At 71.9% G+C, this 56,690-nt stretch carries 50 protein-coding genes, 2 tRNA genes and 1 riboswitch; of the genes, 29 read left to right on the forward strand and 23 right to left on the reverse strand.

The genetic code is table 11. The features are described 5' to 3' along the window. Positions 1-8 precede the first annotated feature (8 nt). The 6 genes from P3T37_RS11625 (at position 9) to P3T37_RS11650 (ending at position 8,456) form a co-directional block, all read left to right on the forward strand. Positions 9-82, forward strand: a tRNA-Met gene (locus P3T37_RS11625). Positions 83-202: 120 nt separating this feature from the next. Beyond that, positions 203-276, forward strand: a tRNA-Met gene (locus P3T37_RS11630). A 133-nt stretch (positions 277-409) separates the two neighbouring features. Then, the gene (locus tag P3T37_RS11635) at positions 410-2,347 is read left to right on the forward strand and encodes a BTAD domain-containing putative transcriptional regulator (RefSeq protein WP_280723458.1); all 1,938 of its coding nucleotides are present in this window, start codon (positions 410-412) and stop codon (positions 2,345-2,347) included. Between the two features lie 283 nt (positions 2,348-2,630). Beyond that, complete coding sequence (locus P3T37_RS11640) at positions 2,631-4,097, forward strand: glycosyl hydrolase family 18 protein (protein WP_280723662.1); 1,467 nt, start codon at positions 2,631-2,633, stop codon at positions 4,095-4,097. 90 nt (positions 4,098-4,187) lie between these two features. Then, positions 4,188-6,185 (forward strand): glycosyl hydrolase family 18 protein, encoded by a 1,998-nt coding sequence (locus P3T37_RS11645; RefSeq protein ID WP_280723459.1) that lies wholly within the window; start codon positions 4,188-4,190, stop codon positions 6,183-6,185. 324 nt (positions 6,186-6,509) lie between these two features. Continuing rightward, positions 6,510-8,456, forward strand: coding sequence for a tetratricopeptide repeat protein (locus tag P3T37_RS11650; protein ID WP_280723460.1), 1,947 nt, complete (start codon positions 6,510-6,512; stop codon positions 8,454-8,456). Between the two features lie 18 nt (positions 8,457-8,474). On the opposite strand, the gene P3T37_RS11655 is transcribed toward P3T37_RS11650, so the two are convergent. Next, positions 8,475-8,885, reverse strand: coding sequence for a Fur family transcriptional regulator (locus P3T37_RS11655; protein WP_280723461.1), 411 nt, complete (start codon positions 8,883-8,885; stop codon positions 8,475-8,477). Between the two features lie 114 nt (positions 8,886-8,999). Here P3T37_RS11655 and P3T37_RS11660 point away from each other — a divergent pair, with 114 nt between their 5' ends. After that, positions 9,000-10,478, forward strand: a complete 1,479-nt coding sequence (locus P3T37_RS11660) for a catalase (RefSeq protein WP_280723462.1) — start codon at positions 9,000-9,002, stop codon at positions 10,476-10,478. A 76-nt stretch (positions 10,479-10,554) separates the two neighbouring features. Here P3T37_RS11660 and hisN read toward each other — a convergent pair whose 3' ends face one another. From hisN to P3T37_RS11690, 6 genes are all read right to left on the reverse strand, one after another. Continuing rightward, positions 10,555-11,352: a histidinol-phosphatase gene (gene hisN / locus P3T37_RS11665; protein WP_280723463.1), complete on the reverse strand. Its 798-nt coding sequence runs from the start codon at positions 11,350-11,352 to the stop codon at positions 10,555-10,557. A 58-nt stretch (positions 11,353-11,410) separates the two neighbouring features. Further along, a complete protein-coding gene (locus tag P3T37_RS11670; RefSeq protein WP_280723464.1) occupies positions 11,411-11,533 on the reverse strand; it encodes a hypothetical protein in 123 nt (40 codons plus the stop codon). 20 nt (positions 11,534-11,553) lie between these two features. After that, on the reverse strand, positions 11,554-11,877 hold the full coding sequence (locus P3T37_RS11675; protein WP_280723465.1) for a multidrug efflux SMR transporter: 324 nt from the start codon (positions 11,875-11,877) through the stop codon (positions 11,554-11,556). A gap of 99 nt (positions 11,878-11,976) precedes the next feature. Continuing rightward, a complete protein-coding gene (rsgA, locus tag P3T37_RS11680; RefSeq protein ID WP_280723466.1) occupies positions 11,977-13,032 on the reverse strand; it encodes a ribosome small subunit-dependent GTPase A in 1,056 nt (351 codons plus the stop codon). Positions 13,033-13,048: 16 nt separating this feature from the next. Continuing rightward, entirely contained in the window at positions 13,049-14,383 is a 1,335-nt protein-coding gene (gene aroA / locus P3T37_RS11685; RefSeq protein ID WP_280723467.1) for a 3-phosphoshikimate 1-carboxyvinyltransferase, read from the reverse strand. A gap of 60 nt (positions 14,384-14,443) precedes the next feature. Continuing rightward, on the reverse strand, positions 14,444-15,154 hold the full coding sequence (locus P3T37_RS11690; protein ID WP_280723468.1) for a M50 family metallopeptidase: 711 nt from the start codon (positions 15,152-15,154) through the stop codon (positions 14,444-14,446). A 122-nt stretch (positions 15,155-15,276) separates the two neighbouring features. On the opposite strand from P3T37_RS11690, the gene P3T37_RS11695 reads away from it, so the two are divergent. From P3T37_RS11695 to P3T37_RS11735, 9 genes are all read left to right on the forward strand, one after another. Then, entirely contained in the window at positions 15,277-16,023 is a 747-nt protein-coding gene (locus P3T37_RS11695) for an SOS response-associated peptidase (RefSeq protein WP_280723469.1), read from the forward strand. Continuing rightward, positions 16,023-16,679, forward strand: coding sequence for an alpha/beta family hydrolase (locus tag P3T37_RS11700; protein WP_280723470.1), 657 nt, complete (start codon positions 16,023-16,025; stop codon positions 16,677-16,679). The genes P3T37_RS11695 and P3T37_RS11700 overlap by 1 nt, the downstream gene beginning before the upstream one ends. Before the next feature lie 76 nt (positions 16,680-16,755). Further along, entirely contained in the window at positions 16,756-17,694 is a 939-nt protein-coding gene (locus P3T37_RS11705) for a sigma-70 family RNA polymerase sigma factor (RefSeq protein WP_280723471.1), read from the forward strand. After that, the gene (gene rsrA, locus P3T37_RS11710) at positions 17,691-18,044 is read left to right on the forward strand and encodes a mycothiol system anti-sigma-R factor (RefSeq protein ID WP_280723472.1); all 354 of its coding nucleotides are present in this window, start codon (positions 17,691-17,693) and stop codon (positions 18,042-18,044) included. Before P3T37_RS11705 ends, rsrA begins: the two co-directional genes overlap by 4 nt. Before the next feature lie 255 nt (positions 18,045-18,299). Then, positions 18,300-19,826 carry an HD-GYP domain-containing protein gene (locus tag P3T37_RS11715; protein WP_280723473.1) on the forward strand — a complete coding sequence of 509 codons (1,527 nt, stop codon included), beginning with the start codon at positions 18,300-18,302 and terminating at the stop codon, positions 19,824-19,826. After that, positions 19,823-21,490, forward strand: coding sequence for an HD domain-containing phosphohydrolase (locus tag P3T37_RS11720; RefSeq protein ID WP_280723474.1), 1,668 nt, complete (start codon positions 19,823-19,825; stop codon positions 21,488-21,490). Before P3T37_RS11715 ends, P3T37_RS11720 begins: the two co-directional genes overlap by 4 nt. Before the next feature lie 246 nt (positions 21,491-21,736). Then, positions 21,737-22,726, forward strand: a complete 990-nt coding sequence (locus tag P3T37_RS11725; RefSeq protein WP_280723475.1) for a hypothetical protein — start codon at positions 21,737-21,739, stop codon at positions 22,724-22,726. A gap of 92 nt (positions 22,727-22,818) precedes the next feature. After that, positions 22,819-23,472 carry a peptide deformylase gene (gene def / locus P3T37_RS11730; RefSeq protein ID WP_280723476.1) on the forward strand — a complete coding sequence of 218 codons (654 nt, stop codon included), beginning with the start codon at positions 22,819-22,821 and terminating at the stop codon, positions 23,470-23,472. A gap of 154 nt (positions 23,473-23,626) precedes the next feature. Continuing rightward, positions 23,627-25,879 (forward strand): glycoside hydrolase domain-containing protein, encoded by a 2,253-nt coding sequence (locus P3T37_RS11735; protein WP_280723477.1) that lies wholly within the window; start codon positions 23,627-23,629, stop codon positions 25,877-25,879. Between the two features lie 61 nt (positions 25,880-25,940). Here the strand turns inward: P3T37_RS11735 and P3T37_RS11740 are convergent, their stop codons facing one another. The 4 genes from P3T37_RS11740 to P3T37_RS11755 all read right to left on the reverse strand — a co-directional run bounded on the left by P3T37_RS11740 (position 25,941) and on the right by P3T37_RS11755 (position 30,872). Next, the gene (locus tag P3T37_RS11740) at positions 25,941-26,936 is read right to left on the reverse strand and encodes a ribonucleotide-diphosphate reductase subunit beta (RefSeq protein ID WP_280723663.1); all 996 of its coding nucleotides are present in this window, start codon (positions 26,934-26,936) and stop codon (positions 25,941-25,943) included. Positions 26,937-26,965: 29 nt separating this feature from the next. Continuing rightward, positions 26,966-29,371, reverse strand: a complete 2,406-nt coding sequence (locus P3T37_RS11745) for a ribonucleoside-diphosphate reductase subunit alpha (protein WP_280723664.1) — start codon at positions 29,369-29,371, stop codon at positions 26,966-26,968. Positions 29,372-29,558: 187 nt separating this feature from the next. Beyond that, positions 29,559-29,699, reverse strand: a riboswitch (cobalamin riboswitch). Between the two features lie 193 nt (positions 29,700-29,892). Next, positions 29,893-30,405 carry a GNAT family N-acetyltransferase gene (locus P3T37_RS11750; RefSeq protein ID WP_280723478.1) on the reverse strand — a complete coding sequence of 171 codons (513 nt, stop codon included), beginning with the start codon at positions 30,403-30,405 and terminating at the stop codon, positions 29,893-29,895. Positions 30,406-30,482: 77 nt separating this feature from the next. Further along, the gene (locus P3T37_RS11755; RefSeq protein WP_280723665.1) at positions 30,483-30,872 is read right to left on the reverse strand and encodes a nitroreductase family deazaflavin-dependent oxidoreductase; all 390 of its coding nucleotides are present in this window, start codon (positions 30,870-30,872) and stop codon (positions 30,483-30,485) included. A 247-nt stretch (positions 30,873-31,119) separates the two neighbouring features. Here P3T37_RS11755 and P3T37_RS11760 point away from each other — a divergent pair, with 247 nt between their 5' ends. From P3T37_RS11760 to P3T37_RS11770, 3 genes are all read left to right on the forward strand, one after another. After that, the gene (locus tag P3T37_RS11760) at positions 31,120-31,959 is read left to right on the forward strand and encodes a TetR/AcrR family transcriptional regulator (protein ID WP_280723479.1); all 840 of its coding nucleotides are present in this window, start codon (positions 31,120-31,122) and stop codon (positions 31,957-31,959) included. A gap of 72 nt (positions 31,960-32,031) precedes the next feature. Beyond that, entirely contained in the window at positions 32,032-32,982 is a 951-nt protein-coding gene (locus tag P3T37_RS11765) for an alpha/beta hydrolase (protein ID WP_280723480.1), read from the forward strand. A gap of 16 nt (positions 32,983-32,998) precedes the next feature. Continuing rightward, complete coding sequence (locus P3T37_RS11770) at positions 32,999-33,730, forward strand: YafY family protein (protein ID WP_280723481.1); 732 nt, start codon at positions 32,999-33,001, stop codon at positions 33,728-33,730. Between the two features lie 37 nt (positions 33,731-33,767). On the opposite strand, the gene P3T37_RS11775 is transcribed toward P3T37_RS11770, so the two are convergent. The 4 genes from P3T37_RS11775 to P3T37_RS11790 form a co-directional block, all read right to left on the reverse strand. Further along, positions 33,768-35,483, reverse strand: a complete 1,716-nt coding sequence (locus tag P3T37_RS11775; RefSeq protein WP_280723482.1) for a ricin-type beta-trefoil lectin domain protein — start codon at positions 35,481-35,483, stop codon at positions 33,768-33,770. Positions 35,484-35,772: 289 nt separating this feature from the next. Beyond that, entirely contained in the window at positions 35,773-36,519 is a 747-nt protein-coding gene (locus tag P3T37_RS11780) for a histidine phosphatase family protein (RefSeq protein WP_280723483.1), read from the reverse strand. A gap of 152 nt (positions 36,520-36,671) precedes the next feature. After that, the gene (locus P3T37_RS11785; RefSeq protein WP_280723484.1) at positions 36,672-38,300 is read right to left on the reverse strand and encodes a sodium:solute symporter; all 1,629 of its coding nucleotides are present in this window, start codon (positions 38,298-38,300) and stop codon (positions 36,672-36,674) included. Next, positions 38,297-38,578 carry a DUF3311 domain-containing protein gene (locus P3T37_RS11790; protein ID WP_280723485.1) on the reverse strand — a complete coding sequence of 94 codons (282 nt, stop codon included), beginning with the start codon at positions 38,576-38,578 and terminating at the stop codon, positions 38,297-38,299. Before P3T37_RS11790 ends, P3T37_RS11785 begins: the two co-directional genes overlap by 4 nt. Positions 38,579-38,797: 219 nt before the next feature. On the opposite strand from P3T37_RS11790, the gene P3T37_RS11795 reads away from it, so the two are divergent. Beyond that, complete coding sequence (locus P3T37_RS11795) at positions 38,798-39,520, forward strand: 4'-phosphopantetheinyl transferase superfamily protein (protein ID WP_280723486.1); 723 nt, start codon at positions 38,798-38,800, stop codon at positions 39,518-39,520. A 17-nt stretch (positions 39,521-39,537) separates the two neighbouring features. Here the strand turns inward: P3T37_RS11795 and P3T37_RS11800 are convergent, their stop codons facing one another. Continuing rightward, complete coding sequence (locus tag P3T37_RS11800) at positions 39,538-40,344, reverse strand: GntR family transcriptional regulator (RefSeq protein WP_280723487.1); 807 nt, start codon at positions 40,342-40,344, stop codon at positions 39,538-39,540. 334 nt (positions 40,345-40,678) lie between these two features. Here P3T37_RS11800 and P3T37_RS11805 point away from each other — a divergent pair, with 334 nt between their 5' ends. The 7 genes from P3T37_RS11805 (at position 40,679) to P3T37_RS11835 (ending at position 49,960) form a co-directional block, all read left to right on the forward strand. After that, positions 40,679-41,944 (forward strand): extracellular solute-binding protein, encoded by a 1,266-nt coding sequence (locus tag P3T37_RS11805; RefSeq protein ID WP_280723488.1) that lies wholly within the window; start codon positions 40,679-40,681, stop codon positions 41,942-41,944. Between the two features lie 139 nt (positions 41,945-42,083). Continuing rightward, the gene (locus tag P3T37_RS11810) at positions 42,084-43,064 is read left to right on the forward strand and encodes a sugar ABC transporter permease (protein WP_280723489.1); all 981 of its coding nucleotides are present in this window, start codon (positions 42,084-42,086) and stop codon (positions 43,062-43,064) included. After that, complete coding sequence (locus tag P3T37_RS11815; RefSeq protein WP_280723490.1) at positions 43,061-43,900, forward strand: carbohydrate ABC transporter permease; 840 nt, start codon at positions 43,061-43,063, stop codon at positions 43,898-43,900. The genes P3T37_RS11810 and P3T37_RS11815 overlap by 4 nt, the downstream gene beginning before the upstream one ends. A gap of 10 nt (positions 43,901-43,910) precedes the next feature. Then, positions 43,911-45,464, forward strand: coding sequence for a glycoside hydrolase family 3 N-terminal domain-containing protein (locus P3T37_RS11820; protein ID WP_280723491.1), 1,554 nt, complete (start codon positions 43,911-43,913; stop codon positions 45,462-45,464). 85 nt (positions 45,465-45,549) lie between these two features. After that, on the forward strand, positions 45,550-46,854 hold the full coding sequence (locus P3T37_RS11825) for an extracellular solute-binding protein (RefSeq protein ID WP_280723492.1): 1,305 nt from the start codon (positions 45,550-45,552) through the stop codon (positions 46,852-46,854). A gap of 148 nt (positions 46,855-47,002) precedes the next feature. After that, positions 47,003-48,064: an SIS domain-containing protein gene (locus tag P3T37_RS11830; protein ID WP_280723493.1), complete on the forward strand. Its 1,062-nt coding sequence runs from the start codon at positions 47,003-47,005 to the stop codon at positions 48,062-48,064. Positions 48,065-48,442: 378 nt separating this feature from the next. Beyond that, positions 48,443-49,960: a PAS domain-containing sensor histidine kinase gene (locus P3T37_RS11835; RefSeq protein ID WP_280723494.1), complete on the forward strand. Its 1,518-nt coding sequence runs from the start codon at positions 48,443-48,445 to the stop codon at positions 49,958-49,960. Between the two features lie 440 nt (positions 49,961-50,400). Here the strand turns inward: P3T37_RS11835 and P3T37_RS11840 are convergent, their stop codons facing one another. Together P3T37_RS11840 and P3T37_RS11845 are read right to left on the reverse strand one after the other, a co-directional pair. Then, a complete protein-coding gene (locus P3T37_RS11840; RefSeq protein ID WP_014138019.1) occupies positions 50,401-50,652 on the reverse strand; it encodes a WhiB family transcriptional regulator in 252 nt (83 codons plus the stop codon). Positions 50,653-51,025: 373 nt separating this feature from the next. Beyond that, entirely contained in the window at positions 51,026-51,997 is a 972-nt protein-coding gene (locus tag P3T37_RS11845; RefSeq protein WP_280723495.1) for a diacylglycerol kinase family protein, read from the reverse strand. A gap of 51 nt (positions 51,998-52,048) precedes the next feature. Here P3T37_RS11845 and P3T37_RS11850 point away from each other — a divergent pair, with 51 nt between their 5' ends. Next, positions 52,049-52,474: a hypothetical protein gene (locus tag P3T37_RS11850; RefSeq protein WP_280723496.1), complete on the forward strand. Its 426-nt coding sequence runs from the start codon at positions 52,049-52,051 to the stop codon at positions 52,472-52,474. Between the two features lie 56 nt (positions 52,475-52,530). Here the strand turns inward: P3T37_RS11850 and P3T37_RS11855 are convergent, their stop codons facing one another. The 4 genes from P3T37_RS11855 to sodN form a co-directional block, all read right to left on the reverse strand. Continuing rightward, complete coding sequence (locus tag P3T37_RS11855; RefSeq protein ID WP_280723497.1) at positions 52,531-53,604, reverse strand: RNA polymerase sigma factor SigF; 1,074 nt, start codon at positions 53,602-53,604, stop codon at positions 52,531-52,533. Between the two features lie 153 nt (positions 53,605-53,757). Further along, positions 53,758-54,180, reverse strand: a complete 423-nt coding sequence (locus tag P3T37_RS11860) for an anti-sigma regulatory factor (protein ID WP_280723498.1) — start codon at positions 54,178-54,180, stop codon at positions 53,758-53,760. Between the two features lie 273 nt (positions 54,181-54,453). Further along, positions 54,454-54,930, reverse strand: coding sequence for a GNAT family N-acetyltransferase (locus tag P3T37_RS11865; RefSeq protein WP_280723499.1), 477 nt, complete (start codon positions 54,928-54,930; stop codon positions 54,454-54,456). 87 nt (positions 54,931-55,017) lie between these two features. Next, positions 55,018-55,413: a superoxide dismutase, Ni gene (sodN, locus tag P3T37_RS11870; protein WP_280723500.1), complete on the reverse strand. Its 396-nt coding sequence runs from the start codon at positions 55,411-55,413 to the stop codon at positions 55,018-55,020. 274 nt (positions 55,414-55,687) lie between these two features. On the opposite strand from sodN, the gene sodX reads away from it, so the two are divergent. Continuing rightward, entirely contained in the window at positions 55,688-56,080 is a 393-nt protein-coding gene (gene sodX, locus P3T37_RS11875) for a nickel-type superoxide dismutase maturation protease (RefSeq protein ID WP_280723666.1), read from the forward strand. Here the strand turns inward: sodX and P3T37_RS11880 are convergent. Then, entirely contained in the window at positions 56,064-56,672 is a 609-nt protein-coding gene (locus tag P3T37_RS11880; RefSeq protein ID WP_280723501.1) for a CGNR zinc finger domain-containing protein, read from the reverse strand. The two genes, sodX and P3T37_RS11880, sit on opposite strands and share 17 nt — an antisense overlap. Positions 56,673-56,690: the final 18 nt, after the last annotated feature.

Genomic DNA, 56,690 nt, shown 5'->3' on the forward strand with positions numbered 1-56,690 from the left:
CACAACGACGCGGGGTGGAGCAGCTCGGTAGCTCGCTGGGCTCATAACCCAGAGGTCGCAGGTTCAAATCCTGTCCCCGCTACTCTCGTTGAAGGTCCGGAGGTTATCCTCCGGGCCTTCTTCGTTTTCCGGGGCGTCCGCCCGCCCTGGGGGCGCGATGCACGGTTCACGCCCCTGACGTGCTATGTTTACAACACAACGACGCGGGGTGGAGCAGCTCGGTAGCTCGCTGGGCTCATAACCCAGAGGTCGCAGGTTCAAATCCTGTCCCCGCTACTCTCGTTGAAGGCTCGGAGGTTATCCTCCGGGCCTTCTTCGTTTTCCGCGACGGGAGTTGACGCGGCCCGCGAGCTGGTCCACTTTTGGGTCCGCCCTGCGCTCTCCGCCCGGGGCGGAGGGGAGTGGAACGATGTCCTCCGGGAGTGCGGACGGCGTGCCGCTCCGCTACGAACTGCTGGGTCCGCTGCGGATCCACCGGGAGCAGGCCGTGCGCGAGGCCGGGCCGGCGATGCAGCAGGCCGTGCTCGCGGTGCTGCTGCTGAACGCCAACGAGCCGGTCTCGCGCGAGCAGCTGGTCCAGGCGGTCTGGGGCTCCCGGGCCACCGCCAACGCGTCCGGCCTGATCGCCACGTACGTCGCCCGGCTGCGGCAGGTGCTGGAGCCGGAGCGGGCCCGCCGGTCGCTCGGCGGGGTGCTCTCCTCCTGGAGTGGCGGGTACCGCCTGGCGGTCGGGGCAGGCCGGCTGGACCTGGAGGTCTTCGAGCAGGACCGGCTGCGGGCCCGCGAGCTGCGGGCCGCCGGCGACCTGGCCGGCGCCGGCGCCGCTCTGGACCGCGCGCTCGGCCTGTGGCGCGGGGCCGGTCTGGACGGGCTGCCCGGGCCGTACGCGGCACTGCACCGGGGGAGGTTCACCGAACTGCGGCTGGCCACCGAGGAGGAGCGGTTCGAGGTGGCGCTGCTGACCGGCCGGCAGCACGAGGCGGTGCCGGAGCTGGCCCTGCTGGCCGCCGAGCAGCCGCACCGGGAGCGGCTGCGGGCGCTGCTGATGCTGGCGCTCTACCGGGCCGGCCGGCGCAGCGAGGCGCTGGCCGTCTACGCGGAGACCCGCCGCCTGCTGGTCGCCGAGCTGGGGCTCGAACCGGGCCGCGAGCTCGCCGAGTTGCACCAGCGGATGCTGCGGGCCGATCCGGCGCTCGAACTCGGCCTTGAGCCTGCCCGGTCGGGCCGGCCGCCCGGCGGGATGCTGCGGGCGGTCTGGCGGCCGGCCCAACTCCCCCTCGATCCTGCCGACTTCACCGGACGTTCGGCCGAACTCCGGGCGCTGTTCCGGGCACTGGGCTCCGGACCGGAGCCCACCGCGTCGCGCCGGGCGACGGCGGTCGCGGTGGCCGTGATCAGCGGGCCGCCGGGGATCGGCAAGACGGCGCTCGCCGTGCACGCCGCGCAGCGGCTGCGCGAGCAGTTCGCCGACGGTCAGCTGTACGCGTCCCTGCACGGACCGGACGGGCGCCCGCGTGCGGCGGATGAGCTGCTGGCCCGTCTGCTCGCCGATCTGGGGGTGGAACCGGGCGATCTGCCGGGGGAGTTGGAGCAGCGCTCGGCGCTGTTCCGGTCGGTCAGCGCGGGGCGAAGACTGCTGCTGGTGCTGGACGACGCGCAGAGTGCGGCCCAGGTGGCGGCGCTGCTGCCCGGTTCGGCCGGCTGCGCGGTGCTGGTCACCGCGCGCTCCCGGCTCGGCGAACTGCCCGGCGCCCGCACGGTTCTGCTCGGTCGGTTGGCACCGGCCGAGGCGGTGCGGCTGCTGCGGCGGCTGGTCGACGGCGCGGGTGCGGGCGCCGGGGCGGTGGACGCCGAGCAGGCCGCGGTCGAGGCGGTGCTGGCGGTCTGCGACGGGGTGCCGCTGGCCCTGCGGGCCGCCGCCGCCCGGGTGGCCGCCCGCCCCGGCGATGGGCTGGTGCGGCTGGCCGGCCGGCTGGCCGACGAGCGGCGCCGGTTGGCCGAGCTCAGCCCCGGCGGGCGCGGCGTGGGCGGAGCCCTGGCCTCCTGCGGTGAGCGGCTGCGCCGGGCGCCGGACGGGCTGGCCGGCTGGCTCGCGTTCCGCCGGCTGAGCCGGCTCGGCCCGGCCGACTACAGCCCCCTGGCGGCGGCGGAGCTGCTCGGCGTCGGCGAGGACCGGGCCGAGGACCTGCTCGACCTGCTCGCCGAGTACGGTCTGCTGAGCCGGACGGCCGAGGGCGGATACCGGCTGCACCCGCTCGCGGCGCTCTTCGGGCGGACCTCCGGATGGACGCGGGATGGAATCCGGATGGCGGCCGCGGAACCCGGGCAGCAGCGCGCAGAGGACTGACGTGCGGCGATGCCAGGGCTGCGGGGTAGCCGCAAAGGTCTGTACCACGTCGGTGTCGAGCGGGTTGTCCCCGGCCCGTCAGGGAGTCTTGACCGACTATTTGGTCTAGTCCACTCTGCCTGTGTCACGCGTCCTGTTGACCCAGAGGAGCTGCCTCGTGCACCGTGCGACCAGACAGACCGAGAGAAGACCCGCCGAGCGCCGCTCGTCGGCTCGTTCGGCCCCACGAGCGGCGCTGGCCTGCGTGGCCGCGCTCGCCCTGGCCGCGGCCGGCACCGTCCTTGTGGTCTCCGGAGCGAGCGCCAGCGCCGGCGCGAGTGTCGCCAACCTGCTGCAGAACCCGGGCTTCGAGACCGGCACCCTGGCGGGCTGGAGCTGTACCGCGAACTCCGGTGCCGTGACCGGAAGTCCGGTGCACTCCGGCTCGTACGCGCTGCGGGCCACGCCGGTGGGCAACGACGACGCCCAGTGCAGCCAGCAGGTCGCTGTCCTTCCCAACTCCTCCTACACGCTGAGCGGTTGGGTGCAGGGGAGCTACGTCTACCTGGGGGACAGCGGGACCGGCGCGACGGACACGTCCACCTGGAGCACCAACTCCGCCTGGAACCAGCTGACCACCGGCTTCACCACCGGTGCCTCCACCACCCAGGTGACGATCTACCTGCACGGCTGGTACGGGACGGGCGCGTACGGCGCGGACGACCTGGTGCTCGCCGGTCCGGCGCCGTCCCCGACCAGCACGCCGACGACGGCCCCGCCGACGACGCAACCTCCCACCACCCCGCCCCCCACCACCGCGCCGCCGACGACGGCCCCGCCGACCTCGCCGTCCCCCACGACGACCCCGCCCGGCGGCGGCAGGCACCTGCTGACCGGCTACTGGCAGGACTTCGACAACGGCGCCACCGACCAGCGGCTCAGCGACGTCAACCCGGCCTACGACATCATCGCGGTGGCCTTCGCCGACACCGACCCGTCGAAGCCGGGCGGGATCACCTTCGCGCTGGACGGCACCCTGTCGAGCAAGCTCGGCGGCTACACCGATGCCCAGTTCAAGGCGGACATCAAGGCCAAGCAGGCGGCCGGCAAGAAGGTGGTGCTCTCGATCGGCGGCCAGAACGGCACGATCTCGGTGGGTGACTCCACCGCGGCCGCCAACTTCGCCGGCAGTGCCTACGCGCTGATGCAGAGCTACGGGTTCAACGGCGTCGACATCGACCTGGAGAACGGCGTCAGCGCCACCTACATGGGCAGCGCGCTGCACTCGCTGGCGGCGATGGCGGGCAGCGGCTTCGTCCTGACGATGGCGCCGCAGACCATCGACATGCAGTCCACCGGCGGCGACTACTTCCAGCTGGCGCTGAACACCAAGGACATCCTGACCATCGTCAACATGCAGTACTACAACTCGGGTTCGATGAACGGCTGCGACGGCAACGTCTACTCCGAGGGCAGCGAGGACTTCCTCACCGCGCTGGCCTGCATCCAGTTGCAGGGCGGCCTCGCGCCGAGCCAGGTCGGTCTCGGGGTCCCCGCCTCGACCAGCGCGGCCGGCAGCGGCTACGTCTCGCCGAGCGTCGTGGACAACGCCCTGGACTGCCTCGCGAGCGGTACCAACTGCGGCTCGTTCAAGCCCCCCACCAGCTGGCCGGGCATCGGCGGTGCGATGACCTGGTCCACCAACTGGGATGCCAGTAACGGCAATTCGATTGCCGGAACGGTCGGCGGCCACCTCCACGGCATGAGCTGACCCGAGGCCTCCCGTCGCTCCCGTCCGCTGCCCGCCCCACCAGTCGATCCGGGCGGCGGACGGCCCTTCCCCCACATCACAGGAGAGCGAATGCGCAGAACCAGTCGATCGGCATGGGCGGTGACCTCGGCAGCCGGACTGCTGCTGGGAGCGGCCATGTCGGTGCTGGGCAGTGCCCATGCCCAGGCCTCACAGAACCTCCCGACGGCCACCCCACTGGCCGCCGCCACCAACACGACCGGCGCGCCCGCCAGTTCGGGTGGGATGAAGGTGGCGTACTACGACCAGTGGTCGGTGTACCAGAACGCCTTCTACCTGAAGAACGTCGACAGCTCCGGCGAGGCGAGCAAGCTCAACTACCTGATCTACGACTTCGAGAACATCGACCCGACCAACCTCACCTGCTTCGAGGCCAATTCGGCCGCCTCGCAGGACGAGAACAACCCCAACGCGGGTGACGGCGCGGGCGACTCGTTCGCCGACTACGGGAAGAGCTTCGGCTCGGACATCAGCGTGGACGGCACCGCGGACGCCTGGAACATGCCGATCGTCGGCAACTTCCACCAGCTCCAGGAGCTGAAGGCGAAGAACCCGAACCTCAAGGTCGTGCTGAGCCTGGGTGGTTGGACCTACTCCAAGTTCTTCTCGGACGCGGCCGCGACCGACGCCTCGCGCAAGAAGCTGGTCAGCTCCTGCATCGACATGTTCATCAAGGGCAACCTGCCCTCGCAGAACGGCTACGGCGGCGCGGACACCGGCAAGGGCATCTTCGACGGCTTCGACATCGACTGGGAGTACCCGGGCGGCGGCGGCCACACCGGCAACCACGCCAGCACGGCCGACAAGCAGAACTTCACGGCCCTGCTGGCCGAGTTCCGCACCGAGTTGAACGCGCAGGGTACGGCGGACGGCAGGACGTACTCGCTCTCGGCGGCGCTGCCGGCCGGGCAGGACAAGATCCGATCCGTCGAGACCGACAAGATCGGCCAGTACCTGACGTTCGGCGACCCGATGACCTACGACATGCACGGCGGCTGGGAGCCCACCGGGCCCACCAACCACCAGTCGCCGCTGTACGAGAACCCGGCCGACCCGTCCAACGCGATCGCGCCCGGAACCTCCAAGTACTCGGCGAACGAGGCGATCAAGGCCTACACGGTCGGTGATCCGCAGTACGGGATACCCGGCGGGTTCCCGGCGGCCAAGCTCAACATGGGCGTGCCGTTCTACTACCGCGGGTGGACCGGTGTGCCGGCGGGCAGCAGCCACGGGCTCTACCAGACGGCGAGCGGCCCGGCGGCGGGAGCGGCCGACTCGGGCGATGTGGCGGGCATCCGGATGTACAAGGAGCTCTCCGGAGTCGTCGACAATCCGGCGGACACCTTCTGGGACCCGAGCTCGCAGGCCGCGTACTTCTACGACGGCACCAACTTCTGGTCCGGTGAGGACTCCCAGTCGCTCCAGGCCACCAGCGACTACCTGCACTGCAACGGCCTGGGCGGGACGATGATGTTCTCGCTGTACGACCTGGACGCGGCTGCCACGCTGTTCAATACGGCGGTGGCGGACACCGACGGTTCGGCCGCCAACTGCCCGGCGCCGACCCCCACGCCGACGCCGACCCCCACGCCCACTCCGACGCCGACTCCCACACCCACGCCGACCCCCACGCCCACCCCGACCCCCACGCCGACCGGCGGCATTGTGGTCAACGGCGGCTTCGAGTCCGGCTCGCTCTCGCCGTGGACCTGCACCGGCAACCTCGGCTCGGTGGTGAGCAGCCCGGTGCACTCCGGCTCGCACGCCCTCGCCGGCGCCGCCAGTGCCGGTGACGACGCCCAGTGCTCGCAGACCGTCACGGTGAAGCCGAACACCACCTACACGCTCTCCGGCTGGGTGCAGGGCAGCTACACCTACCTCGGCGTGACCGGCTCGGGTGCGGACACCTCGACCTGGACCAGCGGCTCCAACTGGTCCCAACTCTCAACCAAGTTCACCACCGGCGCCGCAGTCACCTCGGTGACCGTCTGGGTGCACGGCTGGTACGGCCAGGGCACGTACTACGCGGACGATCTCAGCGTGAGCTGAGGCGCCGACGCGCCGTTCCCGCGCAGGTCGGAGGCGGTGTCACCGAAGCGGTGGCGCCGCCTCCGGTACTATTGGCGGACGCTCGGTTCATCCCCATTGGCAGTGGGGGGTTTGTGAGGCGCAAGTGTCGGGAAATCGACAAAGCGCTGAGGCAATCTCGCCGGCCTCGGCCCGGCCCGCCAAATGTTCGCGGGGCAGGTGTACGCGGGTATCGGGTGATGCGACGATGGACCACATGGGGGACGGTGCACGGCTGTTGACGAGCCGTACGCCCCGGCTTGCCCCCGGCGGACAGCGCGGCACTCGGGGGGAGCGGGAGTCGGCATGAAGCTGATCGGCAGGAACTCGCCAGGATCCGGCCCCGTCCATGAGCACGGCGACGAGGCCGTCACACCCGTGCCCGCATCCGCCCCGGTGCCCGCCCAGCGCAGGAGCGCACTGACCCGGGGACGCTCGTACGGGCCGGAGAGCCTGGTCCACGTCCCCGTCCCGCAACTGCCCGGCCGCTACTCACCGCTCGGCAACACCGGCGGCACCGGCAGCTCGGCGGCGGCCGCGGACGCCGACTTCGAGCACCTCAGCTTCGAGACCGAACTCGCCGCCCGGGAGTCCGCCGCGCTGGAGACCCGGCACCGCGCCGCCGCCGAGGCGGGGGACCCGAACGCGGCCAGCCTGCTCGGCGCGCTGCTGCTGCGCCGCGGCGAGCTGGACGACGCCGAGCCGTACCTGCGCAAGGCCGCCGCCGCCGGGCTGCGGGCCGCCGCCAACAACCTGGGCGTCCTGCTGCACCAGCGCGGACACCGCTCCGAGGCCGGCCAGTGGTGGCGGCAGGCCGCCGTCGCCGGCAGCGCCCCGGCAGCGCACGCGCTCGGCCTGCACCTGCGCGACCAGGGCGAGGAGGAGGCCGCCGAGTACTGGCTGCACTTCGCCGCCGAGCAGGGCCACGCGCTGGGCGCCTACGCACTGGGCGACCTGATGGAGCACCGGCGCGACGTGCGCGCCGAGCGCTGGTTCAAGGCCGCCGCCGACGCCGGCCACCGCGAGGCCGCCTACCGGCTGGCCCGGATGCGCGAGGCGGCCGGCGACAAGGAGAGCGCCGAGACCTGGTACCGCACAGCGGCCGTCCGCAGCCACGGCCGGGCCGCGCTGCGCCTGGGCGTCCTGGTCGAGGAGCGCGCCCAGGGCGACCAGGGGCTCTGGGACGAGGCTGCGCGCTGGTACCGGCAGTCCGCGCAGAACGGCGAGCCGCGGGCGGCCTGCGCGCTGGGCTTCATGCTGCGCGACGCCGGCGACCTGCCGTCCGCCGCCGAGTGGTGGCAGGAGGCCGCCGAGGCCGGCGACGGCAACGCCGCCAACGCGCTGGGCGCCCTGCACGCGAGCCGGGGCGAGGACGCCGCCGCCGAGCGCTGGTACCGCGTCGCGCTGGACGCGGGCGATCACAACGGCGCGTTCAACCTCGGGCTGCTCTGCGTGGGCGCCGGCCGCGACGCGCAGGCCGAGCAGTGGTACCGCCGCGCCGCGTACGCCGGGCATCGGGAGGCGTGCAACGCGCTGGCCGTCGTGCTGCTCCAGCGCGGCGACGAGTCCGGTGCCGAGCCCTGGTTCTCCAAGGCGGCCGAGGCCGGCAGCGTGGACGGCGCCTTCAACCTCGGTGTCCTGCACGCCGGTCGCGGCGAGCATCAGCAGGCGCAGGAGTGGTACGCCCGGGCGGCGGCCGAGGGCCACGGCGAGGCGGCGCTGCAACTGGCGGTGGCCAAGGAGCAGCGCGGCGACCTGCCGGCGGCCCTGGACCGCTACCGCCAGGCGGCGGTCGGCGGCTCCGCCGAGGGCGCCTTCCGGCTCGCCTCGCTGCTGGACCGGCGCGGCGACGCGGAGGCCGAGGCCGAGCACTGGTACGCGATCGCGGCCGACGCCGGCCATGCCCGGGCCCAGGTGCGGATGGGTGTGCGCGCCGCCGAGCGCGGCGCGTTGGAGATCGCGGAGAGCTGGTACCGCCGGTCGGCGGAGGGCGGCAGCCGCAGCGCGGCCTTCAACCTGGGCCTGCTGCTGGCCCGTCAGGAGCGCGAGCCGGAGGCGATGCTCTGGTACACCCGGGCGGCCGACGCCGGCCACGGGCGGGCCGCGCTGCGTCTGGCGCTGCTCGCACTGCGGCGGGGCGAGCCGGTCCAGGCGGAGAACTGGTGCCGGCGGGCGGCCGACTGCGGTCCGGCCGAGGTGGCTGAGCGCGCGGCCCGGCTGCTGGACGCGCTGCACCCGGAGATGACGGCCTGACGGCTTCCCGCCAGGGGGTCAGTGGCAGTCCGGACAGAGCCCGCGGTAGGTGATCTCGGCGCCGGAGACGGCGAAGCCGAAGCGCTCGTCGGCCGACAGCGCGGCGAGCGGGTCGCCGACCGGGTGGACGTCGCGGATCGTGCCGCACCGGGAGCAGATCAGGTGCTGGTGCGAGTGGTGCGCGTTCGGGTCGTAGCGCTTGGCGCGGCCGTCCGTGCTGACCTCCAGGACCTCCCCGAGGATCACCAGCTCGCCGAGCGTGTTGTAGACCGTCGCGCGGCTGATCTCCGGGAGGCGTGACACCGCGCGGGCGTGCACCTCGTCGGCGGTCAGGTGGACGTGGTCGCCGTCGAGAACCTCGGCCACGACGCGCCGCTGCGCGGTCAGTCGCCAGCCACGCGTGCGCAGTCGCTCCAGGAGGTCACTCATGGTCTCAGGGTAGCAAGTTCTGGACTTGGTTCCAGTGTTGACTTAGACAAAGTCCAAGCTAGGATCGAGTCCACAGGACAGCGCAAACGACCGGATGACGCGGAAGGTGCTCCCATGACTGCCCAGGAAGAGCTGCGGCCAATCTTGACCACGGAGGCGGGCGCGCCCGTTGCCGACAACCAGAACACCGCGACCGCGGGAATCGGTGGCCCGGCCCTCATCCAGGACCAGCTGCTCTTCGAGAAGCTCGCGCACTTCAACCGCGAGCGCATCCCGGAGCGCGTGGTGCACGCCCGCGGCGCCGCCGCCTACGGCACGTTCACGCTGACCGCCGACGTGAGCGCCTGGACCCGGGCGAAGTTCCTTTCCGAGGTCGGCAAGCAGACCGAGACCTTCCTGCGCTTCTCCACGGTGGCCGGCAACCTCGGCTCGGCCGACGCGGTCCGCGACCCGCGCGGGTTCGCACTGAAGTTCTACACCGAGGACGGCAACTACGACCTCGTCGGGAACAACACCCCGGTGTTCTTCATCAAGGACGCCATCAAGTTCCCGGACTTCATCCACACCCAGAAGCGCGACCCGTACACCGGCTCCCAGGAGGCGGACAACGTCTGGGACTTCTGGGGCCTGTCGCCCGAGTCGACCCACCAGGTGACCTGGCTCTTCGGTGACCGCGGCATCCCGGCCACCTACCGCCACCTCAACGGCTACGGCTCGCACACCTACCAGTGGCAAAACGAGGCCGGCGAGTACTTCTGGGTCAAGTACCACTTCAAGACCGACCAGGGCATCAAGAACCTGACCGCCGACGAGGCGGCCGCGCTGGCCGGCGCCGACCCCGACTCGCACCAGCGCGACCTGCGCGAGTCGATCGAGCGCGGCGAGTTCCCGAGCTGGACCGTCCAGGTGCAGATCATGCCCGCGGCCGACGCGGCGAACTACCGCTTCAACCCGTTCGACCTGACCAAGGTCTGGCCGCACGCGGACTACCCGCCGATCGAGATCGGCAAGCTGGAGCTCAACCGCAACCCGGAGAACGTCTTCGCCGAGGTCGAGCAGTCGATCTTCTCCCCGGGCCACTTCGTGCCCGGCATCGGCCCGTCCCCCGACAAGATGCTCCAGGGCCGGCTCTTCGCCTACGCGGACGCCCACCGCTACCGCGTCGGCATCAACGCCGACCACCTGCCGGTGAACCGCCCGCACGCCGCCGAGGCGCGCACCAACAGCCGCGACGGCTACCTCTACGACGGCCGCCACGGCCGCCAGAAGAACTACGAGCCGAACAGCTTCGGCGGCCCGGTCGAGACCGGCCGCGCGCTCTGGGCGGAGACCCCGGTGACCGGCGTGACCGGCACCCACGTGGCGCCCTCGCACAGCGAGGACAGCGACTTCGTGCAGGCCGGCAACCTCTACCGGCTCTTCAGCGAGGACGAGAAGGCCCGCCTGATAGCCAACCTGGCCGGCTTCATCGCCAACGTGTCGGCCGACCGCGACGACATCGTCGAGCGCGCGATCGACAACTTCCGCCAGGCCGACGCCGATTACGGCAGCCGCCTGGAGGCCGCGGTGCGCGAGCTGCGCAAGCAGAAGTAACGCGCGCACCCCTCAAGACCGCGGGCCCCGGAACCAGTCCACCGCACTGGTTCCGGGGCCCGCACCCATGCTGGTCCTAGACGCTGAGCCGGCGCAGGGCCTCCTCGTGCAGCAGCCCGTTGGAGGCCACCGCGTCGGCCCCGCCCGGGCCGTCCACGCCGTCGAGTCCGGTGAACCGGCCGCCGGCCTCCTGGACGACAATGCACGGCGCGGCCATGTCCCACAGGCTCAGCTCCGGCTCGGCGGCGATGTCCACCGCGCCCTCGGCGAGCATCATGTACGACCAGAAGTCCCCGAACCCGCGGGTGCGCCAGCAGGCCCGGGTGAGGTCCAGGAAGGGGTCGAGGCGGCCGCGCTCCTCCCAGCCGGTCAGCGAGGAGAAGGAGAGCGAGGCGTCCTCGATCCGCGAGACCTTGGAGACGTGGATCCGCGAGGCCTTCGCCAGGCTGCGTCCGGCGTACGCGCCCAGGTCCTTCGCCGCCCACCAGCGGCGTTGCAGCGCCGGGGCCGAGACGATGCCGACCACCGGAACCTCCTCGCCGTCCGGGCTGACCTCCAGCAGGGCGATCAGGGTGGCCCAGACCGGCACGCCGCGGATGTAGTTCTTCGTCCCGTCGATCGGGTCGATCACCCAGCGCCGCGGCCCGGTGCCGACCAGGCCGAACTCCTCGCCCAGCACCGCGTCACGCGGCCGGGCCCGCTGGAGGACGCTGCGCACCAGCTCCTCGGCCGCCTTGTCGGCGTCGCTGACGGGCGTCAGGTCGGGCTTGGTCTCGATCTTGAGGTCCAGCGCCCGGAAGCGCTCCAGGGTGATCGAGTCGGCCGAGTCGGCGAGGACATGGGCGAGGCGGAGATCGTCGTGGTAGTCGGCCATGCGTCGAACAGTAGCGAGCCGCCCACGATCCCGACAGTTCGGCTCGCACGTCGGACAGTCAGGACCCGTCGGACGACCAGTAGGCGGGGAAGGCGCTGGTGTCGATCGCGAAACCGAAGGGCTCGGGAAGCGGGATCGAGCGGCCGAAGTCGAAGTGCACGGCGTCCGTGTAGCGTGGCACACCCCGCCGACATCCAGGCCTCAGTGGCCGGAGCCGCTGAGTTGGAGGCCGACCACGCCGGCGATCACCAGGCTGATCGAGACCAGCTTCAGGACCGAGGTGGACTCGTGCATCCAGATCATCCCGTAGATCGCGGTGCCGGCCGCGCCGATGCCGGTCCAGACCGCGTAGGCGCTGCCTACCGGGAGGGTCCTCAGGGAGAGGGTGAGCAGGCCGAAGCTGCTGAGGGCGAAGGCGGCGAAGAGGGCGGTGGGGACGAGCCGGGTGAAGCCGTGGCTCAGTTTGAGGTTGATCGCGAAGCCGGTTTCCAGCAGTCCGGCGAGGACGACCATCAACCATGCCATCGGCTCGTCTCCCTGGGTCTGACAGAGCGTCGGCCGTGGTCAACCGACGCTCTTATGATCACCGCTGGCGGGTGATCCGACACCTCGGCCGACAGGCCCTCAGTCGCCCTCGCTGCTCTCGCGGGAGGAGAGCAGGCGGCGCAGCGAGTAGAGCCGGGCCTGCTCGGCGTGGCCGTCCTCGACCCAGGCGTCCAGGGCGCAGTCGGGTTCGTCGTGGCTGCAGGCGCGCGGGCAGTCCACCGTGCCGGGTTCCAGGTCGGGGAAGGCGTGGATCACCCGGGACGGGTCGATGTGCGACAGACCGAACGAGCGGAACCCCGGGGTGTCGATCACCCAGCCCGGGTCCAGCGCCTTCTTGGAGCCCGGCTTGACCCCCGGCGGCGGGGGCAGCCGCAGGGCCAGCGCCGAGACGGTGGTGTGCCGCCCGCGTCCGGTGACCGCGTTGACCACGCCGGTGCTCCGCTGGTGCAGCGGCACCAGGGCGTTGACCAGGGTGGTCTTGCCGACTCCCGAGTGGCCGATGAAGACCGTCGAGCGCCCGCGCAGGTGCTCGCGGACCGCCTCGGCGCCGGTCGTCTCCAGCTCGTCCCGGCGGGTGACCACGTAGGAGATGCCCAGCGGCGCGTACGTCTCCAGCAGCGGCGCGGCCGGGGCCAGGTCGGACTTGGTGAGCACCAGCAGCGGTTCCATGCCGGCGTCGTAGGCCGCCACCAGGCAGCGGTCGATCAGCCGGGGCCGGGGCTCCGGGTCGGCCAGCGCGGTGACGATCGCCAACTGATGGGCGTTGGCCACCACGATCCGCTCGTACGGGTCGTCGTCGTCGGCCGTGCGCCGCAGGACGGAGCTGCGCTCCTCGACGCGGACGATCCGGGCCAGCGTGTCCGGCTCGCCGGAGAGGTCGCCGACGACGTTGACGATGTCGCCGACCACCACGCCCTTGCGGCCCAGCTCCCGGGACTTCATCGCGACCACCTCGCGCTCGCGCTTGGTGCCCGCCTCGACCAGGCAGGTCAGCCGGCCGCGGTCGACGGTCAGGATCATCGCCTCGTCGGCGTCCTCGTGCTTGGGCCGGATCCTGGTCCGCGGCCGGGAGCCCTTGGGGCTCGGGCGGTTGCGGATGTCGTCCTCGTCGGCGTCCTTGCCGTAACGGCGCATGTTCCCGTACTCCCGCTCAGACGCCCGCCGCCGCCGGCGGATCGAGCAGGTCGGTCCACATCTGCGGGAAGTCCGGCAGGGTCTTGGCGGTGGTGGCGATGTTCTCCACCTGGACGCCGGGGACGGCCAGGCCGATCACCGCGGCGGCGGTGGCGATCCGGTGGTCCTCGTAGGTGTGGAAGACCCCGCCCTTGAGCGCGCGCGGACGGATCCGCAGGCCGTCCTCGGTCTCCGAGACGTCCCCGCCCAGGTCGTTGATCTCCTTGGCCAGCGCGGCCAGCCGGTCGGTCTCGTGCAGCCGCAGGTGGGCGATGCCGTAGAGGTGCGACTCGGAGTCGGCCAGCGCGGCGACGGCGGCGATCACCGGGGTGAGTTCGCCGACGTCGTGCAGGTCGGCCTCGATGCCGTGGATCCGGCCGCTGCCGGTGAACTCCAGGCCCTCGTCCGTGAAGCGGTGGCTGCCGCCCATCCGGGTGTAGATCTCGCGCAGCTGGTCACCGGGCTGGGTGGTGTGCCGCGGCCAGTCGCGGACCGTCACCCGGCCGCCGGTCACCAGGGCCGCGGCGAAGAACGGCGCGGCGTTGGAGAGGTCCGGCTCGACGACGACGTCGCGGCCGATCAGCGCGCCGGGGGTGACCCGCCAGACGTCCTTCTCGCCGCCGTCCTCGGGGGCGTCCACCTGGACGCCGGCCAGGCGCAGCATGTCGACCGTCATCCGGATGTGCGGCAGCGAGGGCACCGGGCCGCCGATGTTGCGGATCTCCACGCCCTGGTTGTAGCGGGCGCCGGAGAGCAGCAGGGCGCTGACGAACTGGGAGGAGGACGAGGCGTCCAGCTCGACCGTCCCGCCGTCCAGCGCGCCGGTGCCGTGCACGGTGAGCGGGAAGCCGCCGCGGCCGCCGTCGTCGATCCGGGCGCCCAGCGCGCGCAGCGAGTCGATCACGCCGTGCTGCGGGCGCTCGTAGCTGCGCGGGTCGCCGTCGAAGTGCACCGGACCGTCGGCGAGGACCGCCAGCGGGGGCAGGAAGCGCATGACCGTGCCCGCGTTGCCCACGTCCACCTGAGCCGGGCCGCGCAGCTGGCCGGCCGGGATGACCCGCCAGGCCTCCCCGCCGCCGCTGCCGCCGCTGGTGTTGTTGACCTGTTCCTCGATGCCGACGCCGAGCGCCCGCAGGCCGTCGGCCATCAGCTGGGAGTCGCGGCTGCGCAGCGGCCTGCGCACCCAGCCGGGCTCGGAGGCCAGCGCGGCCAGCACCAGGGCCCGGTTGGTGACGGACTTGGATCCGGGGATGGTGACGGTCGCGTCGACGGCGGCGGTCGCGACGGGGGCGGGCCACAGGGTCTCGGTCATGCCGCCAGTTTAGGGGGGCGCGGCGCGGGCGCTCCGCGTGCGGCCCAAGGCGTGGACGGTCTAACGAAGGAGTTGGCTGCCGCCGGCCAGCAGGCAGGACAGCGCGACCACCAGGAAGAGGGTCACCCAGAGCAGCGCGCCCACGCCGGTGAGGCGGGCCAGTTGGTCGGCGTCGGAGTCGCGGGCGCCGCCGCGTCGGCGCTTGCTCTGCAGCTCGACGACCGGGCGCACCCCGGCGAGCAGCAGGAACCAGACGCCGAGGTAGGCGAAGACGGCCTGGAGCTGGGCGCTGCCGAACCAGGAGACGGCGAAGAAGACGGCCCCGGTGGCGACCACGGAGAGCAGCCCGAAGGCGTTCCGGATCATGATCAGCAGCGCGGCCAGCAGGGCGATCGAGATCCACAGCAGCGCGGTGATCCGCCCGTCGGCGAGAAGGGCGGCCCCGCCCAGGCCGAGCAGGGAGGGCGCGGTGTAGCCGGCCGCGGCGGTGAGGATCATGCCGGGGCCGGTCGGGCGCCCGGAGGAGACGGTCAGGCCGGAGGTGTCCGAGTGCAGCCGGACGCCGTCCAGTCGGCGGCCGGTGAGCAGCGCGACCAGGCTGTGGCCGCCCTCGTGCGCGATGGTCACCACGTTGCGGCTGAGCCGCCAGACCGGGTGCGGCAGTATCGCCAGCAGGGCGGCCGCGGCGCAGGCCAGCACCAGCCAGCGCGGCGGGTCCGGCTGGGTGCCGATGACGCGCTGCCAGACGGCGGTGATGTTGTGGTCGTCCATGCTTCGTCCAGAGGGCAGGTGTCGGGGGAGAGGGCAGCCTCCCATGGAGGGACAGCCGCGGGGTAGTCACCGGTTCCCGGAAGCCCGCTCACGGGCCCGGGGGATCATGGGAAACTGCCGGTATGTGTGGTCGATTCGCGGCGAGCACCACGCCGGAGGACATCGTCGAGCACTTCGGCGTCGCCCAGTGGGACCCGGCCGAGACGCTCGCGCCCAGCTGGAACGTGGCCCCGACCCAACCGGTCCGGGTCGTCCTGGAACGGATACCCAAGGGCGGTACCGCGCCGGTGCGCCAGCTGAGGGTGCTGCGCTGGGGGCTGGTGCCGGCCTGGTCCAGGTCGCCCGAGTCGGCGGTCAAGATGATCAACGCGCGGGCCGACACCGTGCACGAGAAGCCCTCCTACCGGCAGGCCTTCGCCTCCCGCCGCTGCCTGGTCCCGGTGGACGGCTACTACGAGTGGCAGACCGCGCCTAGCGAGACCAGGCCGCGCCGGCAGCCGTACTTCGTCAGCCGGGTGGACGGCGCACCGCTGGCGCTGGCCGGGCTGTACGAGTTCTGGCGCGACCGCGGCCGGCCCGCCGACCACCCCGAGGCCTGGCTGGTGACCTGCACCATCGTCACCACCGAGGCCGAGGAGCTGCTCGCCCCGATCCACGAGCGGATGCCGCTCTACCTCCAGCCGCAGTCCTTCGACGCCTGGCTCGACCCCGCGCTCTGCGACGCCGACCAGGCGCGCTCGCTGCTGGTGGCGCCGGAACCGGGCCTGTTGCAGGTCGCGCCGGTCTCCGCCGCGGTGGGCAGTGTCCGCAACAATCATCCGGGGCTGACCGCACAGGTCACTCCCGAGGAGGAAGGGCTGCTGTTCTGATGGCCGACGACGTCGAGACCACCCTGGTTCCCACCCCGGTCGGGGACGCCCGGATCAGCTGGCACCGGCCCGCCGGACCGGCGAAGGCGGTGCTCGGCCTCGGGCACGGCGCCGGCGGCGGGATCGGCGCGGCGGACCTGGTGGCGCTGGCCGCGGCACTGCCCGCGCTCGGGTTCGCCGTCGCGCTGGTCGAGCAGCCCTGGCGGGTGGCCGGCAAGAAGATCGGTCCGGCGCCGAAGACCCTGGACCTGGCCTGGCTGCCGATCGCCGAGCGGCTGGCCGCCGAGGGGCTGCCGCTGGTGGTCGGCGGCCGCAGTGCGGGGGCCCGGGTGGTCTGCCGTACGGGCGCGGCGAGCGGGGCGGCGGCCGTCCTGGCGCTGGCCTTCCCGCTGCACCCTCCGGGGAAGCCGGAGAAGTCGCGGGCCGAGGAGCTGCTGGGCAGCGGGCTGCCGACGCTGGTGGTGCAGGGCACCGCGGACCCGTTCGGGACGCCGGCGGAGTACCCGGAGCTGCCGCCGACCCACCGGCTCGTCCCGGTGCCGAACGCCGGCCACGGATTCGCCGTTCCGAAGTCGGCGCCGCTCGGCCGGGACGGGGTGCTGGAGCTGATCACCGGGTCCGTCGCGGCCTGGCTGGCGGAATCCGTCGGGCTGTGAGCGGCTGGGAATGCCTTTGCCCGAGGGCGGGTTTACCCCTCTGTCAGCACTGCCCGAACACGGAAAGGCAGCACACATGGGTTCGATCGTGTGCCCGGAGCGGCCCGAGGAGCGAAGCGCCGAGAGTGCCTTCATCCCGTGGTCGGATTGGCTCGCCGCGGGTGACAAGCCCGCAGGCCCGATATCCTCGGTGGCGGGTGGGCTCGGAGTGAGCCGGGCCCGTAATGCCGAGGAGGTGGGTCCGGTCGTCGCGACCGAGGACGAGCCGAACACAGGGCTGACCGGGGACGATCCGGTGGCCGGGGCCGAGCTGTCGGCTGATCCGGCTGCCGAGCCCGGCTCCGAGCCGTTGACCGGCGAGGAACTGGCGGAGGCGATCGGCGAGGACACCTTCCGGGTGTCCTCGGACGAGACCGAGGAGGCCCGGCGGGGACGCTTCGAGCGTGACGCCCTGGGGTACCTCGATCCGATGTACTCGGCCGCGCTGCGGATGACCCGCAACCCGGCCGACGCAGAGGATCTGCTGCAGGAGGCGTTCGCCAAGGCCTACGCCTCCTTCCACCAGTTCCGCGAGGGCACGAACCTCAAGGCCTGGCTGTACCGCATTCTGACCAACACCTTCATCAACTCGTACCGGAAGAAGCAGCGGGAGCCCCAGCGCACCGCCGCCGAGGAGATCGAGGACTGGCAGCTGGCGCGGGCCGAGTCGCACATGTCGACCGGGCTGCGATCGGCCGAGACCCAGGCCCTGGACCACCTGCCGGACAGTGACGTGAAGGACGCCCTGCAGGCGATTCCCGAGGAGTTCCGCATCGCGGTCTACCTCGCGGACGTCGAGGGCTTCGCCTACAAGGAGATCGCCGACATCATGGGGACCCCCATCGGTACGGTGATGTCCCGGTTGCACCGAGGCCGCCGCCAGCTGCGGGGCATGCTGGAGGGCTACGCCCGCGAACGCGGACTGGTCCCGGCGGGCAGTGCGGCCGGGAGCGAGTCGAAAGGGACGGGCTCATGAGCTGCGGAGGTCCGCACGACACGGACTGCGGCGAGGTGCTTGATCACCTGTACGAGTTCCTGGACAACGAGATGGCCGAGGGGGACTGCGCCAAGCTGCGGCAGCACTTCGACGAGTGCTCGCCCTGCCTGGAGAAGTACGGTCTGGAGCAGGCCATCAAGGCTCTGATCAAGCGTTCCTGCGGGTGCGACGACACGCCGTCCGACCTGCGCAGCAAGGTGCTGGCGCGGATCGACGGCATCCGGGCCGGCCAGCGGGCCGTCGAGCCGCTGCTGGCGGCGGAGGGTGCCGGCCACGGGGACGGCGGGCTGCTGGCCGCCGGTCCGGTGGCGGCCGCCCCGGCGGACTGATCACGGCCCAGATCGGTCGATCTAGGCGCGAAGGGGCCCGAGAGCACTGCTCTCGGGCCCCTTCGGCGTCTGCCGGTCGGCTGCGGTCAGCACGGCGGTCTCACCCGATCGGGTGAGTGTGGCCAGTTCCCGCTTGGGCAATACGCGATGACGGGTCCCCAGCGGCGGGCTGAGCCCTATCCTCCTGACGGGTATTCACCTGGCGGGCCGGTAGGAGAGCTCGTCGGTCCAAGACCCGGCCGCCGGACGGGCCCTGTGGTTGGGGAGGCTGAGATCGCTGTCGCACGCGGGGGCCGGGCGCTCCCTGATCGGACACCACCCGCACGGCTCCCCGGGGCTGCACGGCTCTACGTCCTGCTGATCCTGGCCGCGGCGGGCTGCTCGCTGCTGCCGCTGCTCCCCGGGACCGGCCTGCCCGGCTGGCTCGGGGCACCGGTGGACTGGCCGAAGATCGCCCTGCTGGCCTTTCTGCACGCCTGCTGGGAGTCGGTGGCGCAGGGCCTGCCGACCCCCTGCCTGCTGATGGCGCAGCAGAGTTGGGGACTGGCCGCGCGGCTGGTCGGCCGCGAAAGCGCCTGGGTGGCCGGCGGCGATCGGCGGGCGCCGGTGCGGGCCAGTGCCAACGCCTTCCTGCCGGTGCTCTTCGCCGGCGTGCTGATGCTGCCCCCGGCGGCGGCGGCCCTGGTCGCGCTGCCGGCCGCACTGAGCGGCCCCGGCGCCGCACCGCAGGCTCTGCGCCGGTTCTGGAACGCCGCCCAGTTCGCGCTGGCCGCCTGGTGCGCGGCCTGCCTCTTCCATCTGATGGCCGGCCCGCGGCTGCTGTTCGGCGCCCGCTATCCGGCCGCGCTGCTCCCGCCGCTGGTCGCCGTTCTGGTGTTCTGCCTGGTCAACGGGGTGCTGGTGGCCGGGATCCGGCTGCTCGCCGAGCACCGGCCGGTGAAGGAGCTGTGTCGCGGTGCGCTCACCGTGCTCGGCCTGCCGGCGATCGGGCACGCGCTCGGCGGCCTGATGGTGGCGGTGCTCTGGCAGGGACCGTACGGCGCGTTCGCCGCGGTGCTCGCCCTGCTGCCGCTCTCCATCTCGGCGTGGGTCTTCGCCCAGGGGCACCGGGAGCGGGTGGCACACCAGGCCACGGTGGAGGCGCTGGTCCAGGCGGTGGAGATCAAGGACGCCTACACCCGCGGGCACAGCGAACGGGTCGGCCGGGCCTCGGTGCTGATCGCCACCCAGCTCGGGATGGCGGGGGAGCGGCTGCAGACGCTGCGCTTCGCCGGCATCCTGCACGACGTCGGCAAGCTGGGGGTCGCCACCGAGCTTCTGCGCAGAAACGGTCCGCTCAGTGATGCGGAGCGGCGGGCGGTGGAGGTGCACCCGGAGTACGGGCACGAGCTGGTCCGCGGCATCGACTTCCTCGGCGAGGCGCACGCCGGGATCCTGCACCACCACGAGCGGATGGACGGCCGGGGCTACCCGCACGGGCTGGTCGGGCGGCGGATCCCGGAGTTCGCGCGGATCATCGCGGTCGCCGACGCCTTCGACTCGATGACCTCGACCCGCTCCTACCGGCGGGGACGGCCGGTCGGGGAGGCGGTCGCGGAGCTGCGGCGGTGCGCGGGCAGCCAGTTCGACCCGGCGATGGTGGACGCACTGGTCGCGGCGGTGGGCCGGCACGGCTGGCAGCCGGTCGTCCCGGCGGTGGACGGGGACGAGGAACGGGTGCCGGACATCCCGCTCGGCGTGCCGGAGCCGGCGCCGCGCCCGCTGAGCGGCGGTCCGCGATGAGGGCGCGACGCGTACCGATCGAGGTGCTGAGCAGGGCGGGACAGGTTCGCCGGGTGCGCGGCCGGGCTGCGGCCGGAGCCGGCGGCGCGCCCGCGGTGCAGGCCGTGGCGCTGGTGCTGCTGGCGGTGGCGGTCGGGTCGGTGGCGGTGGGCGGGGTGGCGGACCCCCGGGTGGCGGGCGCCTTCGCGGCGCTGATCGCGGTCGGCGAGGCCGCCCGGATCGGCCATCCGGGCGGTCGCGAGCAGGCTCCGCTCGGAGCGGCGGCGGCGCTCGCGTACGCGCTGCTGGGGCCGCTGCGCGGGCTCCCCACGGGGCACGGCGTCCTCCAGGTGGTGGCGGTGACCGCGACGGGGCTGGCCGGCGGCGCGCTGCTGCGGGCCTCGGTGCTGCCGTGGCTGCGCGGCCGGACGGGCGGGTGGGCCGGTCGCGGCGGCCGTCCGGGCGGCGCGGGCAGCGTCCCGCGGCCCAGGCGCTCGCCGCCGATCGGGCACCCGCGGCACCTCCAGCCGAGGCAGCATCGGCACGCGCCGCACCAGCCGCACCACCCGCTGAACCTCCGGCGGCGACGACAGGGCCGGGGCACCGGCGCGCTGCGGCACCGGCTGCCCGGCGCGCCCCGCCGCGACGAGGCCGCCCGGCGGCTGCTCGCGGTCGCCTTCGCCGCCACGCTCTTCCAGCCGCTCTACAACGGCGGCGCGCTGGACCGCCTCCCGCTGGCCGGGCCCGCGTACGGCGTCTTCCTGACCGCCGTGGCGGCGCTCGCCGCGCTCTGCGACGCCGTACTGGCCGCGTTCCAGCAGCGCGACCGGGACTGCCCGGTACTGCCGGACGCCCGCGGCGGGAGCCGGCGCTTCGGCGCGGTGCTGGAGGACGAGCTGCGCGCGCTGCCCGGCATCGGCTCCGCGATCGCCGCCACCGGGATGCTGGTCAGCCTCGCGGCGGGCGAGGTCGGACTGTGGGCCCTGCCGGTGTTCTGCGCCCCGCTGCTGCTGGCCCAGGCGTCCTTTCGCCGGGCCGCCGCGATCCGCGCCACCTACCGGCAGACCATCGCCACGCTGGCCCGTGCCACCGAGGTGGCGGGGTACACGGCGCCCGGCCACGCCCGCCGGGTCGCGGACACGGCGTGCGCGCTTGGGCGCGAGCTGGGGCTGACCTCCCGGGAGCTCGCCCTGTTGGAGCACGCCGCACTGATGCACGACATCGGCCAGCTCTCGCTGGTCGAGCCGGTCCCGGACGGCGCCACCGCCACCCTTCCGGACGCCGAGCAGCAGCGGATCGCCAGGCTCGGCAGCGAGGTGATCCGGCGCACCGGCGTCCCGGCGCAGGTCGCCGAGCAGGTCGCCAGGCTGGCCGACCCGCCGCGCGGCCCGGACGGCCGTACCGACCGCACCCTGCCGCTGGCCGCGCGGATCATCCGGGTGGCCAACGCCCACGACGACCTGCTCGACCGGTCCGCCCCGGCCGGGCGGGCCCGCGTGCTGGCCGTGCTGCGCGCCCAGGGCGACGGCACCTACGACCCGCTGGTGGTGGAGGCACTGGCCCGGCTCGGCCCGGGCGCCGGCGCCTTCGCCACGGCGGCGCCCGCGCGGCGGCCCTCCGTCCGGGCCCGTCCACCGGCGGCGGAGGGCGGCCACGGAAGTGCTGGACGGCGGGAGCGCACGTGAACCACCGTGCAGGGAGCGGACCCTGCCGCTGCCGTGGTTGGATGCGGTCGTAGCGTGGAACACCCGATCCGGGGCCTTCGTGCCCCCGGCGCCGGCCGCCAGGCCGGACCGCCGGTGGCGGCAGCGGTGTCGGGCAGCGGGAACCGTGCGGGACGCGGGTCGGCAGGCCCCTGGCAGAAACCAGCCGGGAGCGGCCGGACCCCCGGCAGGATTCAGCAGGACCGAGCGGACAGGCGGCAGGGCAACGTGAAGATCTTCCACCGGGCACGGCACCGGCCGTCCGCCACCTGGCGGCAGACGACCGACCGGGCCTTCACGCTGATCGGCAACGGCCGGTACGAGGACGCCGGCGCGCTGCTGGTGATGGCCGCAGACCTGGAGCCCTGGCTCTCCGACTCCTGGTTCAACCTGGCCCTGCTGCACAAGTTCCGGCGGGACTGGGAGCAGGCCCGGGCGGCCGGCCTGCGCGCCGTCGCGCTGCTCGACCGCGACCACGGCGCCCCCGACTGGTGGAACCTCGGCATCACCGCCACCGCCCTGCAGGACTGGCCGCTGGCCCGCCGGGCCTGGCAGGCGTACGGGCTGCGGCTGCCCAGCGGGCCGGGCGCGGCGCCGGACGAACCGGTCCGCCTCGACCTCGGCACCACCCCGGTCCGGCTCTCCCCGGAGGGCGAGTCGGAGGTGGTCTGGGGGCGCCGGCTGGACCCGTCCCGGGTCGAGGTGCTCTCCATCCCGCTGCCCTCCTCCGGCCGCCGCTGGGGCGAGGTGGTGCTGCACGACGGCGCGCCGCACGGCGAGCGGGTGGCGAACGGCACGGCGTTCCCGGTCTTCGACGAGATCGAGCTCTGGGCCCCCTCGCCGGTGCCGACGTACGTGGTGCTGCTCCAGGCCGCCACCGAGGCCGACCGGGACGCGCTGGAGCGCCTGGTCGCCGACGCCGGGTACGCGGCGGAGGACTGGACGTCCTCGGTCCGGCTGCTCTGCCGGGCCTGCTCGGAGAGCCGGATGGTCACCGACGACGGCCGTACCGTGCACCACGACCCGCACGACGACGGCGACGAGGCGCACCCCGGCCACCTCAGCCACCTCAGCCAGGGCAGCGGCGGGATGGCCTGGCTGGTCGAGCGGGAGTGCGGCATCGCGGCGCCGGCCGGGCTGGTCCGGCTGCTGCTGGACCGCTGGGCGGCGGCCTCGCCGTCCACCCGGGCCTACCGCGACCTCGAAGAGGTCTGCTGACCCTTCGCCCGCCTGGTGTAAGGATCACCGGAGTCGGCGGAGCCGTACGCTAGGGGCTGTCACCCGGAGAGCCCTAGAAAGCGACAGTAGCGATGGCCGATCAGCACGACCACACGCACGACCACGACCACGCGCACGACCACGACCACGACCATGGCGCGGCCGATGCGCCGGTCAAGGTGGTCGGCGAGGAGCCCGACCTCTCCAAGGGCACCGCGCGCCCCATCACGGTGGTCGGCAACCCGGTCCTGCACCGGGAGTGCAGGACCGTCACGGAGTTCGACGCGGACCTCGCGGCTCTGATCGACGACATGTTCGTCTCGATGTACGCGGCCGAGGGCGTCGGCCTGGCGGCCAACCAGATCGGCGTGGACGCCAAGGTGTTCGTCTACGACTGCCCGGACGACGACGGCGTGCGGCACATCGGCCACGTGGTCAACCCGGTGCTGGTGGACCTCCCGGTCGACCGCCGGACGCTGGACGACGGCACCGAGGGCTGCCTCTCGGTCCCCACCGCCTACGCCGAGCTGGCCCGCCCGGACTACGCCGCGGTGACCGGCCAGGACAAGGACGGCAACCCGATCCGGGTGGAGGGCAACGGCTTCTTCGCCCGCTGCCTCCAGCACGAGACCGACCACCTGTTCGGCTTCCTCTACATCGACAAGCTCTCCAAGCGGGACCGCAAGGACGCGCTGAAGCAGATGGCCGAGGGAACCGCCAAGTACGCCACGGTGCCCAACAACTGACGCTCGGCGGGCGGGGGTTCGCGGGTGCGGGCCCCCGTCCGGCGTGACGGTGCAGCAGTTCTGTGACAGGGCGGTGTCCGGACCGGTATGCGCGCGTGCGTAGGGTATGGCGCCAGCACTTCGTTCACATGTCCGGCCCAGGGGGCTCCTCGTCATGCAGAGACGTTTGCGCAACAGCGCCGCCGTCCTACTCCTCACGTCCGCAGGGCTCTCCACCGGGCTCGCGACGGCCCAGGCTGCCGAGCCCGTCGGGACGCCCGGGACTCCGCAGCCGGCCGCCGGGCAGGCTGACGCGCCGGCGGCGGCTGCTGCTCCCTCGGCCGCTCCGTCCGCTTCCGCCTCGGTGCCCGCGCAGGCCGCGCCTGCCGCTCAGGCCCCCGCGCCGCAGGCCGCCGCCCCGGCCGCCGCCACCCCGCCTGCCGCGCCCGCGGCCAGTGCACCGGCCGCGAGTGCGCCTGCCGCGCCCGCCGCGCCCGCCGCGAAGAGCGCCGCGCCCCAGGTGGGTCCGCAGCAGGGCGGCATGAAGGACGTCCGGTACCAGGGCTACCAGCTCAAGGTGCCCGCGAGCTGGCAGGTCGTCGACCTCACCAGCGACCCCAACGCCTGCGTCCGCTTCGACGAGAACGCGGTCTACCTCGGCACCCCCGGCGCCGACCAGGACTGCCCCGCCCACCTGATCGCCGGGCGCACCGACGCCCTGCTGATCCAGCCGGCCCCGGCCGGCGGGCCGGCCGTACAGGTGGTCGACCCCGGTACGGCGCTGCCCGCCTCGGTGCTCGCGGCCGGCGCCGCCGACCACCAGCTGGAGGCGCAGATCCGCGGCACCGGCCTCCAGGTGACGGCCACCTACGGCACCGACCCGCAGCAGGTGGACCGGATCCTGGCCGGCGCGAGCGTGACGGCGGCGCCCCCGGCCGCATCCGCGGCCCCGCGCAACCTGACCGCCGCCCCGCACACCACGACCGCTGCCCCGCACACCACGACGGCGGCCCCGCACAGCGCGATGGCCGTGCCGACCACCGACTCGGGCTCACTGGCCTTCGACACCTGCAGCGCCCCCGCCGCCTCGACCATGGACAACTGGGCGGCCAACTCGCCCTACCGCGCGGTCGGCATCTACATCGGCGGCCCCGCGCAGGCCTGCGCCCAGCCGAACCTCACCGCCGACTGGGTCGGCGGCCGGGCGGCCGAGGGCTGGTCGTTCATGCCGATCTACGTCGGCCCGCAGGCCTCGGTCGGCTCGGTGCTGATCTCCGCCGACGGCGCGACCGCCGTCCAGCAGGGGCGCGACGCCGCCATGGACGCGATCCACAAGGCCTCGGCACTGGGCTTCCACCAGGGCGCCGTGCTCTACAACGACATGGAGAGCTACGACTCCGGGACCTACCGGGACCGGGTGCTGGCCTACCTGTCCGGCTGGACCTCGACGCTGCGCGGCAACGGCTACCGCTCGGGCGTCTACGCGAGCGCGAGCAGCGGCGTTCAGGACCTGTCCGCGCACTACGCGGACACCTCGTACCCGGCACCCGACGTCATCTGGTCGGCGGCCTGGAACTCCCACCACGACGTCTCCGACGCGGGCATGGGCCTGCCGGGGCCGACCTACTGGTCGGGCGGCCGACGGGCGCACCAGTACGAGGGCGGCACCACCGAGACGTACGGCGGGGTGAGCGTCAACATCGACGCCAGCGCGCTGAACGTCAGCTCGCAGGCGACCGGCCAGCTGATGTCCCCCGGCCAGCGGCTGGGCCCGGGCCAGAGCCTGACCAGCGCCAACGTCACGCTCTCCATGCAGTGGGACGGCAACCTGGTCGTCTACCTCAAGGGCGGCTACGGCCCCGGCCAGGCGCTCTGGTCCTCCCAGACCTACGGCAACTCGGGTGCCTACGCGCTGATGCAGTGGGACGGCAACTTCGTCGTCTACCGCGCGGACGGCGTGCCGCTGTGGGCCAGCAACACCTACGGCAGCTTCAACGGATCGCTCTCCGTGCAGGACGACGGCAACGTCGTGCTCTACCGCGCCAACGGCACCGCCGCCTGGGCGAGCGGCACCGAGGCGGCCTGGTGGGGCGGCCCGCTGACCGCCGGCCACTGGACACAGGGCGCACTCACCCGCCTGGTGATGCAGAGCGACGGCAACCTCGTCATGTACCGCAAGCGGGACGGCGCCGCGCTCTGGGCGACCGGGACCAACTGGAACCCGGGCGCGTACGCGGTGATGCAGGGCGACGGCAACCTCGTGGTCTACCGCGGCGACGGCGCCGCCCTCTGGTCCAGCGGTACGTGGGGTCACCCCGGGGCGACGCTGGCCATGCAGGACGACGGCAACCTGGTGATCTACCGTCCGGGCAACACCAGCCCCAGCGGCGCGCTCTGGGCCACCGGCACCTGGACGAACGCGCGCTGAGACGCGAACGGGGTCGGCCCCGGCGGCAGTTGCCGCCGGGGCCGACCCCGTTGTCAGTTGCCTAGAAGTCGTCGTCGAAGGCGACCGAGCCCTCGACGGCCACCTGGTAGGCGGAGACCCGGCGCTCGAAGAAGTTGGTCAGCTCCTGGACGTTCTGCAGCTCCATGAAGCCGAACGGGTTCGTCGAGCCGTACCGGATCGGCATGCCGAGGCGGGCCAGGCGCTGGTCGGCGACCGCCTGCAGGTACTCGCGCATGGACGCGGTGTTCATCCCCGGCAGGCCCTCGCCGCAGAGGTCCTGGGCGAACTGGAGCTCGGCCTCGACGGCCTCCTCCAGCATCTCGGTGACCTGCTTGGCCATCGTGTCGTCGAAGAGGTCGGGCTCCTCCTCGCGGACGGTGTCCACCACCGACATCGCGAAGTCCATGTGCATGGACTCGTCACGGAACACCCAGTTGGTGCCGGTCGCCAGGCCGTGCAGCAGGCCGCGGCTGCGGAACCAGTACACGTACGCGAAGGCGCCGTAGAAGAACAGCCCCTCGACGCAGGCCGCGAAGCAGATCAGGTTCAGCAGGAACGCGCGCCGGTCGTCCTTGGACTGCAGCGAGTCGATGTGGTCGACCGCGTTCATGTACTTGAAGCAGAACTGCGCCTTCTGGTGGATGGAGGGGATGTTCTCCACCGCGGCGAAGGCCGCGTTGCGGTCCTCGGGGTCGGGCAGGTAGGTGTCGAGCAGCGTCAGGTAGAACTGGACGTGCACGGCCTCCTCGAACAGCTGCCGGGACAGGTAGAGCCGCGCCTCGGGGGAGTTGATGTGCTTGTAGAGGCTCAGCACCACGTTGTTGGAGACGATCGAGTCGCCGGTCGCGAAGAAGGCGACCAGCCGGCCGATCATGTGCCGCTCGCCCTCGCTGAGCTTGGCGAGGTCGGCGACGTCGGAGTGCAGGTCCACCTCCTCGACGGTCCAGGTGTTCTTGATCGCGTCGCGGTAGCGGTCGTAGAAGGACGGGTAGCGCATCGGACGCAGCGTCAGCTCGAAGCCGGGGTCGAGCAGCATCTTCTCGCGGCCGGGAACGTCAGGGGTACTCACTGGCAGGCCTCGCAGGACTCGGGGTTCTCCAGGGAGCAGGCGAGCGCTGCCTCCTCCTCCGGAGTGAGGGTGGTCGGGGTGGCCACGGACACCGGCGCGGGGGCGGCGGCACGGGCGGTGCCGGAGGCGGCCTGGGCGATCCGGGTGGCCGGGCGCGAGCGCAGGTAGTAGGTGGTCTTCAGACCGACCTTCCAGGCGTACGCGTACATCGAGCTGAGCTTGCCGATGGTCGGCGCAGCCATGAACAGGTTCAGCGACTGGCTCTGGTCGATGTACGGCTGCCGGGCGGCGGCCAGGTCGATCAGCGCGCGCTGCGGCAGCTCCCACGCGGTGCGGTAGAGCGAGCGGACCTCGGTGGGCAGCCAACCCAGCTCCTGCACCGAGCCGTTGGCCTCGCGCAGCGCGTCCCGGGTCTGCGCGTCCCAGACGCCCAGGTCCTTCAACTCCCGCACCAGGTACGGGTTGACCTGGAGGAACTCGCCGGACAGGGTCTCCCGCTTGAACAGGTTGGAGACCTGCGGCTCGATGCACTCGTAGACGCCGGCGATCGAGGCGATGGTCGCGGTCGGCGCGATCGCCAGGAGCAGCGAGTTGCGCAGGCCGGTGCGGGCGATCGTGGCGCGCAGCGCGTCCCAGCGCTCCGCCCACTGCGGGGCCGTCTCGAAGTGGTCGATGTGCAGCTGGCCGCGGGCGGCGCGGGTCTCCGCGTACGCCTCGTGGCGGCCCAGCTGCTCGGCGAGCTCGCTGGAGCGCTCGTAGGCGACCAGCATGATGCGCTCGGAGATCAGCGTGGAGAGCTGCTTGGCCTCGGCGGAGTCGAAGTCGAGCCGGAGCTTGAAGAAGACGTCCTGAAGACCCATCACGCCCAGGCCCACCGGGCGCCAGCGCGAGTTGGAGGTGCCGGCCTCGGGGGTCGGGTAGAAGTTGATGTCCACCACGCGGTCCAGGAAGGTCACCGCGGTGCGCACGGTGGAGTCCAGCCGCTCCCAGTCCATCGCGTCGAGCAGGTTGTCGGCGGTGGCGCCGGCGGCGACGTGCGCGCCCAGGTTGACCGACCCGAGGTTGCAGACGGCGGTCTCGGAGTCGTCCGTGACCTCCAGGATCTCCGTGCAGAGGTTGGACGAGTGGACGGTCCGGCCGGCCACCGCGGTCTGGTTGGCGGCGCGGTTGGAGGCGTCCTTGAAGGTCATCCAGCCGTTGCCGGTCTGCGCCAGGGTGCGCATCATCCGGGCGTACAGGGTCTGCGCGGGGATGCTGCGGACGGCCTTGCCCTCGGCCTCGGCCTTCAGGTACGCGGCGTCGAACTCGGCGCCCCACAGGTCGACCAGCTCGGGCACGTCGGCGGGGGAGAAGAGCGACCAGTCGGTGCCCGCGTTCACCCGGCGCATGAACTCGTCCGGGATCCAGTGCGCGAGGTTGAGGTTGTGGGTGCGCCGCGCCTCCTCGCCGGTGTTGTCGCGGAGCTCCAGGAACTCCTCGACGTCCGCGTGCCAGGTCTCCAGGTAGACGCAGGCCGCGCCCTTGCGGCGGCCGCCCTGGTTGACGGCGGCGACCGAGGAGTCCAGCGTGCGCAGGAACGGCACGATGCCGTTGGACTTGCCGTTGGTGCCGCGGATCAGCGAACCGCGCGAGCGGATCCGGGAGTAGGAGAGTCCGATGCCGCCGGCGTGCTTGGAGAGCCGGGCGATCTGCGCGTAGCGCGAGTAGATCGAGTCCAGGTTGTCCAGCGGCGAGTCCAGCAGGTAGCAGCTGGACATCTGCGGGTGCTTGGTGCCCGAGTTGAAGAGCGTCGGCGAGGACGGCAGGTAGGACAGCGCGCTCATCAGCGCGTACAGCTCGGCGATCTCGCGCACCGACTGCTCGCTGTCGCCGACCGCCAGGCCGCAGGCGACCCGGAGCATGAAGTGCTGCGGGGTCTCGATCACCTTGCGGGTGATCGGGTGGCGCAGCAGGTAGCGGGACTGCACGGTGCGCAGGCCGAAGTACTCGAAGCGGTCGTCGCCGCGCTGGTCGATCAGCGCGTCCAGCGCGTCGGCGTGCTTGGCGACGAACGCGGCGGTGCCGGAACCGATCAGGCCCTCGGCGTGGCCGACCGCGATCGACGCGGCGAAGCACACGGCGCCCTGGCCGACCGCCTCGTCGGCGATCTCCTGGGCGAGCAGGCGGGCGGCGAGCTTCGAGTACTGCGGGTCCTCGGCGATCATCGACGCGGCGGCCTCGACGGCCAGCCCGCGCAGCTCCGCGAAGTCGGAACCGGCGTTGCGTCCACGCAGGGCGGCGGCGGCGACGTGGCCGGGGTCCACCTGGGGGAGGTCGCTGCTGCGGTCCGTCAGCAGGCGCAGGAGTGCTGCTCCAGGGTCCGACTTGGCGGTGGGGTCGGAGCTGGATCCCTGAGCGGGCAGGGTGACTGAGGCAGCGGTGGTCAAGGCGCTCTCTCCTGGCGACGGCAGCGAATGAGACACCGGACCGGCGCGGGGCAGGGCAGGGGAGCGCGGCGCGCCCACTCGAACGGTGGCGCGCAACGGCGGCATCCCCGGCCCACCCGCGAGGCCCGGAAAACTGAGTCGTGCGGCAAGGCTTCTGCGGGGAAGCCTGTGGCACACCGTCGGCAGGTAATCGGACTCGCGGCCGGATAGGGCACCGGCCGCTCACCGCTGCGGGGCAGCCCCGGATTCGCACCGGGTTCCCCTGCGTCGACAGCGAGAGTGAGCATACATGTAGTGCTACCCCTGGTGCGCAGCACCACATGTAGTGTTGCGTGCCGTGTTGGGGCCAATACCAGATGGCGGGGCGGTCGGCTGTTGGCGGGGACGGGGTGGCCGTTCTGGTTCCCCGGATCGGCCGTGTATCGGGTGCGGATTCGGGGCGGATCGGGGTTGGATCGGGGGGAGCGGGGGCAGTTCCGGGGGTGTCTCGAGGCCCGTCAGAAGGCCAGGCTGTAGACCCAGAGCGGGTGGCCGGGGCGCGGGTACCAGTCGCGCTCGGGGCTGCGGTGGAACCCGAGGCGTTCGTATATGCGGTGCGCGGCGGTCATCGCGGGGCGGGTGGAGAAGGCCATTCCGGCCAATCCGAGTTCGCGGCTGCGGGTGACGCAGGCGCGGACCAGGGCGTCCCCGACACCCCGGCCGCGGGCGTCGGCCGCTGCGGCCAGCATCCGCATCTCGCCCTCCTGGGGAGTGGCGATGTCCGCCCACTCGGTGCCGCCGACGGCGAAGGTCACGCAGCCGAGGAGCCGCCCGGACGGTCCGCGCGAGAGGTCGGCCGGGTCGACGGCGACGAGGAGCTCGGCCTCCGCGGCGCGGCGGCGGGCGTCGCGGAGCAGGGTGACGTAGTCCGCGTCCGGTCGGGTGTGGCCGTCGCCCACGAAGGCTTCGACGGTGACTGCGCCCGCGGCATCGAGGTCTTCGGCGAGGGCGGTGCGGATGAGGATGTCCATCGGACCAGTGTGCCAAGGCGCCGCCGGTGGGCGGCGGCGCGGTGGGCCTCCCCCCGGAGGGGAGGGGGGAGGGGGCTTCAGGGGCTGGTGATCCGGAACACCGGGTAGCCCGGGGCGATGCGCAGCAGTTCGGCGTCGGGTGCGTCCGGGCCGACGCCCTGGAAGAAGGCGCCGACCTCGAACTTCCAGCGCGTGAGGTAGGCGCGGAGCACGTCCGGCTTCTCGCTGTCGGCAAGTTCGGTGGCGCTGAAGGTCTCGGCCCGGCGGCCCAGTCGCAGTTCGCCGGTGCCGATGGCGCGCAGGTTGCGCACCCACTGGGTGTGGCCGCGGGGAGCGACCAGGTAGCGGGTGCCCTCGTGGGTGAGGACGTTGACCGGGGTGGTGCGCCACTCCCCGCTCTTGCGGCCGCGGACGGCCAGCACCCGCGAGCCCCAGAAGCTGAGGCCGGCCTTGGTGAGCGCCACCATGATGCGGTTGCTGATGCGTAGGGCGCGGCCGCCGGAGTAGATGTAGCGCGGTGCGTCGGGCTGGGAGGCCGGGGTCCGGGACATCGCGGGGCTCCTTGGTGAGCGGTGAACTCAAACGAGAGCAGTGCTCTCGTTTCGGTGCACTGAACTCTTCCACTGCCGGAGATGCGAGTCAAGAGCAGTGCTCTCGTTTCGGTGCAGTGCTTCGATTCGCGTCTGCTGCTCTGATTTGTGGCAGGCTGTTCGCATGGCAGCGATTCGAACCGCCCGAGAGCGGGCGCGCGAGGAACTCACCCGCGAGATCAAGGACGAGGCACGGCGGCAGCTCGGGGTGGAGGGGGCCCAACAGCTCTCGGTGCGCGCGGTCGCCCGGGAGCTGGGTATGGCCTCGTCCGCGCTCTACCGGTACTTCCCGAGCCGCGACGAGCTGCTCACCGCGCTGATCATGGACGCCTACATCTCCCTCGCGGACTCCGCCGAGCAGGCGGTGGCCGCAGCGCGAGCCGCCGCGGGTCAGCCCGCAGCCGGCCGGCCGGGCGCCGCTCAGCCGGTGGTGGGCGGGTCGGCCGTGGGCGGGCTGGCAGCGGGCGGGCCGGGCGCCGGCCGGGCCGCTGCCCGCGAGGCGGCCGGGCAGGCGGTGCGCCCCTGCTGGCGGGCGTTCTGCGGAGCCGTCCGGGACTGGGCACGCGAACACCCGCACGAGTACGCGCTGATCTACGGCACACCGGTGCCCGGCTACCACGCGCCGCAGGAGACCATCGAGCTTGCGGTCCGCCTCCCGCTCACGCTGCTCGACCTGGTCCGCCCGGCCGCCGGGCGCCTGGAGGCCCCGGCCGGCCGGCCCGTACCGCCGGTGTTCTCGGCCCAGTTGGCGGCGCTCGCCGCCCAGTACGCGCCCGAGCTCCCACAGGCCGCTCTCGCGCGGGTGATGGTGGCCTGGACGCAGCTCTTCGGCATGATCAGCTTCGAGCTCTTCGGTCACCTGGCCGGCTCGGCCGATCCGGCCGACGAGTTCTTCGCGCACGCGGTGGAGCAGATGGCCGACTTCGTCGGCCTGCCGGCCGGGGACCAGCCCAAGGAGATGTGACCCAGCGGTGTGACCCAGGTCACCGGGAAAGGGTGACAGGGTGTTGTCGCGGTCGGCTGCGACTGTCGACGCATGACGACGATGACGAAGATGACGAAGACGGACGAGGACTGCCTCGCCGAAACCCTGGCATTCAACGACCAGTTCGCGGCTGCTGCCGCGAGCCGTCCAGCGCGCGGGCAGGCGCCGGACGCGGCCCTGATGGCGCTCCTGCGGCGCAACCGGCTCGGTGGCGACACGCCACCGGTACGACTGCCGCAGGGCCAGGACCGCGTCGTCGCGGGCGGGGTGAAGGTCCGGGCGTTCGTGCCGGATCGCGTCGACGGCGTGTACCTGCACATCCACGGCGGCGGTTGGGCGTTCGGCTCCGCGGACGGGCAGGACGAGCGGCTCTGGCAGCTTGCCGTGCAGGCGCGGCTGGCCGTGCTGAGCGTGGACTACCGCCTGGCGCCGGAGCACCCGTTCCCGGCCGGCCCCGACGACTGCGAGGCGGCCGCCCGGTGGCTGGTGGACCACGCCGCGACCGAGTTCGGTACCCGACGGCTGCTGATCGGTGGCGAATCGGCCGGCGCCCACCTGAGCGTGCTGACCCTGCTGCGCCTTCGCGACCGGCACGGCATCACCGGCGCGTTCCGGGCCGCCCACCTGCTGTTCGGCCCGTACGACCTGTCGATGACGCCCAGCCAGCGGTCGTTCGGGTCCAGGCAGCTGTTGACCAACACCGACTCGCTGCGCGGCAGTTACGAACTCTTCACGCCGGGCATGGGGGCGGAGCAGCGTCGCGGCCCGGAGGTCTCGCCGCTCTTCGCCGACCTGGCAGGCCTGCCGCCCGCCCGGATCGTCGTCGGGACCGAGGATCCGCTGCTGGACGACTCGCTCTTTCTGGCCGGGCGGTGGCAGGCGGCCGGGGCGCCCGTGCAACTCGGCGTCGTCGCCGGCGCGATGCACGGCTTCACGTTGTTCCCGTTGACCGTCGCCGAGCGCGAACTGCGGCGTACGCAGGAGTTCCTGGCCGCCGCGTGACGGTACCGTCAGCCTCATGAACCGCACTGCTCGGCTGTATGCGCTGGTGGAGGAGTTGCGCGCGGCGGCGCCGCGGCCGGTGACGGTCGCGAAGCTCGCCGCGCGGTTCGAGGTCGCCGCGCGGACGGTGCAGCGTGATCTTCAGGCTCTGATGGAGGCCGGTGTCCCGGTGCGCACCACGCCCGGGCGAGGCGGGGGTTGGTCGATCGACCCGGCGATGACGCTCCCCCCGATCCGGTTCACCGCCGATGAGGCCTCGGCGCTGGTCGCCGCGCTTGCCATGGCCGACGCCTCGGCCCCCTACGCCGGTGCGGCCCGTACGGCATCGCAGAAGATCGCGGCCTCGATGACCGGTCCCGCCTCGGTGGCGGCCCAGGAGCTCGCCGCGCGGATTGTCACGCTGCCGGCTCGGACCGCGGAGTCGATCCGGACCGCAGTGGAACAGGCCCTCACCGAACGCATGGTGCTGCACCTGTCCTACGCCGACGCGGCAGGGCGCGAGAGCGACCGCGTCGTGGAACCGGCCGGACTGCTCACCACCGACGGCCGGTGGTACCTCATCGCCTGGTGCCGCACTCGGCGGGCCGGCCGAGGCTTCCGGCTGGACCGCATCACGGCGGCGGCTCCGACCGGTGAGCAGGCGCCGCCGCACGACCTGGCCGGCCTGCTGCTCGGTTCGGCCGCCGCCGGCGCGGTGATGCCCACCACGCTGGCCTCACTGGCGCCGGTGGTGCCGGCCGCGCGGTAGTGGGGTGCCGCGCGGCCGGCGGTAGGAGGGCCGGAGCTCAGATCGGCAGGGACCAGGCCTGGTTGGCCTGGCCGGTGCCGCAGGTCCAGGTGTCGAGCCGGGTCCCGTCGGCGGCGCCGCCGCCGTAGACGTCCAGGCAGAGGCCGGACGCGGCGTTCACCAGGGTCCCGTCCGGCTGGGCGGTCCACTGCTGACCGCTGCTCCCGGAGCAGGACGACAGGACCGCCCAGGAGCCCGCTGAAGTCCCGGACGCGGTGAGGCACTTGCCCATGGTCTGGACGGTGTTGCCGGCGCTCAGGGTCCACCGCTGGTTGGCGTTCCCGGTGCAGCTGTAGAGGATCACCGGGTTGCCGTCGGTGGTGGCGCTGTTGGAGTCGTCCGCGCACTTGGCGCCGTTGCCGGTCAGCTGGCCGGTCGGGACGGCCGCCGCGCAGCCGTGCGCGGTGAGCCGCCAGACGGCCGTGCCGTGGGCCGGCACGGTGGCGGTCAGAGCCGAGGACGTGGTCGAACTCGCGCCCGTCCACAGGTCCTTGGCGCTGACCGTGCAGCCGGGCAGGCCGACGGAGGCGAGCGTGGTGCTGATCGAGCGCGCCGAGGAGGACCGGTTGAGGACGGCCACCGCCCGGTCGCCGTTGGCCAGCGGGCGGGCCAGCACGTCGGTCGTCGCGGTGCTGGAGACGACGCCGGCCTGGTGGCCCGCGCTGTCCTGGTCCACCGCGACCAGGTCGCTGTTCCCGATCGCGGCGACGGCGGCCGGGGAGAGGGCGGAGACGTCGGAGGAGAGGATCAGCGGCGCGGCCATCATCGACCAGAGGGCGACCTGGCTGCGCGACTCGTCGGCGGTCAGGCCGCTGTCACCGGCGATCAGGAAATCCGGGTCGTTCCAGTTGCCGGGGTGGGCGTAGCGGCCGATCCAGCGGTTGTAGCCGTAGTTGGAGAGCACCGAGCTCCACCGGGAGGCGTTCGGCTTGGTCGCGTCGTAGGTCGCGATGTCCCAGCCCTCGCGCCAGAGTTGGCCGTCCTGGCCGACCCAGCCCAGGACCGAGAACCAACTCGGGTTGCCCCACTCGGCGTCCTGGAAGTAGGCGGGGGCGGACTCGGAGAAGACGATGTCGCGTCCGCTGCCGCGCAGCGCGGCGGACTGGGCGTCGTAGGCCTGGCGGTAGGACTGCTCCTGGGTCTGGCCGGGGGCGGCCCAGACGTTGCAGCCGTCCAGTTTGAGGTAGTCGACGCCCCAGGAGGCGAAGGTGGCCGCGTCCTGGGCGAAGTGGTCGGCGCCGCCGCCCTGCGGCTGCCCGCTGCCGGGGTAGCCGCCGCAGGTGGACGAGCCGGCGTCCTCGTAGATGCCGAACTTCAGGCCCCGGTCGTGCAGGTAGCTGCCCAACCAGGCCATCCCGTGCGGGAACTTGACCGGGTCGGCGACCAGGTTGCCGGCGCTGTCGCGGCTGCCGGCCATCCAGCAGTCGTCGACGGTCACGGTGGTGTAGCCCTTGGCGGCGAGGCCGGTGCTGACCAGGGCGTCGGCGTTGGAGGTGATGGTCTGCTCGGTGATGCCGCACTGGTAGTGGGCCCAGTCGTTCCAGCCCATCGGCGGTGTCGGGGCGAGGAGTTGTGAGGAGGCGGCCTCGGGCTGCGGGGCGATGTACTGGGCAGGCGCGGCTGCTGCCGTTCCCAGTGGGAGGGCGGAGAGGGCGAGCGCGGCCAGTGCGGTGGTGCTGAGCAGGCGGCGCAGAGTGCTGCGAACCGGTGGCACGGAGGCTCCTTCCGGGCGGCCGTGAAGGCGCCGGGGAAGTGGTCGGGGGGGATGTTCCGAGCGGTCTGGTGCGCAACCAGTGCAGCGTTGCTGCGTATTCATGTCAATAGAATCGCCAAACCGCGCACGATTGCGCATGTCATGGAGGCGTCAGAGCGGGCCCGAGGCAGCAGAAGGCCACAGAAACCCATAGAAACCCACAGAAAGGCAGCAGCCGGCCGGCACAGGAGCAGCAGAAAGCCGCGCACCCGACTCCCCAGCGGGTGCGCGGCCGGACCGACCAGATGGCTCAGCCGTCCAGGTGCCCGGTCTCGTTCCACAGCTCGGGCAGCAGCCGGTCGTACCCCGCCCGCCACACGCCGACCGAGCAGTTGCGCACCGCGTCGAGCGCCAGCAGCTGCTCCTCGGTGAGCCGGTCCAGCACGTACCGCAGCATCAGCACCACGTTGTCGTGCGCCACCAGCAGCACGGGCCGGCCGGCCTCCTCCACGCACAGGTCGCGCAGGCAGTCCCGCACCCGCAGGGCGACGTCCGACCAGCTCTCGCCGCCCGGCGGCCGGTAGTACAGCTCGCCCATCTTTCGGCGCCGGGCGGCCTCCTCGGGGTGCCGCTTCTCGATCGCCGCCGCGGTGAGCATCTCCAGGATGCCGAGCTCGCGGTCGCGCAGCCGCTCGTCGTAGCGCACGGCGAGCCCGACCGGCACCGCGCCGAGCCCGGCGGCCTGGGCGAGCGCGATCCGCGCCGTCTCGGCCGTCCGGACGTAGGGCGAGCACCAGACGGCCCGGGGCCGGTCACTGGGCGCCAGGGCGGCCCACCAGCGGCCCAGGGCCTGGGCCTGGGCCTGCCCCTGCATGGAGAGCGGTATGTCGGCGTCCCGGCAGGTGATCGGCACGGTCAGCGCGCCGGTCGCCTCGGCGAGCTGGAACTCCACGTTGGCCGCGCTCTCGCCGTGCCGGGTGGTGATCAGGACGGACGGCAGCAGGGTCGCGCCGCTGCGCTGCTGGTGCCCGTTGAGGATGCTGCTCAGCTCTGCCATGGCGGTGCTCCCCGTTGCTTCGGCTGTGTCTGGCGTCCGGGACCGGACGTGCGGCGCGCACGGGTGCACAACGGTCCATGACAATGATCGCGCCGCCACCTCCCAGTGTTGAGGGAGGTGGCGGCGCGATCACAGGGCGCGCGACGGAGCGTTTAATGCGCCGCCACCGGCTGGGGCGCACCGGTGGGCTCGGGGTCGCTCGGCTCCGCGCTGTAGTCGCCCGGCGAGGTCTCGTCGACCCCGTCGGTGACCTTCGCGGCCCGCAGCACGAGCGTCAGCACGACGGCCACCACCAGGTTCAGCACGAAGGCGGTCAGGCCGATGTAGCCGATCTGGCCGATCCCGGGGATCGGGGCCGAGTTGCCGCCGAAGTGCTTGGTGGCGGGTGAGGCCAGGCCGTAGGCCTTCCAGGTCCCGTAGACCATGCCGGCCGCCCAGCCCGCCAGCAGGGCCCAGTGGTGGAACCAGCGGGTGAACAGGCCGCCGACCACCGAGACGAAGGTCTGCAGGATCCACAGCCCGCCGAGCAGTTGCAGGTTGATCGCGACCTGCTTGTCCATGCCGAGCACGAAGACCAGCGCGCCGACCTTGACCAGCAGCGAGGCGATCTTGGCGACCCTGGTCTCGTCGGCCGGGGTGGCGTTCGGCTTGATGAACTCCTTGTACACGTTGCGGGTGAAGAGGTTGGCCGCCGCGATCGACATGATCGCGGCCGGCACCAGCGCTCCGATCCCGATGGCCGCGAACGCCACGCCGGTGAACCAGGAGGGGAACATGTCGGTGAAGAGCTGCGGCACGGCGAGTTGGCTGTTGAAGCCCTTGGCGCCCTTGCTGACGTTGTCGGTGATCGCCATGAAGCCGAGCAGGGCCAGCAGGCCGAGCATCAGCGAGTAGGCCGGCAGGATCGCCATGTTGCGGCGCACGGTGTTGCGGGACTTGGAGGCCAGCACCCCGGTCACCGAGTGCGGGTAGAGGAAGAGCGCCATCGCCGAGCCGAGTCCGAGCGTGGCGTACGTCCACTGGGCCTTCGGCGCGATGATCATCGAGCCGATCGGCTTGCCGTTCGCGCCCTTGGTGTTGAACTTGGTCGCGGCGGTGTCGAAGATGTGGCCGAATCCGCCCAGCCGGTGCGGGATGTAGAGCACCGCCGCGATGATCACGATGTACACCAGGGTGTCCTTGACGAACGCGATCAGCGCCGGCGCCCGCAGACCCGAGGAGTACGTGTAGGCGGCCAGCACCGCGAAGGCCAGGAAGAGCGGCAGGTCCTTGACGAACCAGTTGGCGTTCGCCCCGCCGCCGACCCCCAGGGTGTCCAGCACCGCCTGGATGCCGACGAGTTGGAGCGCGATGTACGGCATGGTGGCGAGGATGCCGGTCAGCGCCACCGCGAGCGAGAGCGCCTTGGAGCCGTACCGGCCGCGGATGAAGTCGGCGGGGGTGACGTACCCGTGCACCCGGGCGACCGACCAGAGCCGCGGCAGGAAGGCGAAGACCAGCGGGAAGGCGATGATGGTGTACGGCACCGCGAAGAAGCCCGCCGCGCCGGTCGCGTAGACCGCCGCGGGGACGGCGATGAAGGTGTACGCCGTGTAGAGGTCGCCGCCGAGCAGGAACCAGGTCACCCAGGTCCCGAAACTCCGGCCGCCCAGGCCCCATTCGTCCAGGTGCTGGGCGTCGCCGGCGCGCCGCCAGCGCGAGGCCAGGAAGCCTATCACGGTGACCGCGACGAAGAAGAGCAGGAAGACCGTCAGAGCGGTCACGTTGACGCCGTGGCTCATCGCGGCCCACCTCCCCGCAGCGCCTTGCGCTGCCGCTCCTCACGGGTGATCAGTAGATAGGCGGAGACGGTGAAGACGGCCGACAGCGGCACCCAGAGCAGCTGGTACCAGTAGAAGAACGGGATTCCGTCGAACCGTGGCGTGAGCCGCGCGTAGGAGGAGACCCACAGCTCGGCGACGATCGGTACGAGTAGGCACACCGCGGCCAGCACCCTGGGCGGGGTGATCACCGGTAGTGGGCCGGGGGGCGCCTGCGGCGCGTCTGGATCGATGGACATCGGGCGACTCCGGCGGGTGGCAGGGGATCCCCAACAGCGCCGCAGCGCAATGGCATCGGGCCAGTACGCCCGCCGAACAGCGCCCGTGGTGATCGGCATGGATGGCACGGAATGTAGGGCACCGGACGGCCCGCTGTCACCAGTGTTACGTGGCGGATCTCATCGACTGGACATCCGTTCGAGGGTGCAGCGTCAACTGCCAGCGGATAGCGTGCTGTTATGCCCGTGGAACCGAACGCCACCCACATCTGGTGGGCCACTCCGGCCGACCTCCCGCAGTCGCTGCTCGACCTGCTCTCCGACGACGAGCGCGCCAAGGGCGCCAGGCTGCGCCACGAGCCGGAACGGCGCCGCTCGGTGACGGCGGCCCTGCTGCTGCGGGCCGCCCTCGCCCAGCGGACGGGTACGCCGCCGGAACTGCTCCCCATCGACCGGCGCTGCGACGACTGCGGCGGACCGCACGGCAGGCCGCGCCTGGCGGACAGCACGCTGGAGCTGACCGTGACCCACTCCGGCGACCGGGTGGGCGTGGGGATCGCCACCGGCGTCCCGATCGGCCTGGACGTCGAGCCGTTGGAGCAGAAGCGGATCACCGAGGGGATGGCGGGCCTCGCGTGCACCCCGAACGAGGAGCGCTGGCTGGACGCCCACACGGGGGATGCCTACGCCGACGCGTTCCTGCGGCTCTGGACGGCCAAGGAGGCGGTGCTCAAGGCCCTCGGCACCGGGCTGATGAAGCCGATGACCGAGGTGGAGCTGGACCCGCCCACCGGCGGCGAGCCGTTCACCGGGCCGGTGCGCTCGGGCGTGCAGGCCTGGCTCTACCGGGTCGACCCGGGCAAGGGGTACGCCGGCTCGCTGGCCGCCCTCGCGCCGCTCGGCGAGATCCACGAGCACGACGGCGACGCGCTGCTGGCGCGCCTGGCCGCCGTCACCTCCTGAACCCGGCCTAGCTCGGCCTAGCTCGGCCGCTGAAGCCGGGTGATGAACTTGTACCGGTCGCCGCGGTAGATCGAGCGGACCCACTCCACCGGCGCCCCCTCGGCGTCGAAGGAGTGCCGCGCCAGCTGGAGCATCGGCAGTCCGAGGTCGGAGCCGAGCAACCCGGCCTCGCGCGGGTTGGCCAGCGTGGTCTCGATGGTCTCCTCGGCCTCGGCCACCACCACGCCGTACACCTCGCGCAGCGCGGTGTAGAGCGAGTTGTGCTTGACCAGGTTGCGCCGCAGCGCCGGGAAGCGCTTCGCGGAGAGGTGGGCCACCTCGATGGCCATCGGGTCCCCGTTGGCGAGCCGCAGCCGCTCGATCCGCAGCACCCGCCCGCCCGGCTTGATGTCCAGCAGCGGCGCCAGCCGGTCGTCGGCCGTGACGTACCCGACCTCGATCAGCCGCGAGGTGGGCTCCAGGCCCTGCGCCCGCATGTCCTCGGTGTAGGAGGTCAGCTGGAGGGCCTGGGCGACCTTGGGCTTGGCGACGAAGGTGCCCTTGCCCTGGATCCTCTCCAGGCGGCCCTCGACGACCAGTTCCTGCAACGCCTGTCGGACGGTGGTGCGCGAGGTGTCGAACTGTGCGGCGAGCGCGCGCTCGGGCGGTACGGGGGTACCGGCCGGCTGGGTCTCGGTGAGCTGGAGCAGGTGTCGCTTCAGTCCGTAGTACTTGGGTACCCGCGCCGTCGCCGGGTCGGCGCCCGGGCCGGCCGGTACGGGCGGGTTGCCCGGCTGGGGGTGGTTCGCCCGAAGCTGGGCCGTGGTGCCCCCGTCGCTGCTCATGGGCCGCTTCTCCGCTCCTCGCAGGACCCGTCGATGATCCCGCTACCTCGTTAACGGCACACATCGTTGCACGTATGCCCCGGCGACGGGCACCTCATCACACGATGAACGATGAGCGGTGTCGGCTTGATAACGGCTAGTCCCGATTGGTCTTCGGCCCGTTGACACACCCATTGGTCTAGGCCAAGCTCCTGGCATCTGGTCTACACCACTGCAGACCAACACATGAATCCCAGCCCATCTCACGGGTTCGCGGCACCACTTACCACCGGTTTGCGGGGGTATGCCGCAGGCCGCCGATGGAGGGCAACCGGGCATCCCTCAGGAGGATGGCGTGAAGCGTCAGCTCATCGCGGCGGTCGGCGTCGCAGCAATGGTCGTCGGTGTCGCGGCTTGTGGTTCGTCCGCTAAGTCCGGTGGCTCGACCGGCGCCGCGAAGTACGACGGCAAGACCGTCACCGCGTGGCTCATGTCCGGCTCCGCCCCGCAGGCCTGGCAGGACGGCGTCAAGGCCGACTTCGAGTCCCAGTACCCGGGTGCCAAGCTCAACATCCAGATCCAGAAGTGGGACGGGATCGGCGCGAAGGTCACCACCGGCCTCTCCGACAACTCCGTCGACGTCCTGGAGGTCGGCAACACCCAGACCACGGGCTACGCGGCGACCGGCGGCCTGCTCGACCTCACCTCCTCCAAGGCCGACCTCGGCGGCAACGACTGGGCCGCCAACCTGAACGCCTCCTCGGTACTGGACGGCAAGCAGTACGCCGCGCCGTGGTACTTCACCAACCGCGTGGTCATCTACAACAAGGCGCTCTGGACCAAGGCCGGCATCACCGGCACGCCGAAGACCCTGGACGAGTTCTACGGTGACCTCGACAAGCTGAAGGCCACCGCCGGCGTCTCCCAGGCGATGTACATGCCCGGCCAGGAGTGGTACACCTACTTCGGCCTGCTCGCGGGCATCGGCGGCCAGATCGCCAAGCAGACCGGCTCCACCTGGGCCGGCAACCTGGAGTCGCCGGAGGCCAAGACCGCCTTCCAGACCTTCCAGAAGCTGCAGAGCTACTCCAACGCGCCGAAGGACAAGGACGAGGCCACCCCCGAGCAGACCACGGTCTTCGCCAAGGGTGACGTGGGCGCGATGATCGGCCTGGGCTGGGAGGCTCCGGCCCCTGCGGACATGCCGACGTCCAACGTCGGCTTCTTCGCCCTCCCGGGGACCACGGCCGACAAGCCGTCCGGCGTCTTCCTCGGCGGCTCGAACCTCGCGATCGCCCAGGACACCAAGAACCCCGACCTGGCCAAGGGCCTGCTGAAGATCATGATGTCGGACAAGTACGAGGGCCAGATGGCCGCCACCGGCCTGGTCCCGAACAAGACCTCGCTGGACTCGCTGGCCACCACCCCGTTCGCCCAGGCGGCCATCCCGGCCAGCGCCAACGGCGCCACCACGCCGAACACCCCGAACTGGTCGAACGTCGAGAACACCCCGAACCCGATCAAGGACTTCCTCGCGGCCGTCCTCCAGGGTGCGGACTACGACGCCACCGCCAAGAAGTACGACGCCACCATGACGCAGCTCCTCGGCCAGAAGCAGTAGTCCCCAGCGGCGCCGTGCACCGATCCTCGGAAGGGACCGGTGCGCGGCGCCGCCGCAGTGTTTTGCGGGGCGGTCAGACCCTGACCGCTGCCGACAGGCAGGTCCCCATGTCCAACGGCGGCCGCTGAGAAGAGGATCGATGGCAGTTCAGTCGGAACCGGTGCGGGTGCAATCCCCCAAGAGAGCAGCGGGCGACGCCCTCAACAGCGGCAGACCGTTCGCCGGTCCGAGCCTGCTGAGCCGCAGCGCGCCCTACCTGCTGCTGCTGCCGGCCATCCTGGCCACCCTGGCCCTGCTCGGCTGGCCGCTGGTCAAGACGTTCGAGCTCTCCTTCCAGAACCTGAACAAGCGCCAGCTGATCCTGCACCTGACCGAGTGGAACGGCTTCGCCAACTACACGGACCAGCTGACCAGCTCGGAGTTCTGGCACACCACCGGCCGCACGATCGCCTTCACGGCCGTCAACGTCGTGCTGATCATGGGCGGCGGCACGCTGGTCGGCCTGCTGCTCAACCGGCTCGGCAAGAAGATGCGGATCCTGCTCCAGGCCGCCCTGATGCTCGCCTGGGCGATGCCGATCGTGGCCGCCGCCACCGTCTTCAGCTGGCTCTTCGACTCCCGCTTCGGCGTCGTCAACTGGGTCCTGGACCAGCTCGGTTGGCACGACATGGCCGACTACAACTGGTACAGCTCGCAGACCGGCACCTTCTTCGTGATCGTCCTGCTGATCGTCTGGCAGTCGATCCCGTTCGTCGCCTTCAACATGTACGCGGGCCTGACCACCATCCCGGCCGAGCTCTACGAGGCGGCCCGGATGGACGGCGCCGGAGCGTGGCGGATCTTCCGCTGGGTGGTCTTCCCCAGCCTGAAGCCGTTCTTCCTGAGCACCACGTTCCTGGAGATCATCTGGGTCTTCAAGTCCTTCGCCCAGATCCTCGCCGTCAACGCCGGCGGCCCCCAGGGACTCACCCAGACGCTGCCGTTCTACGCCTACATCCAGGGCACCGGCAACCAGCACTACGGCATCGGCGCCACGATCGCGGTGCTCACCATCCTGATGCTGGTCGTGCTGATGGCGTACTACTTCCGGATCATTCTGAAGCAGGAGGACGAGCTGTGAGGCGCTCGATCATCGGACGCAGCTGGCCCAACGCCATCGCGGTCGTCCTCTTCGTCTTCTTCATCTTCCCGGTCTACTGGATGTTCAGTACGGCCTTCAAGCAGAACAGCGACATCATCAGCAAGACCCCGGTCTTCTTCCCGCTGCGCGGCACGCTGGAGCACTTCGGCACCGCCACGGGGGCCGCGCAGTTCTGGGAGATGGTCGGCAACAGCTTCACCGTCACCGTGCTCGCGGTGCTGGGCTCGCTGGTCATCGCGACGCTGGCCTCCTTCGCCATCGCCCGGATGAAGTTCCGCGGCCGCAAGTCCTTCGTCCTGGTGATCATGCTGGCGCAGATGGCCCCGTGGGAGGTCATGACGATCGCCGTCTACATGATCGTCCGCGACGGCGACATGCTGAACAGCCTGGTCCCGCTGACGGCGTTCTACATGATGATGGTGCTGCCCTTCACGATCTGGACGCTGCGCGGCTTCATCGCCGCCGTGCCCAAGGAGTTGGAGGAGTCGGCGATGGTGGACGGCTGCACCCGGACCCAGGCCTTCGTCAAGGTGGTCTTCCCGCTGCTCGCCCCGGGCCTGATGACGACCTCGCTCTTCGGCTTCATCACCGCCTGGAACGAGCTGCCGCTCGTCCTGATCCTCAACAAGGCCACCGGTCCCGGCAGCGCGCAGACGCTGCCGCTCTGGCTGACGTCCTTCCAGTCGCTCTTCGGCGACGACTGGGGTGCCACGATGGCCGCCTCCACCCTCTTCGCCATCCCCGTCCTGATCATCTTCCTGTTCCTTCAGCGCAACGCCGTGGGCGGGATGACCGCCGGCGCAGTGAAGGGCTGAGAGGTCACCCGTGAGCATCCTGATCCCCAGCGTTCCGGACAGCGACCAGCTGCACCGCGACGCCCTGACGGTCCTGCAGCCCGGCTTCGAGGGCACCGCCGCGCCCGAGTGGGTGCTGCGCAAGCTCGCCGCCGGCCTCGGCTCGGTCGCCCTGTTCGGCCGCAACGTCACCGATCCCGCCCAACTGGCGGCGCTGACCGCGGCGCTGCGCCAGGAGAACCCGGACGTCCTGGTGGCGATCGACGAGGAGGGCGGCGACGTCACCCGCCTGGAGGCCGGCTCCGGCTCCTCCTGGCCGGGCAACCTCGCCCTCGGCGCGATCGACGACCCGGCGCTGACCCGCGACGTCGCCCGCGAGCTGGGCCGCGCGCTGGCCGAGTGCGGCATCAACTACAACTGGGCGCCCTCCGCGGACGTCAACTCCAACCCGGGCAACCCGGTGATCGGCGTGCGCTCGTTCGGCGCCGACCCCGAGCTCTGCGCCCGGCACACCGCCGCCTGGGTGGAGGGCCTGCAGTCGGTCGGGGTGGCCGCCTGCGCCAAGCACTTCCCCGGCCACGGCGACACGGCCGTCGACTCGCACCTGGGCCTGCCGGTGGTGGACGTCGACGTGGACCTGCTGCGCTCGCGCGACCTGGTCCCGTTCCGGGCTGCCATCGCGGCCGGCGCCAAGGCCGTGATGAGCGCGCACATCATGATCCCGGCGCTGGACCCGGTGCACCCGGCCACGCTCAGCCGGGCGGTGCTCACCGGCCTGCTGCGCGCCCGGGCGGCGGACGGCGGCCTCGGCTACGACGGTCTGATCGTCACCGACGGCATCGAGATGGGCGCCATCGCGGACACCTACGGCATCGCGGAGGGGACGGTGCTGGCGCTGGCCGCGGGTGCCGACGCGATCTGTGTCGGGGGCGGTCTGGCGGACGAGGAGACCGTGCTGCGGCTGCGCGACTCCATCGTGGAGGCGGTCCGGGCGGGCCGGCTCCCGGAGGAGCGGCTGGCGGACGCCGCCGCCCGGGTCCGCTCACTGGGCAGCTGGGCGCGGATCTCCGCGCAGGGCGCCACCGGCGAGCCGGACCTGTCGATCGGCCTGCGCGCCGCCCGGCGCGCGCTGCGGGTCACCGCGGCGCCGGGTCGGCCGTTCGCCCCGGTGACGGACCGCCCGTACGTGGCCTCGTTCTCCCCGCAGGCGAACATCGCGGTGGGCGACGAGACCCCGTGGGGTGTGGCGGGCATGCTGGCCGCCCGGTTCCCGGGGACCAGGGCCGAGAGCATCGGCCCGCAGGCGGCCGGGGAGGGGCAGTTGGACGCGCTGGTCGCGCGGGTGCTGGCCGGCGCGGAGGGGCGCCGGCTGGTCCTGGTGGTGCGCGACACGCACCGGCACGACTGGATGGCGGCGGCCCTGCGGCTGCTGCTGACGGCCCGTCCGGATGCCGTGGTGGTCGAGATGGGGGTGCCGCAGGCGGAGCCGGTCGGCGCGCTGCACATCGCCACCCACGGTGCGGCCCGGGTCTGCGGCCTGGCCGCCGTCGAGGTGCTCACCGGGCAGCCGTCCGTGCACTGCTGACTATTCGTCAGAACGAAAAGCCCCCTCGGAGAATTCGTCCTCCGAGGGGGCCGCCCAGGTACCTCGGCCCCTCCAGGAGGACCGCGTGAAGCGCCAGTTCGTCGCCGCGGCCGTCGCCGCCACCCTCGCTCTCGGCCTGGCCGCCTGCGGCACCGGGGGAGCGGCCGGGCCGGCCGCGCACTCCGCGGACCCGAAGGCCGCCACCGGCACGCTCACCGTCTGGCTGATGAACGACGCCCAGACCAGCTGGCCGGAGCTGGTCGGACAGGTCAACGACGAGTTCGCCGCGATGTACCCCGACGTCACCCTCAAGCTCAGCTATCAGAACTGGGCCGACAAGGTCGGCAGGTTGGACGACGCGCTCAAGCAGGGGCGCGCGCCCGACGTCGTGGAGCTGGGCAACACCGAGACCATGAAGTACATCCTGGACGGCTCGTTGGCCCAGGTGAACCGCAACGACTACGAGAACTCGGACAGTTGGATCCGCGGCCTGGAGAACACCTGCACCTACCAGGACAAGCTGTTCTGCGTGCCGTACTACGCGGGCGCCCGGGTCGGCGTCTACAACAGCGCGATGTTCCAACAGGCCACCGGCAGCGCCGACTTCCCGGCCACCGAGGACGCCCTGCTGTCCGCACTGGACAAGCTCCAGGCGAAGAACAGGGACGACAGGTCGTTCTCCCCGCTCTACCTGCCCGGCCCGTACTGGTACGCCGCGATGAGCTACGTCGCCGCATACGGCGGGACCGTCGCCCGATTCGACAGCTCGGGCAACTGGCATGGCACGCTGGAGGATCCGAAGGCGCAACAGGGCATCCAGCACTTCGTCGACCTGGTGCGCAGGTACAACCACGGTGATCTGACGGTCAACGAGCTGCACCAGTCCGACGTGCTCGGTACCCAGAAGGCCGCGATGATCTACGGCAACGGCTGGGAGGCGACCGCCGCCGCGACGGCCCCGGCCGGCGACCCGGCGCTGAAGACCGCGCTCAGGGTGACCGGCATGCCGGGCCCCAACGGCAAGCCGCTGCCGAGCTTCATCGGCGGCTCCGACCTGGCGATCACCGCCAAGTCGCAGGTGTCGACGCTTGCTTCGGCCTGGATCAGGCTCTTCACCAGCGCCAGGTCGGAGCAGGTACTGGCCGACAAGAACATCCTGCCGAACAACCTCACCCAGCTCGCGCCGCTCAAGGACAAGCCGCAGACCGCCGCCGCGGCCAACGCGGTGCCGGACGCCTGGTTCACCCCGATCGCCCCCGGCTGGAGCGCGGTGGAGAAGCAGAACGTGCTGCCCGCCATGCTCAGCTCGATCCTGGCCGGCACCTCGGTGGACGCGGCGACCAGGGCCGCCGACGCCAAGATCAACCAGCTGATCAACAACCCGTCGTGAGACGGGCGCGGAGCCCTCGGATGTGCTCCGGGCCGCCCGCCCCCGTAGGATCGGCCCTGGCACGAGTGTGCGGACTCGCCGCCGGAAGAGGTCCCCGCCGGGCAGCCGCCCGGAGGGGTTGAACCATCTCTCATCGGAGGCTCAACAGATGTCCGACACGCAGACCAGCTCCGTGACCCCTGGACGGATCATGGCGGCGGAGATGGCCGAGCAGCCGGCCGTCCTGCAGCGCATCCTCGACGAGGGTGCCCCGAAGATCCGCGAGATCGCCGCCGAGATCGCCGCCCGCAACCCGCGCTTCGTGCTGCTGACCGCGCGCGGCACCTCGGACAACGCCGCGCTGTACGCCAAGTACCTGATCGAGGTGCTGCTCGGCAAGCCGGCCGGCCTCACCTCGATGTCGACGACCACCGCGTACGGCGCCAAGCCGGACCTGCGCGACGTCCTGGTGATCACGGTCAGCCAGTCCGGCGGCTCGCCGGACCTGGTGGCCTCCACCAAGGCCGCCCGCGAGGCCGGTGCGATCACCCTCGCGGTGACCAACAACCCGGGCTCCCCGCTGGCCGAGGTCTCCGAGTTCCACATCGACGTGCTGGCGGGCCCGGAGAAGGCACTGCCGGCCACCAAGACGTACACCGCCGAGCTGCTGGCGCTCTACCTCTTCGTCGAGGGCCTGCGCGGCGGCGACGGCGCGGCCGCCAAGGGGCTGCCGGAGCTGGCCGCGGGCATCCTGGCCCGCCAGCCCGAGGTGAAGGCGCTGGCCGAGCGCTACCGCTTCGCCCAGCGCCTGGTGATCACCTCGCGCGGCTACGGCTACCCGACCGCCCGCGAGGCGGCGCTGAAGCTGATGGAGACCACCTACATCCCGGCCTCCCCGTTCTCCGGCGCGGACCTGCTGCACGGCCCGCTGGCCATGGTGGACAACGTCTCCCCGGTCATCGCCATCGTCCCGGACGGCAAGGGCGGCGAGGCCCTGCAGCCGGTCCTGGACCGCCTGCGCGGCCGCGGTGCGGACCTGGTGGTCATCGGCCAGCAGGATCAGGTGGACGCCGCCTCCGCGGGCTTCGCGCTCCCGGCCGGCGTGCCCGAGGAGGTCCAGACGATCCTGGAGATCCTCCCGCTCCAGCAGTTGGCCTACGAGGTCACCATCGCCCGCGGCCAGGACCCGGACGCGCCGCGCGCGCTGGCCAAGGTCACCGAGACCCACTGACCGGACGTAACGTAGGCCCCCGGATCGCCGAGCGATCCGGGGGCCTACGTACGTGCTGGGTGCGGAAAACACTACGGGCCACGGCGCCGACACGGGACCCTCAACCCGTGTGGCACCGCAGCCCGGAGCTGTCGTCGGGCGCCACGTCCCCGAGGGACGTCTCGCGGCCGGACTGTGCGGGGTCCGGCTGCTGCGGCGACCGACCGAGGAGCGACCGCGCGCGGTCAGGGCAGTTGCGCGGGGGTCGTTCCTTGGTGCTTCTTCATTGTGGACTAGACCAATCTGGATTGTCCAGGAGTCCGCCCGGATTGGTCTGGACAACCTCGGCGCCCGCCGGCGGCCGAGCCGCCGCCCGGCCATCCCGGCTACGCTCGCCCTGTGCCCTCGTTGAACGAACTCGTCCGCCGCCACACCACCCTCACGGGTGCCGACGTGGAGTGGCTGCATCTGCTGGTCTCGGAGTGGCAGCTGCTCTCCGATCTCTCCTTCGCCGACCTGGTGCTCTGGATCCCCACCTGGGACGGCATCCGGTACGTCTCGGTCGCCCAGATGCGGCCGAACACCGGTCCGACCTCCTACCAGGACGACATGGTCGGCCACCTGGTCCCGCGCGGCCGCCGTCCGCTGCTGGACGCCGCCTTCGACGAGGGCCGGATCGTGCGCGAGGGCGACCCGGAGTGGCGCGAGGAGGTGCCGGTCCGGGTGGAGTCCATCCCGGTCCGCCGGGAGGGGCGGGTGCTGGGAGTGATCGCCCGCAACACCAACCTGCTCACCGTGCGTACGCCCAGCCGGCTGGAGCTCACCTACCTGCAGAGCGCCTCCGACCTCGCCCAGATGATCGCCGCAGGAACGTTTCCCTACGCCGGCGAGCAGGTCGACATGGACGCCGCGCCGCGGGTCGGCGACGGCCTGATCCGGCTGGACGCCGAGGGCATCGTCACCTACGCCAGCCCCAACGCGCTCTCCGCCTACCACCGGCTCGGCCTCACCACGGATCTGGTGGGTGGTCACCTCGGGCGCACCACGGCGGAGTTGTCGCTTCCATCGCGCGGCGCGGTGCACGAGGCGCTGGTGAAGCTGGCCAGCGGCTGGGCCCCGCGGCAGACCGAAGTGGAGGCCCAGGGCGGCGTGGTGACCCTGCGGGCCATCCCGCTCAAGCCCAAGGGCGTGCACACCGGCTCGCTGGTGCTGGCCCGCGACGTCACCGAACTCCGGCGCCGCGAACGCGAACTGATGACCAAGGACGCCACCATCCGGGAGATCCACCACCGGGTGAAGAACAACCTGCAGACGGTCGCGGCGCTGCTGCGCCTGCAGTCCCGCCGGATGGACTCGGAGGCGGCCCGCGCCGCGCTGGACGAGGCGGTCCGCCGGGTCGGCTCGATCGCCATCGTGCACGAGACGCTCTCGCAGAACCTGGACGAGCGGGTCGCCTTCGACGAGATCGCGGACCGGGTGCTGTCGATGGTGATGGAGCTGTCCCACGAGGGCCAGGTGACCACCCGGCGCAGCGGCAGCTTCGGGATCCTGTCGGCCGACGTGGCGACGCCGCTGGCGATGGTGCTCACCGAGCTGCTGCAGAACGCCCTGGAGCACGCCTTCGGCCCGAAGGCGGCTGGCAGCCTGGAGGTCAGCGCGCTGCGCGGGCGGGCACCGGCCACCGGCATGGGGTGGTCGGACAGTTGGAACGGCGGCGCGAAGCCCGACGAGTACCTGCTGATCACCGTGCAGGACAACGGCCGGGGGATGCCCGAGGGCTTCGACCCGCAGAAGGCCGGCAATCTCGGGCTGCAGATCGTCCGGACGCTGGCCACCGGGGAGTTGGGCGGCACCTTCGACATGGTCGCAGCGCCGGACGGCGGCACGAAGGTCGTCCTGGAGATTCCGGTCCGCTGAAAAACCTGGGCGGAAAAGAGAAACGAGGCCCTGCCGACCGGGGGGGTGGGTCGGCAGGGCCTCTCAACCCGTTCCGGCCGTCGGGGGGAGTCGGTCGGAACGGGGGCTCTTTGGTGGTGGCACTGTCAGCCGACAGCGGGCACCGGCAGGTCGCTCGCCCCGTGGTGTTGCGTACGGTGAGCGTCCCAGGTCCACGATATTGCTCTCTGTGAACAGTATCAAGTGTCCGGGCCGAGCTGTGCCACAGCGGCCGCGCCGAGACGCGGCCGGATCCTGCGGAAGGCCTCGCCGAACTGAGGGCGAAGTCCTTGATCGTATGTTGATCGGTCCTGCTGAAGATCAGTTCGCTGGCTAGCCAAGTGGCCAATCCGCTGGTCAGCTCTACCGCTGATCAGACTTACTGATCTGTGCTGCTAACGTGCGGTGTAACAGGAAGTCGCTCAGGCGGTGCGGGCGCGGTTGCGGGCGGCACGGCGCTTCATCGCACGGCGCTCGTCCTCGCTCATTCCGCCCCAGACGCCGGCGTCCTGGCCGGTCTCAAGTGCCCACTGCAGACACTGCTCCATGACGGGACAGCGGCGGCACACGGCCTTGGCTTCCTCGATCTGCAGCAGAGCAGGACCGGTGTTCCCGATCGGGAAGAACAGCTCCGGGTCCTCTTCGCGGCAGACAGCGCGGTGACGCCAATCCATGGTCGTCCAACTCCTCCTGCCGACAGGCGGTGGCCCGGTTCGGCGCAATCGATGGCTTGTGAATGTGAACGCTTTCACGAATCCCGCAACGGCAAAAGGGCCAGAAGGCCTCTACGGCCTGGCGGTCTGAGCTGAGGGGGGTTCGGGCGAGTCCTGAGAGGATCCCGGTCGGGATGCTCAGTGGGGATGCGTCGCGGTGTCCCGCTGCGACGCATCCCGATCGCCATGTAGAGGTTCGCAAACCTCGGGCTCGGATACAACCCCCTTCGAGAAGGAATTTTTGATTCTTCGGTGTCGCCTAGCTCACAGCCCGTACTTCTATGGGGTGAAGGGGGCTAGCGCGTTCGAGAAGAAGGGCGGGACCCCCTTCTGGTCACACAATCACACGCAGTGCCCGGCGAACGCCTGTGAAACTGACGCGACTCCTGTCTCCAAGGTGGTCCCCATCGACCTGAAATGGGGCCGGTTCCTGTGAAACCAAGGTGAAGTGTCTGACGTCGTGATAGGAGACGACGTGTTTACCGGTGGGTCCCGTGGGTGTGGCGGATTGCTCCGAAGGAGTGTGCGGCCACAGGGCCTGACGGACCGTACGAGCGGTTCCGAACGCGGTCATTCGAGTGACGCCGAAGACGTCGAGATCCGTTTCGAAGGAGGCCTGGGGGGACGGCAGCGCCGGGCGATTCCCCAGAAAGGTCCACGGGGAGGTGTTGGACACTATGGTCATCACCAGTCCGGACTGCGGTGCGCGGCCCGGAATCTCCAGCGTCACCGGCCCGTGCCGACGGTGCTCACGTTCGGTGATGTAGTGCCGGACTGCTTCGCGGACGTACAGCGCGTGCGTCGACTTCCGCCCTGACCTGCGCTGTTCCTCCACCCGCCCGACGACGCCGGCGTCGAAGCCGAGGCCCGCGGTGAAGGTGAACCAGCGGTCCGGCACACCGTCGCTCATCGCCTTGCCCAGCGAGATCGCCCGCTCCCGGCGGTGCTCCAGGGCGTCCAGCAGGACGCCGGTGGCCTCCACCGGGTGATTGGGCAGGCCCAGGGCGCGGGCGAAGACGTTCGTGCTGCCGCCGGGCACCAGTGCCAGTCGGGGCACCCGTTCGGAGGGTCCATGGGTGAGCAGCCCGTTGACGACCTCGTTGACGGTGCCGTCCCCGCCGAGCGCCACCACCAGGTCCACCGTGCCGGACTCGGCCGCCTCGCGGGCCAGGTCCCGGGCGTGTCCGCGGTACTCGGTGACCGCGACCTCCAGTTTGAGATCGCTGCGCAGGGCGTGGGTCAGGACATCCCTGGTACGGCCACTGGTGGTGGTGGCCTTCGGGTTCACGACCAGAAGCGCGCGCATGAGGTTCAGCCTACGGCCCGGTACGCCGCGGGCGGCGGCTACCCTGCTGGGGTGACCGCAGAAACCTCCGTACCCGCCGCAGCGCCCGCCGCCGCACCCGCCTCCCGGCCCCTCGCGCTGCTCTTCGGCGCCGCCCTCTCCGCGGCCGAGGGCGCGGCCCTGGCCGCCTGGGGGATCTACATGAGCGTGGCCGGCCTGGTCGAGGACACCAGGAACCAGGGCCTGAACGAGTTCGGCGGGTTCGTCATCCTGCTGCTCGGCGTGCTGCCGCTGTTCGCCGCCTGGGGCCTGCTGCGGCTGCGCCGCTGGGGCCGCAGCCCCTCCGTGCTGGTGCACACGCTCTGCCTGCCGGTCGGCTACTTCATGCTGCAGACCGGCGGCGCGATGGCGGCGCTGGGTGTGCTGGTCGCGCTGGCCGGTCTGGTCGGCGTGGTGGCCCTGCTGACCCCCAGGGTCACCGAAGCCCTGTACCGCTGAACCCGGGTACGCGAACGGCCCGAGGACACCGCGTCCTCGGGCCGTTCGCGGCCGCTCTACTCCTCGACCAGCAGCTTGTCGCGCAGCTGGGCCAGAGTGCGGGCCAGCAGCCGCGAGACGTGCATCTGCGAGATGCCGACCTCCGCGGCGATCTGCGACTGCGTCATGTTCCGGAAGAACCGCAGCACCAGGATCCTCTGCTCGCGCTGCGGCAGTTGGGCCAGCAGCGGCTTGAGCGACTCGCGGTACTCGACGCCCTCCAGCGCCTCGTCGGTGGCCCCCAGGGTGTCCGCCACGGCCGGCGACTCGTCGTCGCTGTCCGGGACGTCCAGTGAGAGCGTGCTGTACGCGTTGGCGGACTCCAGGCCCTCCAGCACGTCCTCCTCGGAGATCCCGAGGTGCTCCGCCAGCTCGTGCACGGTGGGGGAGCGCCCGTGCCGCTGGGAGAGCTCGCTGGTCGCGGTGGTGAGCGAGAGCCGCAGCTCCTGGAGCCGGCGCGGCACCCGGACCGCCCAGCCCTTGTCCCGGAAGTGCCGCTTGATCTCGCCCACGATGGTCGGCGTGGCGTAGGTGGAGAACTCCACTCCGCGCTCGTGGTCGAACCGGTCCACCGACTTGATCAGGCCGATGGTGGCCACCTGGGTCAGGTCGTCCAGCGGCTCGCCGCGGTTGCGGAACCGCCGGGCCAGGTGCTCGACCAGCGGGATGTGCATCCGGACCAGCTGGTTGCGCAGTTCCACGCGCTCGGGCGAGCCGTCGGCCAGCGTGGAGAGCCGGACGAAGAGCGCCCGGGCGGCCTCCCGGTCCGGGGCGCCGGAGCGGTGGTGCGGGATCAGCTGGGCGGGTACCGAGGCCCGGACGGTCTCGGTGTGGTCCGGCACGGCGTCGTCCGCGGCCTCCGGCAGGCCTGCCGCTGCCTGGTCCGGCAGCGCGGCTGCCGTGGGCTCCGGCGTCGGGTCGGTCGGCTGGCTCATCCGGTGGGCGTCCTTCGGGTGCGCGTCGTCGTGGGGGGCGGGCCCCGAGGTGGACCCGCCCGGCTGGGCCGGTACGGTACGGCGGCCGGCCACCGTACCGTGCGCGGCGCGGCCTTCTGCGGACGGCTGGGCAGAGTTGCGATCCAGATCACTCACGGCGATCCCCCGTTCCGTTCCGGGAGCACCCGGCCGCCTGCGCGGCCGGGCCATCACATTGGTTGTACCGCGGTTCGCCCCCGGAACGGGAGCGAACCGTTCCGGGGGTTCGACTCCGTCGATCGCCGCCGACCCGCACGGCCGGTGAGGAGGTCACGGCTGGCTGATCGTCCCGCCGCGCTTCTTGTGCAGACTGATGGTGACCGTCCGGTCCTCGGCGACCGTCGACTCCACCTCGCCGGCCAGTGCGGAGAGCACCGTCCAGGCGAAGGTGTCGCGCTCCGGCGCCCGTCCGTCCGTGGTGGGGGCCGAGACGGTCACCCGAAGGGCGTCTCCGACCAGTCGGAACTCGCAGCACAGGACGGAGCCGGGCACCGCCTGCTGGAGCAGGATGGCGCAGGCCTCGTCCACCGCGATGCGGAGGTCCTCGATCTCGTCGAGGGTGAAGTCCAGTCTGGCCGCGAGGCCGGCCGTGGCCGTCCGCAGCACCGAGAGGTAGGCACCCTGCGCGGGCAGGCGGACTTCGACGAAGTCCCTGGCTGCCTTGTTCTCAGGATCGCCGTGGATCTGGGACACCCTCACCTCCTGGGTGACGCGCTGTGCTGTGGACCCCGAGGCCGCGGCACGTTCTGTTGCATGGCTCAACTGCTTCGCCCCAACTGTCTTGAGGGGTGGTGCGGTACGTACCGGTTCCTACCCAGCCGGGAGGCACCGGACGCGGGCCGTCCGCCCGAGACGTTACCGCTATCGGCGGACGGATGTCGCGACCCCGGACGGGCCGAGGGTGACTCATGGTAGGCCCCGGCGACCCTGTGGGGCAGACATCCGACGTGATTCCTCGCTACGGTCTCAGCGCGTGCCGAGCAGGCGCAGCGCATCCCCGGACAGTCGGTGCACGGTCCACTCGTCCATCGGCTCCGCGCCGAGCGCGCGGTAGAAGCCGATCGACGGCTCGTTCCAGTCCAGCACCGACCACTCGAAGCGGTCGTAGCCGCGCTCCACGGCGATCCGCGCCAGCTCGGTGAGCAGGGCCTTGCCGTGCCCGCCGCCGCGTGCGGAGGGCCGGACGTAGAGGTCCTCCAGGTAGATGCCGTGGGTGCCCCGCCAGGTGGAGAAGTTGCGGAACCAGAGCGCGAAGCCGACGCGCTCGCCGGTGGCGTCGTCCTCGGCGATGTGGGCGAAGACGGCCGGCTGCTCGCCGAAGAGCGCCTCGCGCAGCTGTTCCTCGCCGGCTTTCGCCTCGTGCAGGGCCTTCTCGTAGTCCGCGAGCTCGCGGATCATCTCGATGATGACGGGGACGTCTTCCACGGTGGCTTGCCTGATCATGTGCCCGAGCCTACTGCGGTCCACCCGAACGGCGGATGCCCCTCACTCCGAGGAGTGAGGGGCATCCACGCGGTGCGACGTCGAGCGTCACGCCTTCTTGGTCTCCCAGAAGATCGTGTCGATCTGGGCGATGAGCTCGAGGAGCTTCTCGCCGGTCTTCGGGTCGGTCGAGCCCTTGGTCGCCGAGGCGGCCTTCAGGGCGTCGTTGAAGAGCTGGTGCAGCTCGGGGTACTTCTCGAAGTGCGGGGCCTTGAAGTAGTCGCTCCACAGGACCGACAGGTGGTGCTTGACGGCCTCGGCGCGCTGCTCCTTGATGATCAGGGCGCGAACGCGGAAATCGGCGTCCTCGTTGGCCTGGTACTTCTCCTGAGTACCCTTCACCGACTCGGCCTCGATCCGGGCCTGAGCCGGGTCGTAGACACCGCAGGGCAGGTCGCAGTGAGCGTGTGCGGTCACCCGCGGAGCAAACAGACGAGCGAACATGGGAGTCCTTCCTTAGATCGTCTTCCCGCGGCCGAGACTACCCGTTTGCCCCTTGGATCTCGCGGCCGGGACAGGGGCCTAGGGCAAAAGGAGGAGCCCGAAGCGGTAGATATCGGACGCCTGTGCGTGATGCGCGATGCTGGACCGTGGACGCGTGGCGCCGGACGGCGGCAGGGAGCAGGAGGCGGAGCGAATGGCGGCGAAGCGGCGGGATTCTGACGTGGGCCCAGAGCCGAGAGAGCAGGTCGGCGGCGGGCTGCTGCCGTTCGGCCTGATGACGGTGGCCGGACCCTCGATGGTCCCCACCCTGTTCAGCGGTGACCAGCTGGTGGTCCGGTACGGCGCCCGGCTGCGGCCCGGCGCGGTGGTGCTGGTGCGTCACCCGCTGCGGCAGGACCTGCTGGTGGTCAAGCGGGCCACCGAGCGCCGCGCGGGCGGCTGGTGGCTGCTGTCCGACAATCAGTTCGTCGAGAGCGACAGCCGGGAGTACGGCGCGGTCCCCGACGATCTGGTGCTCGGCCGGGTGCTGCTGCGGGTCCGGCCGCGTCCGGTCTGGCTGGCCCCGGCCGGCTGGCTGGAGCGGCTGCTCTGCGGCTGGCCGCTGGCCCGGGTGCCGGGCCTGGCCGCCCGCTTCGGGGTCTTCCGCCGGCTCAGCCCGGAGTTGTGAGCGCCGCTGCCGCACCGGCCGCGGCTGCCGCCTCCAGGCGCTTGCGGGCCCGGTAGGCGGCGACGTTGGCCCGGGTGGCGCAGCGGTCGGAGCAGTACCGGCGGGAGCGGTTGGTGGAGGTGTCCAGGTAGGCGTTGCGGCAGGGGGCGGCCTGGCAGATGCCGAGCCGGTCGGCGCCCAGCTCGGTGAGGTGGATGGCCAGGCCCATGCAGGCGACGGCGGTGAAGTTGGCCGCGGCGGTCGGCGCGTTGTCGGCCAGGTGCAGGTGCCAGCGCGGCTTCCCGCTCTCGTCCAGGTAGTCGTGGCCGGAGACCAGCGGGCTGACCGGGTACTCGACCAGCAGGCTGTTCAGCAGGTCCACCCCGCGCACCTCGTCGCCCTCCGCGGCGGCGACGAAGACCGCCCGCAGCCTGGTCCGGACCCCGCGCAGCCGGGGCAGGTCGGACTCGTCGGCCAGCCGGGCGCCGCGCGAGTCGCCGCTCGCGAAGAGCGAGCGCACGGCCTCGACGGAGACCAGCGCGTCGGTGCCGCGCTCCGGCTCCTCGCTGTTCACCAGCCGGACGGCGTAGTCGGCGTACGCGGCGAGCTCCACAGCGGTCCTTCCGAGAGG

The organism is Kitasatospora sp. MAA4 (assembly GCF_029893355.1).
Classification (GTDB): Bacteria; Actinomycetota; Actinomycetes; order Streptomycetales; family Streptomycetaceae; genus Kitasatospora.

Bases quoted from the DNA above. Each gene is read 5' to 3' on its own strand.
- P3T37_RS11635 (WP_280723458.1), top strand. From the start codon at position 410: ATGTCCTCCGGGAGTGCGGACGGCGTGCCGCTCCGCTACGAACTGCTG.
- P3T37_RS11645 (WP_280723459.1), top strand. From the start codon at position 4,188: ATGCGCAGAACCAGTCGATCGGCATGGGCGGTGACCTCGGCAGCCGGA.
- P3T37_RS11650 (WP_280723460.1), top strand. From the start codon at position 6,510: ATGAAGCTGATCGGCAGGAACTCGCCAGGATCCGGCCCCGTCCATGAG.
- P3T37_RS11655 (WP_280723461.1), bottom strand. From the start codon at position 8,885: ATGAGTGACCTCCTGGAGCGACTGCGCACGCGTGGCTGGCGACTGACC.
- P3T37_RS11660 (WP_280723462.1), top strand. From the start codon at position 9,000: ATGACTGCCCAGGAAGAGCTGCGGCCAATCTTGACCACGGAGGCGGGC.
- hisN (WP_280723463.1), bottom strand. From the start codon at position 11,352: ATGGCCGACTACCACGACGATCTCCGCCTCGCCCATGTCCTCGCCGAC.
- P3T37_RS11675 (WP_280723465.1), bottom strand. From the start codon at position 11,877: ATGGCATGGTTGATGGTCGTCCTCGCCGGACTGCTGGAAACCGGCTTC.
- rsgA (WP_280723466.1), bottom strand. From the start codon at position 13,032: ATGCGCCGTTACGGCAAGGACGCCGACGAGGACGACATCCGCAACCGC.
- aroA (WP_280723467.1), bottom strand. From the start codon at position 14,383: ATGACCGAGACCCTGTGGCCCGCCCCCGTCGCGACCGCCGCCGTCGAC.
- P3T37_RS11690 (WP_280723468.1), bottom strand. From the start codon at position 15,154: ATGGACGACCACAACATCACCGCCGTCTGGCAGCGCGTCATCGGCACC.
- P3T37_RS11695 (WP_280723469.1), top strand. From the start codon at position 15,277: ATGTGTGGTCGATTCGCGGCGAGCACCACGCCGGAGGACATCGTCGAG.
- P3T37_RS11700 (WP_280723470.1), top strand. From the start codon at position 16,023: ATGGCCGACGACGTCGAGACCACCCTGGTTCCCACCCCGGTCGGGGAC.
- P3T37_RS11705 (WP_280723471.1), top strand. From the start codon at position 16,756: ATGGGTTCGATCGTGTGCCCGGAGCGGCCCGAGGAGCGAAGCGCCGAG.
- rsrA (WP_280723472.1), top strand. From the start codon at position 17,691: ATGAGCTGCGGAGGTCCGCACGACACGGACTGCGGCGAGGTGCTTGAT.
- P3T37_RS11720 (WP_280723474.1), top strand. From the start codon at position 19,823: ATGAGGGCGCGACGCGTACCGATCGAGGTGCTGAGCAGGGCGGGACAG.
- def (WP_280723476.1), top strand. From the start codon at position 22,819: ATGGCCGATCAGCACGACCACACGCACGACCACGACCACGCGCACGAC.
- P3T37_RS11735 (WP_280723477.1), top strand. From the start codon at position 23,627: ATGCAGAGACGTTTGCGCAACAGCGCCGCCGTCCTACTCCTCACGTCC.
- P3T37_RS11740 (WP_280723663.1), bottom strand. From the start codon at position 26,936: ATGCTGCTCGACCCCGGCTTCGAGCTGACGCTGCGTCCGATGCGCTAC.
- P3T37_RS11750 (WP_280723478.1), bottom strand. From the start codon at position 30,405: ATGGACATCCTCATCCGCACCGCCCTCGCCGAAGACCTCGATGCCGCG.
- P3T37_RS11755 (WP_280723665.1), bottom strand. From the start codon at position 30,872: ATGGTGGCGCTCACCAAGGCCGGCCTCAGCTTCTGGGGCTCGCGGGTG.
- P3T37_RS11760 (WP_280723479.1), top strand. From the start codon at position 31,120: ATGGCAGCGATTCGAACCGCCCGAGAGCGGGCGCGCGAGGAACTCACC.
- P3T37_RS11765 (WP_280723480.1), top strand. From the start codon at position 32,032: ATGACGACGATGACGAAGATGACGAAGACGGACGAGGACTGCCTCGCC.
- P3T37_RS11770 (WP_280723481.1), top strand. From the start codon at position 32,999: ATGAACCGCACTGCTCGGCTGTATGCGCTGGTGGAGGAGTTGCGCGCG.
- P3T37_RS11780 (WP_280723483.1), bottom strand. From the start codon at position 36,519: ATGGCAGAGCTGAGCAGCATCCTCAACGGGCACCAGCAGCGCAGCGGC.
- P3T37_RS11785 (WP_280723484.1), bottom strand. From the start codon at position 38,300: ATGAGCCACGGCGTCAACGTGACCGCTCTGACGGTCTTCCTGCTCTTC.
- P3T37_RS11790 (WP_280723485.1), bottom strand. From the start codon at position 38,578: ATGTCCATCGATCCAGACGCGCCGCAGGCGCCCCCCGGCCCACTACCG.
- P3T37_RS11795 (WP_280723486.1), top strand. From the start codon at position 38,798: ATGCCCGTGGAACCGAACGCCACCCACATCTGGTGGGCCACTCCGGCC.
- P3T37_RS11800 (WP_280723487.1), bottom strand. From the start codon at position 40,344: ATGAGCAGCGACGGGGGCACCACGGCCCAGCTTCGGGCGAACCACCCC.
- P3T37_RS11810 (WP_280723489.1), top strand. From the start codon at position 42,084: ATGGCAGTTCAGTCGGAACCGGTGCGGGTGCAATCCCCCAAGAGAGCA.
- P3T37_RS11830 (WP_280723493.1), top strand. From the start codon at position 47,003: ATGTCCGACACGCAGACCAGCTCCGTGACCCCTGGACGGATCATGGCG.
- P3T37_RS11840 (WP_014138019.1), bottom strand. From the start codon at position 50,652: ATGGATTGGCGTCACCGCGCTGTCTGCCGCGAAGAGGACCCGGAGCTG.
- P3T37_RS11845 (WP_280723495.1), bottom strand. From the start codon at position 51,997: ATGCGCGCGCTTCTGGTCGTGAACCCGAAGGCCACCACCACCAGTGGC.
- P3T37_RS11865 (WP_280723499.1), bottom strand. From the start codon at position 54,930: ATGATCAGGCAAGCCACCGTGGAAGACGTCCCCGTCATCATCGAGATG.
- sodN (WP_280723500.1), bottom strand. From the start codon at position 55,413: ATGTTCGCTCGTCTGTTTGCTCCGCGGGTGACCGCACACGCTCACTGC.
- sodX (WP_280723666.1), top strand. From the start codon at position 55,688: ATGACGGTGGCCGGACCCTCGATGGTCCCCACCCTGTTCAGCGGTGAC.